This is a genomic window from Sporosarcina sp. resist, assembly GCF_014302295.1.
GTDB lineage: Bacteria > Bacillota > Bacilli > Bacillales_A > Planococcaceae > Sporosarcina > Sporosarcina psychrophila.
On record NZ_CP060287.1, the window covers coordinates 662,672 to 720,342 of the forward strand.

The 57,671-nt window shown below is 40.0% G+C and carries 55 protein-coding genes and 1 riboswitch (3 of these 56 only partly in view); of the genes, 31 read left to right on the forward strand and 24 right to left on the reverse strand.

From position 1 onward, the window contains the following. From H7992_RS03235 to H7992_RS03260, 6 genes are all read left to right on the forward strand, one after another. Positions 1–312, forward strand: the 3' portion of a protein-coding gene (locus H7992_RS03235) for a hypothetical protein (RefSeq protein WP_187046625.1). 144 nt of this gene lie to the left of the window's left edge; 312 of the gene's 456 nt are visible here — the last part of the coding sequence; its start codon lies beyond the left edge, outside the window; the stop codon is at positions 310–312. Positions 313–595: 283 nt separating this feature from the next. After that, the gene (locus H7992_RS03240) at positions 596–1,015 is read left to right on the forward strand and encodes a hypothetical protein (RefSeq protein ID WP_187046626.1); all 420 of its coding nucleotides are present in this window, start codon (positions 596–598) and stop codon (positions 1,013–1,015) included. Between the two features lie 172 nt (positions 1,016–1,187). Then, positions 1,188–1,727, forward strand: coding sequence for a GNAT family N-acetyltransferase (locus H7992_RS03245; RefSeq protein WP_187046627.1), 540 nt, complete (start codon positions 1,188–1,190; stop codon positions 1,725–1,727). 558 nt (positions 1,728–2,285) lie between these two features. Beyond that, positions 2,286–2,828: a sigma-70 family RNA polymerase sigma factor gene (locus H7992_RS03250; RefSeq protein ID WP_187046628.1), complete on the forward strand. Its 543-nt coding sequence runs from the start codon at positions 2,286–2,288 to the stop codon at positions 2,826–2,828. Beyond that, positions 2,806–3,813: a DUF4179 domain-containing protein gene (locus tag H7992_RS03255; protein WP_187046629.1), complete on the forward strand. Its 1,008-nt coding sequence runs from the start codon at positions 2,806–2,808 to the stop codon at positions 3,811–3,813. The genes H7992_RS03250 and H7992_RS03255 overlap by 23 nt, the downstream gene beginning before the upstream one ends. A 1,068-nt stretch (positions 3,814–4,881) precedes the next feature. Beyond that, complete coding sequence (locus tag H7992_RS03260; protein ID WP_067205703.1) at positions 4,882–5,385, forward strand: GNAT family N-acetyltransferase; 504 nt, start codon at positions 4,882–4,884, stop codon at positions 5,383–5,385. Between the two features lie 171 nt (positions 5,386–5,556). Here H7992_RS03260 and H7992_RS03265 read toward each other — a convergent pair whose 3' ends face one another. Then, on the reverse strand, positions 5,557–6,294 hold the full coding sequence (locus H7992_RS03265) for a DUF2935 domain-containing protein (RefSeq protein ID WP_082786792.1): 738 nt from the start codon (positions 6,292–6,294) through the stop codon (positions 5,557–5,559). Between the two features lie 169 nt (positions 6,295–6,463). Next, a complete protein-coding gene (locus H7992_RS03270; RefSeq protein WP_187046630.1) occupies positions 6,464–7,384 on the reverse strand; it encodes a S66 peptidase family protein in 921 nt (306 codons plus the stop codon). 419 nt (positions 7,385–7,803) lie between these two features. On the opposite strand from H7992_RS03270, the gene H7992_RS03275 reads away from it, so the two are divergent. Both H7992_RS03275 and H7992_RS03280 read left to right on the forward strand, forming a co-directional pair. Next, the gene (locus H7992_RS03275; RefSeq protein ID WP_067205712.1) at positions 7,804–8,646 is read left to right on the forward strand and encodes a glycerophosphodiester phosphodiesterase; all 843 of its coding nucleotides are present in this window, start codon (positions 7,804–7,806) and stop codon (positions 8,644–8,646) included. A 284-nt stretch (positions 8,647–8,930) separates the two neighbouring features. Then, complete coding sequence (locus tag H7992_RS03280; RefSeq protein WP_067205715.1) at positions 8,931–10,145, forward strand: carboxylate--amine ligase; 1,215 nt, start codon at positions 8,931–8,933, stop codon at positions 10,143–10,145. Positions 10,146–10,208: 63 nt separating this feature from the next. Here H7992_RS03280 and H7992_RS03285 read toward each other — a convergent pair whose 3' ends face one another. The 7 genes from H7992_RS03285 to H7992_RS03315 form a co-directional block, all read right to left on the reverse strand. Further along, complete coding sequence (locus H7992_RS03285; RefSeq protein ID WP_187046631.1) at positions 10,209–11,432, reverse strand: methyl-accepting chemotaxis protein; 1,224 nt, start codon at positions 11,430–11,432, stop codon at positions 10,209–10,211. Between the two features lie 114 nt (positions 11,433–11,546). Beyond that, complete coding sequence (locus tag H7992_RS03290; protein ID WP_187046632.1) at positions 11,547–12,626, reverse strand: DUF871 domain-containing protein; 1,080 nt, start codon at positions 12,624–12,626, stop codon at positions 11,547–11,549. Further along, entirely contained in the window at positions 12,627–13,937 is a 1,311-nt protein-coding gene (locus H7992_RS03295; protein ID WP_156475950.1) for a 6-phospho-beta-glucosidase, read from the reverse strand. A gap of 111 nt (positions 13,938–14,048) precedes the next feature. Further along, positions 14,049–14,369 (reverse strand): PTS lactose/cellobiose transporter subunit IIA, encoded by a 321-nt coding sequence (locus H7992_RS03300; RefSeq protein ID WP_067205725.1) that lies wholly within the window; start codon positions 14,367–14,369, stop codon positions 14,049–14,051. Between the two features lie 9 nt (positions 14,370–14,378). Continuing rightward, complete coding sequence (locus H7992_RS03305; protein WP_187046633.1) at positions 14,379–15,752, reverse strand: PTS sugar transporter subunit IIC; 1,374 nt, start codon at positions 15,750–15,752, stop codon at positions 14,379–14,381. A gap of 152 nt (positions 15,753–15,904) precedes the next feature. Then, a complete protein-coding gene (locus tag H7992_RS03310; RefSeq protein WP_067205726.1) occupies positions 15,905–16,207 on the reverse strand; it encodes a PTS sugar transporter subunit IIB in 303 nt (100 codons plus the stop codon). Between the two features lie 194 nt (positions 16,208–16,401). After that, positions 16,402–19,074 carry a sigma-54-dependent transcriptional regulator gene (locus H7992_RS03315; protein WP_187046634.1) on the reverse strand — a complete coding sequence of 891 codons (2,673 nt, stop codon included), beginning with the start codon at positions 19,072–19,074 and terminating at the stop codon, positions 16,402–16,404. Positions 19,075–19,475: 401 nt separating this feature from the next. Between H7992_RS03315 and H7992_RS03320 the strand changes: the two genes are divergently transcribed. Further along, the gene (locus H7992_RS03320) at positions 19,476–20,087 is read left to right on the forward strand and encodes a sterol desaturase family protein (protein WP_187046635.1); all 612 of its coding nucleotides are present in this window, start codon (positions 19,476–19,478) and stop codon (positions 20,085–20,087) included. A gap of 165 nt (positions 20,088–20,252) precedes the next feature. Further along, entirely contained in the window at positions 20,253–20,894 is a 642-nt protein-coding gene (locus tag H7992_RS03325; protein ID WP_187046636.1) for a DUF3885 domain-containing protein, read from the forward strand. A gap of 856 nt (positions 20,895–21,750) precedes the next feature. On the opposite strand, the gene H7992_RS03330 is transcribed toward H7992_RS03325, so the two are convergent. After that, positions 21,751–22,803, reverse strand: a complete 1,053-nt coding sequence (locus tag H7992_RS03330) for an SDR family oxidoreductase (protein WP_187046637.1) — start codon at positions 22,801–22,803, stop codon at positions 21,751–21,753. A gap of 163 nt (positions 22,804–22,966) precedes the next feature. Here H7992_RS03330 and fbpA point away from each other — a divergent pair, with 163 nt between their 5' ends. The 3 genes from fbpA to H7992_RS03345 all read left to right on the forward strand — a co-directional run bounded on the left by fbpA (position 22,967) and on the right by H7992_RS03345 (position 25,904). Then, on the forward strand, positions 22,967–23,119 hold the full coding sequence (fbpA, locus tag H7992_RS03335) for a Fur-regulated basic protein FbpA (RefSeq protein WP_156475951.1): 153 nt from the start codon (positions 22,967–22,969) through the stop codon (positions 23,117–23,119). Positions 23,120–23,232: 113 nt separating this feature from the next. Continuing rightward, the gene (locus H7992_RS03340; protein ID WP_187046638.1) at positions 23,233–24,684 is read left to right on the forward strand and encodes an amidase family protein; all 1,452 of its coding nucleotides are present in this window, start codon (positions 23,233–23,235) and stop codon (positions 24,682–24,684) included. A 77-nt stretch (positions 24,685–24,761) separates the two neighbouring features. Continuing rightward, positions 24,762–25,904, forward strand: a complete 1,143-nt coding sequence (locus tag H7992_RS03345; protein ID WP_067205742.1) for a DEAD/DEAH box helicase — start codon at positions 24,762–24,764, stop codon at positions 25,902–25,904. A gap of 468 nt (positions 25,905–26,372) precedes the next feature. Here the strand turns inward: H7992_RS03345 and map are convergent, their stop codons facing one another. The 3 genes from map to H7992_RS03355 form a co-directional block, all read right to left on the reverse strand. Beyond that, a complete protein-coding gene (gene map, locus H7992_RS03350; RefSeq protein ID WP_067205745.1) occupies positions 26,373–27,119 on the reverse strand; it encodes a type I methionyl aminopeptidase in 747 nt (248 codons plus the stop codon). 106 nt (positions 27,120–27,225) lie between these two features. Beyond that, entirely contained in the window at positions 27,226–27,342 is a 117-nt protein-coding gene (locus H7992_RS24565) for a hypothetical protein (RefSeq protein ID WP_231885760.1), read from the reverse strand. 63 nt (positions 27,343–27,405) lie between these two features. Further along, complete coding sequence (locus H7992_RS03355) at positions 27,406–27,747, reverse strand: magnetosome magnetite crystal formation protein family (RefSeq protein WP_187046639.1); 342 nt, start codon at positions 27,745–27,747, stop codon at positions 27,406–27,408. A gap of 238 nt (positions 27,748–27,985) precedes the next feature. Then, a riboswitch (TPP riboswitch) is annotated at positions 27,986–28,087 on the forward strand. Between the two features lie 80 nt (positions 28,088–28,167). Here H7992_RS03355 and thiT point away from each other — a divergent pair. Then, positions 28,168–28,725 carry an energy-coupled thiamine transporter ThiT gene (thiT, locus tag H7992_RS03360; protein WP_187046640.1) on the forward strand — a complete coding sequence of 186 codons (558 nt, stop codon included), beginning with the start codon at positions 28,168–28,170 and terminating at the stop codon, positions 28,723–28,725. Between the two features lie 285 nt (positions 28,726–29,010). On the opposite strand, the gene H7992_RS03365 is transcribed toward thiT, so the two are convergent. Beyond that, positions 29,011–29,742, reverse strand: coding sequence for a tryptophan-rich sensory protein (locus tag H7992_RS03365; RefSeq protein WP_187046641.1), 732 nt, complete (start codon positions 29,740–29,742; stop codon positions 29,011–29,013). A 160-nt stretch (positions 29,743–29,902) separates the two neighbouring features. On the opposite strand from H7992_RS03365, the gene H7992_RS03370 reads away from it, so the two are divergent. Beyond that, positions 29,903–31,705 (forward strand): M3 family oligoendopeptidase, encoded by a 1,803-nt coding sequence (locus H7992_RS03370; RefSeq protein WP_187046642.1) that lies wholly within the window; start codon positions 29,903–29,905, stop codon positions 31,703–31,705. Between the two features lie 7 nt (positions 31,706–31,712). Beyond that, positions 31,713–32,258, forward strand: a complete 546-nt coding sequence (locus tag H7992_RS03375) for a GNAT family N-acetyltransferase (protein WP_067205759.1) — start codon at positions 31,713–31,715, stop codon at positions 32,256–32,258. Between the two features lie 100 nt (positions 32,259–32,358). On the opposite strand, the gene H7992_RS03380 is transcribed toward H7992_RS03375, so the two are convergent. Together H7992_RS03380 and H7992_RS03385 are read right to left on the reverse strand one after the other, a co-directional pair. Next, complete coding sequence (locus H7992_RS03380; RefSeq protein WP_067205761.1) at positions 32,359–32,934, reverse strand: beta-class carbonic anhydrase; 576 nt, start codon at positions 32,932–32,934, stop codon at positions 32,359–32,361. 329 nt (positions 32,935–33,263) lie between these two features. Continuing rightward, positions 33,264–34,496 (reverse strand): aminopeptidase, encoded by a 1,233-nt coding sequence (locus H7992_RS03385; RefSeq protein WP_187046643.1) that lies wholly within the window; start codon positions 34,494–34,496, stop codon positions 33,264–33,266. A 243-nt stretch (positions 34,497–34,739) separates the two neighbouring features. Here H7992_RS03385 and motA point away from each other — a divergent pair, with 243 nt between their 5' ends. Beyond that, on the forward strand, positions 34,740–35,555 hold the full coding sequence (motA, locus tag H7992_RS03390) for a flagellar motor stator protein MotA (RefSeq protein WP_187046644.1): 816 nt from the start codon (positions 34,740–34,742) through the stop codon (positions 35,553–35,555). Next, complete coding sequence (gene motB, locus H7992_RS03395; protein WP_187046645.1) at positions 35,539–36,297, forward strand: flagellar motor protein MotB; 759 nt, start codon at positions 35,539–35,541, stop codon at positions 36,295–36,297. Before motA ends, motB begins: the two co-directional genes overlap by 17 nt. Before the next feature lie 60 nt (positions 36,298–36,357). Here motB and H7992_RS03400 read toward each other — a convergent pair whose 3' ends face one another. Together H7992_RS03400 and H7992_RS03405 are read right to left on the reverse strand one after the other, a co-directional pair. Continuing rightward, positions 36,358–36,579 carry a DUF1128 domain-containing protein gene (locus H7992_RS03400; protein ID WP_067205771.1) on the reverse strand — a complete coding sequence of 74 codons (222 nt, stop codon included), beginning with the start codon at positions 36,577–36,579 and terminating at the stop codon, positions 36,358–36,360. Between the two features lie 75 nt (positions 36,580–36,654). Beyond that, on the reverse strand, positions 36,655–38,013 hold the full coding sequence (locus H7992_RS03405) for an alanine/glycine:cation symporter family protein (RefSeq protein WP_067205774.1): 1,359 nt from the start codon (positions 38,011–38,013) through the stop codon (positions 36,655–36,657). A gap of 213 nt (positions 38,014–38,226) precedes the next feature. On the opposite strand from H7992_RS03405, the gene H7992_RS03410 reads away from it, so the two are divergent. Both H7992_RS03410 and H7992_RS03415 read left to right on the forward strand, forming a co-directional pair. Continuing rightward, on the forward strand, positions 38,227–38,580 hold the full coding sequence (locus H7992_RS03410) for a hypothetical protein (RefSeq protein ID WP_067205777.1): 354 nt from the start codon (positions 38,227–38,229) through the stop codon (positions 38,578–38,580). 52 nt (positions 38,581–38,632) lie between these two features. Then, the gene (locus tag H7992_RS03415; RefSeq protein ID WP_335339514.1) at positions 38,633–39,631 is read left to right on the forward strand and encodes a YihY/virulence factor BrkB family protein; all 999 of its coding nucleotides are present in this window, start codon (positions 38,633–38,635) and stop codon (positions 39,629–39,631) included. A gap of 120 nt (positions 39,632–39,751) precedes the next feature. Here H7992_RS03415 and H7992_RS03420 read toward each other — a convergent pair whose 3' ends face one another. The 3 genes from H7992_RS03420 to H7992_RS03430 all read right to left on the reverse strand — a co-directional run bounded on the left by H7992_RS03420 (position 39,752) and on the right by H7992_RS03430 (position 43,797). Further along, complete coding sequence (locus tag H7992_RS03420; RefSeq protein WP_187046646.1) at positions 39,752–41,656, reverse strand: heavy metal translocating P-type ATPase; 1,905 nt, start codon at positions 41,654–41,656, stop codon at positions 39,752–39,754. Between the two features lie 393 nt (positions 41,657–42,049). Next, the gene (locus H7992_RS03425) at positions 42,050–43,591 is read right to left on the reverse strand and encodes a fumarate hydratase (RefSeq protein WP_067205783.1); all 1,542 of its coding nucleotides are present in this window, start codon (positions 43,589–43,591) and stop codon (positions 42,050–42,052) included. 29 nt (positions 43,592–43,620) lie between these two features. Then, a complete protein-coding gene (locus H7992_RS03430) occupies positions 43,621–43,797 on the reverse strand; it encodes an SE1561 family protein (protein WP_187046647.1) in 177 nt (58 codons plus the stop codon). A 598-nt stretch (positions 43,798–44,395) separates the two neighbouring features. On the opposite strand from H7992_RS03430, the gene H7992_RS03435 reads away from it, so the two are divergent. After that, positions 44,396–45,574 carry an MFS transporter gene (locus H7992_RS03435; RefSeq protein WP_067205786.1) on the forward strand — a complete coding sequence of 393 codons (1,179 nt, stop codon included), beginning with the start codon at positions 44,396–44,398 and terminating at the stop codon, positions 45,572–45,574. 133 nt (positions 45,575–45,707) lie between these two features. On the opposite strand, the gene H7992_RS03440 is transcribed toward H7992_RS03435, so the two are convergent. Both H7992_RS03440 and H7992_RS03445 read right to left on the reverse strand, forming a co-directional pair. Beyond that, the gene (locus H7992_RS03440; RefSeq protein ID WP_187046648.1) at positions 45,708–46,511 is read right to left on the reverse strand and encodes a polysaccharide deacetylase family protein; all 804 of its coding nucleotides are present in this window, start codon (positions 46,509–46,511) and stop codon (positions 45,708–45,710) included. A gap of 48 nt (positions 46,512–46,559) precedes the next feature. Then, positions 46,560–47,468 carry a TIGR01777 family oxidoreductase gene (locus tag H7992_RS03445; protein ID WP_187046649.1) on the reverse strand — a complete coding sequence of 303 codons (909 nt, stop codon included), beginning with the start codon at positions 47,466–47,468 and terminating at the stop codon, positions 46,560–46,562. A 108-nt stretch (positions 47,469–47,576) separates the two neighbouring features. On the opposite strand from H7992_RS03445, the gene recX reads away from it, so the two are divergent. Together recX and H7992_RS03455 are read left to right on the forward strand one after the other, a co-directional pair. Continuing rightward, a complete protein-coding gene (gene recX / locus H7992_RS03450) occupies positions 47,577–48,389 on the forward strand; it encodes a recombination regulator RecX (protein WP_187046650.1) in 813 nt (270 codons plus the stop codon). Then, the gene (locus H7992_RS03455) at positions 48,379–48,711 is read left to right on the forward strand and encodes a YfhH family protein (protein WP_187046651.1); all 333 of its coding nucleotides are present in this window, start codon (positions 48,379–48,381) and stop codon (positions 48,709–48,711) included. The genes recX and H7992_RS03455 overlap by 11 nt, the downstream gene beginning before the upstream one ends. Before the next feature lie 186 nt (positions 48,712–48,897). Here the strand turns inward: H7992_RS03455 and H7992_RS03460 are convergent, their stop codons facing one another. Beyond that, positions 48,898–49,881: a metal-dependent hydrolase gene (locus H7992_RS03460; RefSeq protein ID WP_187046652.1), complete on the reverse strand. Its 984-nt coding sequence runs from the start codon at positions 49,879–49,881 to the stop codon at positions 48,898–48,900. Between the two features lie 327 nt (positions 49,882–50,208). Between H7992_RS03460 and mutY the strand changes: the two genes are divergently transcribed. Then, positions 50,209–51,273 (forward strand): A/G-specific adenine glycosylase, encoded by a 1,065-nt coding sequence (mutY, locus tag H7992_RS03465; protein WP_187047777.1) that lies wholly within the window; start codon positions 50,209–50,211, stop codon positions 51,271–51,273. Next, the gene (gene fabL / locus H7992_RS03470) at positions 51,273–52,019 is read left to right on the forward strand and encodes an enoyl-[acyl-carrier-protein] reductase FabL (protein ID WP_067205809.1); all 747 of its coding nucleotides are present in this window, start codon (positions 51,273–51,275) and stop codon (positions 52,017–52,019) included. The genes mutY and fabL overlap by 1 nt, the downstream gene beginning before the upstream one ends. A gap of 63 nt (positions 52,020–52,082) precedes the next feature. Beyond that, complete coding sequence (locus H7992_RS03475) at positions 52,083–52,394, forward strand: gamma-type small acid-soluble spore protein (RefSeq protein WP_067205811.1); 312 nt, start codon at positions 52,083–52,085, stop codon at positions 52,392–52,394. Between the two features lie 177 nt (positions 52,395–52,571). After that, positions 52,572–53,117, forward strand: a complete 546-nt coding sequence (locus H7992_RS03480) for a nucleoside tri-diphosphate phosphatase (RefSeq protein WP_067205814.1) — start codon at positions 52,572–52,574, stop codon at positions 53,115–53,117. Between the two features lie 283 nt (positions 53,118–53,400). Further along, positions 53,401–55,158, forward strand: a complete 1,758-nt coding sequence (locus H7992_RS03485; RefSeq protein ID WP_067205817.1) for an ABC transporter ATP-binding protein — start codon at positions 53,401–53,403, stop codon at positions 55,156–55,158. Positions 55,159–55,408: 250 nt separating this feature from the next. Then, positions 55,409–56,431, forward strand: coding sequence for an ABC transporter substrate-binding protein (locus H7992_RS03490; RefSeq protein ID WP_187046653.1), 1,023 nt, complete (start codon positions 55,409–55,411; stop codon positions 56,429–56,431). A 224-nt stretch (positions 56,432–56,655) separates the two neighbouring features. Beyond that, on the forward strand, positions 56,656–57,671 hold the 5' portion of the coding sequence (locus tag H7992_RS03495; protein ID WP_067205821.1) for an ABC transporter ATP-binding protein. 7 nt of this gene lie beyond the right edge of the window; 1,016 of the gene's 1,023 nt are visible here — the first part of the coding sequence; its start codon is at positions 56,656–56,658; its stop codon lies off the right edge, out of view. Beyond that, positions 57,650–57,671, forward strand: partial view of an ABC transporter ATP-binding protein gene (locus H7992_RS03500; RefSeq protein ID WP_067205824.1) — the 5' portion only. It continues 992 nt past the right edge of the window; the window shows 22 of its 1,014 coding nt (coding positions 1–22); it begins with the start codon at positions 57,650–57,652; the stop codon falls past the right edge of the window. Before H7992_RS03495 ends, H7992_RS03500 begins: the two co-directional genes overlap by 29 nt.

Sequence of the window (57,671 nt, forward strand, 5' to 3'; positions counted from 1 at the left end):
GTTATGGCTCCAGGTCCAGTTATTTTCTATTTCTATTTTTCATTGATTTTTGTATTCGAGAAACTTCATAAAATCCTTTCGTTAACAAAGCAGAAATGGTTCAAGTATAGTTACTTAATTGTTTTCATTATTATTGGGGTGATTACTTTTTATAGAGCAACAATATACCGGAATTATATTAATACAAATCACCCATATATGGAGGTAGGATTGCTTAGTCAATTTTCGAACAATATTTTCTTTAATATATGGACATTTGTAGCATTGTTATCTTTTATAGGGTTTATATCTTTTTGGACCAAGAAAAAATGAATAACAAGGGAAGTGATTGGAAATTAGCCTAATCGAAAAAGGCTCGAATAGTTTTATCCCGCATTAACGGGTAGTAAGACCCCCACTTCAAGTATTCAAGGACACAAGAAGAATAAGTGGGGGATCAACTGCCCGTAAAAGCCCGAATGGTTAAACTAACAATCAGTGGGGGATGAAGAACCCCCCTCTGATTGAAGATTAACTTTATTAACCGTGCAACTATTGTTCAACTAACTGTACAGGGTCGTACAATAAGAAAGTAATAATAAAAGGGGAGAACAGATTGAAAAAATTAATACTGTTTTTATCTCTACTTGGTTTTCTGTTAGTTACTTCGGGTTGTTTGAATGAAATGGTTGGGCAAAAAATAACTGTACAGAAACGAACTGGTGAAGAAAATGTTTTTGAAGACATCAAAGAAGTCACTAAAAAAAATCAGGTAAAAAAAGCGATAGATATAGTTGGAAATGCTGATTTTGAAAATGAAAAGGTAGCAATGGCACACTATGCTGACTACCAATTTCAATTTCCTTCTAAGAATCGCTACGGCAGCGAAGACAAAATAGCGTCTTATTTACTATGGATTAGCTCAAATGGTGAAAATCTAGAGATAGTTAACGATAGCGATAAGTATGTGAAATTAACAAAGCAAGATTCAGCAGACCTTTATGAAATTTTAATAGGAGAAGAATTAGTAAAATAATTCCCTATCTTCGTATACTCTTCAATTAACGAGTGCGTTTGTGAAGTGGGTTATGTTTACCTTAAGCACATGGGATAAGGGAGATCGTTCAGCAATCGAATGGCTGTTAACAGGTAGAATCTCATGGAGAGACTTCTAATAGACAACAATATAAGAATAGAGGTTATTATACATGGACATATATATTGAAAAATTACAGGATACAGATGCTGAAGGTTTGTATAAGTTTGAACTTGATAACAGAGCATTTTTCGAAGAAATGGTACCTACTCGTGGAAATGACTATTATAACCTTGAGGTTTTTAAAAAAAGACACGAAGATTTACTTGAAGAACAAGTTCAAGGAGGTTCATATTTTTATTTAATTAAAGATAAAGATAATTCAATTCTAGGAAGAATAAATGTCGTGGATATTGATAAATCTCAAAAAACGGGTCATCTCGGTTATAGGGTGGGGCAAGCACATACTGGAAAAAGTATTGCCACTAAAGCATTGAAGTTATTAGTAGAAACAGTAACTGACATAGACATAAAACAAATTAAAGCGAAAACAACAACTAACAATATAGCTTCTCAAAAAGTTTTAGAGAAAAATGGATTTGAGAGAACAGCTACTGATAGCGGAGAATTCGAAATGAATGGCCAGAGGTTAAACTTTGTTTATTACATTTTGACTATTAAATTTAAGTCTTATTTAACTTCCATGAAATAAAAAACTCTAATTAATGATAATAATGTATAACAATAAAGCTAAGCCTAGAGAACGATAATATTGAATGTATAGGTAAATTAAGCAACAGCTTCATCCTTCATATAATATAGGTAAGTCTGTTCCAGTAACTAAAGTAGGATTAATATTCCATAAGTGGCTACCCATATTGGGTGCAATAGTCTGTGATGCACCATAATCGTTGGTGTTAGACTAACGGATGGGGGCTCTATGGCAACATAGTTGATTGTCCTTCTTCATCAGTCGTAGTATCCAATATCCGTTCTGCATACATTTTTATCCTCTGCGCTGTAACGCTGATTTTGCGCTACATGTATGTCGAACGCTCCTTTTAGTTTAATTATAATTTTTTCAGAAAAGTGAAAGTATCGGTTATTGCACCGATGCTTTTTTAGTCGTTTCAATAAGCGTTTTTATTAATGTTTTTTCTCTAATGTCCCCCCCAAAAGAGAAGCCATTATCGGTTGAGTAGTTCTTTATTTCCAAAAAGTGCATCTTTTTTTGATTGAAAACTCTCTAATAGTCAGGACGGTGAAAAAAATGACGGTTAATGACAAGAAAGTAATAAAAGCGATTGGAGGAGATCAACAAGCGTTGTTGTTTTTGCTTCAACAAGAAAAAGAGAAAATTTATCGTACTGCATTTAGTTATGTTCGAAATAAGGCGGATGCTTTAGACGTTTTCCAGCAAACTGTGCTATCGGCAATTGAGTCTATTCATCAGTTAAGGGAGCCAAAGTATTTTTCGACATGGCTGATGAAAATTTGTATCAATGTATCACTTGGTGTACTTCAAAAACAAAAGAAAGTGGTTTTGATGGACGATCTGAAATTTCAATCCCTTTCCGCGGAGATGGCAACATCTGATGAAAAAATGGACTTACTTGATGCCATTTATAGATTAAATGACAAATATAAGACAGTCCTTATTTTGAGATATTATGAAGATTTAACTTTTGAGCAAATAGCAGAGATACTTGGCGAACCAATCGGTACAGTCAAATCGAATGGCAAGAGAGCGTTAGCGAAACTCAAACCGATATTAAAAGGAGTGTATATAGATGACCGAGCAAAACCGCTTTAAAGAAGTGATAAATGAAATTCCTGTTCCTTCTGAAGAGTTAGATGCTATTTTGATAGATGCTTTTAAACAGGAGAAAAAGATAATAAAATTCCCCTTCAAACGAATGGTTAAATATACTGCAGTTGTAGGGATTCTGTCTATTTGTACGATTTCCTCTGCTTATGTGTCACCTGCATTTGCTAACTTTGTTACGCAAATTCCAGTCATTGGTCATGCATTCGACTATTTCATCTTACAAGAAGACTATTATCAAGCGTATGAGGAAATCAGTACAGATATTGGTTTAGTTGAAAAAAGTAATGGCGTCGAACTAATTATTGAGAAAGCATTTTATGATGGGAATACGGTGACGCTTTCGTATGTACTGCGAACAGAAGAGGATTTAGGTTCATTTCCAACTTTCGAAAATCTGCCCACTAATATAAGTAATGCTGGCTATGAAGGAGAGTATGTCGATGGAGTCGGCTATGTCGGCATGATGACCTTATCAATGCTGGAGGACGCTAAGGAGACGGTAAATGTTATTTGGAAACCAAAATCGATTTCTTCAGATCAAAAGACAATAAAAGGGGATTGGCAGTTTGCATTTTCTTTAAATGCGCTAAAGGGATCACATATTTCGATTAATGAACAAGTAAGTAAAGAAGGTATTACAGTCGAATTAATTGACGCAATCAAAACAGATGTCAATTTAACAGTAAACTATTTACAAAATGTCAAACCATCCGTTCATAACAACTGGATGTACGTTGAAGCAGAGTTACATGCAATTGATAATTTAGGTAACGAATATAAAGTGCCTTATACTGGCGGAACAGGAACAAAAGGTGGAGATTCCAGTGAAGATATCACATGGAATGCAACGATTCATGGTCTTGCCCAAGAAGCAACATCCATTACATTTTATCCATTCGCACATGTAAGCAATAGTCAAAGCGATAATAAACGTATTGATTTCGAACCGATTATTGTGGAATTAGAGTAGCTATCAGGTGATTTACTCAACAGTGCTGTTCTCAAACGTTTAAACTTGGGCGTACACTTATGCTTCTTAACCCAGTCGATTAACTGTAATAGAAATACTGTCTTAGTAGAAAATGTTCGAATTCCCTTTCCTTTTGGAATCATTATATACCGAGTAATTGAATATTTATGAATGTCCATACTGCATGCATGCTCAATGATTAATAGCTGATCGACCTTCCTCTCCCAGGCGTAGTATCCAATACCCGTTCTGCACATATTTTCATTCTCTGTTGTGTGGCGCTAATTTTGCACTACTTATATGGTTAACTGTCCAAGGTTTGATACCTGTACTGTAAATTAGAGTCTATAGTAAGGAAAAACGCCTTCCATTTATGTATAACCATTCGAAGTGGTTACACGGAAGACGTTCCCAAAAAACATATGGTTATCCTATCAGACTATCGCTTAATTAAAAAACTTGAGAAAGGCGTTTTCAGTTCCGCTGCAAGAACAAGGCACTTGTTCTTGCAGCGGAACTTTCTTTAAATAGTTATATTGGTGTTCGTCTAGCGGAAATGTTTGAATTCATACATGTTGATGGAGTTGAAGTTGCGGTTGTACGTTTGTTGAGCGTTCTTAATATCGAAAACAGGCTGTTGATTGGCCTTATAGTTTAGAGTATCGGTCATGTCGGCGAATGCTTGGTATATAATGATGCTGTTTGATTTGATTCTGGCAGATTAACGGGAGTCTTATTCGGTCTTTTCAAAGATTCCATTTAGCGGAGCTGATTTAATTGTTGCAATAATGTCCGTTTATATTGGAATTATTTTGATGATTGGTATCTTCTGGTTGTATACGGAATTATTTATAAGAATCCCGTTAGATAGCGAAAAGTACCAGCGAACTTGCACGGAAGTTATCTAATTGTTAGAATTAATTATCCATACTTTTATTGGAAATGAATTTATTGCTTCCTCTTTTATATGGAATTAATATTATGGGAGCCGCTGCCAATAACATATACTTATTTCTAAATTTGTTATTTGTCTATTTAATAGACGCAAATTATGATAGGAGTGTATAAATGATGGAATTAAAGACAGAACGGTTAAGATTAATACCCTTAAATGCAGTAAACTTAAAATTACTAATTGATAATCAGAAGGCAATGGAATTAAAGTTATCACTAAGTCATTCAGATGAAATTCTTAGTGAGGAACTTAGGCAAGCCATGGAATATAGACTTACAAAGGTAGTAAATGATAAGCAAAATTATTTGTGGAATACAAATTGGTTAATTGTTTCTGATGATAATAATTGTGTAATTGGCGGCATGATGCTAAAGGGCTTACCAAATGCAAATGGTGAAGTAATAATCGGCTATTACACATTGCCTAACTATCAAGGTAATGGCTATATGACGGAAACGATTATTAGAACGAAAAGTTGGCTGTTAAGTCAGCCTAATGTTCGGTATATAATTGCAGATACCGAAAAAGACAATAATGCTTCTCATAGAGTATTAGAAAAGACGGGTGCAGAAATGTATAAAGAAACGGAAGAATTATATTATTGGAGAATTTTTTAGATAATTCCTCAGTAGGAGAGAACCAGCATTTTATATGTTGGTTCTTTTTCTTTGGATATACCACGTCAGGTAATAACTTTTTTATGATAGTGGAGGTGTATATGATGAAATACGCCGGAAGGGGAATAAGTGTCTCGAAATGAATCCCAGCAATTTTTTCATAATAAGGTGTTAAGTACTTTGTGTTGTAAGATGCTCATCGAATGCATCAATAATTTGAAGGAAGTGATCCGCTTCACGGTAAACGTGGTCAGCAAGCAAAGCGGGAATGTTGCTCTTTATTTTACATGCTTCAATTAAATCTCTTGCCGTCTTTTTGAAATCGCGTAACGATACGACAGAAACGCGATTTTGGTCAAGAAAGTGTTCTAAAAGCGGTTGAGTTTCTGACTGAGGACGCATGTGATCCAAATCTTGTGCTTGGAAAAGAAGTTGGTCGAAATCATGGCTAAATTCTCGAGCTTGATCGACAAGTTTTCTTTCGGATGGGTCTAATAGATGGCTGATGAATTTTGAGTGATCCGCCATTATTTTTAAGAAAAACACATTCTCTTTAATAATTGCCTCAGGTAAAGGTATCAGCTTACCTTCATTTAATTCTTTCAATCGCTTAGCAAAATAAGCCGCCTCTCGGCTTGTATGATCAACTAATAAAGGAATATTATTGGACACAATTTGGCACCGTAATATCAATCCCAGTACTTTTCGTTTATATGCCCAAATAGAAGCTGCCGCCTGATACACTTGAATGTTTAGTTGTCTAATTACATTCGGATCTGTTGTTTCGTTGTAATTGCTAATTTGTTCTTCAATTCGTTCAAATACTGCAATAAATTGCTGTGCTTCTCGAATAAGTTCTGTATCATCTGCAGTAAACCCGAGACTTAAAAAGAAAGCGTGTTCCTTCATAATCCGTGACCAAAATCGGATCTCATCCAATGATTGTGTTACAAATGTCGGAATCGGATATTCACTCCTCTTATAGTGTCGATGCTATCTACTGTATTCGGAGTAGGATGAATCCATACTGCTTTCATATTTAATAATTAATACTCAGGGATTAAGCAATGTGTTATTGCTAGCTAACAGCAGGTTCCATCACAGTTATTGTCCGGTTAACTGTATTCATATTCAAGGTTGCTCCAATAGGTATTGTAGCTTTATAAATGCCATGTCCAGTTGCTAGATTGGACATGAGTGGTTTACCTAAAGGTACTAGAAAATCGTTTATAAGATCGTTATAGGACTTTCCATATGCATCTACACAATTTGTACATTCCCCCATTATTATCCCTACACAATCATCGAACTTCTTGGCTAATAAAAGATGATTCAAATACCTGTAAACTGTGTTAATCGGTTCATGCGTTTCTTCAAGTACGATAATTTTTCCTTCCGTATTGATTTCAAAAGAAGTTCCTAACGTACCGATGAAAGATGTGAGATTGCCTCCGACAACGGGACCGGTAACGTTTCCGGGAACTAAGCTTTCGAGGAGCATACCAGGTGGATTATTTATTAGCCAAGGCGCGGTTAATGTTGTGGTTGCTGAGAAGAATTGATTGAAATTATATGCCGGAGTATTTGGATTGAAGTCTAGCAGGAGAAGGCTGTGAAATGAAATTAAGTCCGCATATTCGTACAGTACATTTAGTAGTACTGTAATGTCACTGTAGCCTGAGACGATTTTCGGATTTTGAGAAATGATAGAAAAGTCGAGGAAGGGGAGAATACTTGCTACACCAACGCCGCCCCTTGAAGGCAATATCCATTTCACTTCTTTATTCTGAAACATGTTCATCAAATCCGACGCCATTTGTTGGGGCGTCGCTGCGAGGAATCCATTCGATGAATAGACATGCTCGCCTACAAGTACTTTAAACCCCAAATTCCGTAAAGTTGTTATTCCTGCATCTATTCTACTTGCTGCCAATGGACTCCCCAACGTAACAATCCCAACAGTATCTCCTGGCTGCAAGTGAGGTGGTTTTATAGCCATATTTTACAGCTCCCTTTTAAATGAAATAGGATCATGTGAATCCTTGTATTTATAAGAAAAGAAATAATTTATGTTAACAAATGAATACCTATATAAACTGAGTGAAGGCGCCTTCCAAGGGGCAGCCGAAGCGAATTCATTGGGGTTCTTTATTTCAATCTATATATTCCGCACTGCTTATTTAGAATTAACTAGGTGGTATACCTCGCAAGTATAACGAACGAATCTAGCGACAAAGCGATGTTGGAAGAACAATCTATTTGTTAAGTGCCGACTATCTATAGAGATTTTTATTGGAACTATTTGTATCTTTAAGCCTAGTAAGAATTAACAGTTGCAGGACCTTCCGCATATGCTATAATAAATAAAAAGAATGATTAGAATAGTTAGTATTCATCATTTGGTCTGAGGTTATAATTATGGGGGAGTTACAGAAAAAGAAGCTATTATTCGTCTTTGTAAGTATATGTATGCTACTTCTAGTTGGTTACGAGGCACGACCTTTTCATCATGTAGAAATGAATGGAATGATTAGTGTTGCGCACCGTGGCGCTTCTAATTTTGCTCCAGAAAATACGCAGTCAGCTTTTCGAAAAGCATTAGAGCTTGGGGCAGACTTTTTAGAATGTGATGTGCACCTGTCGAAAGATGGAGAGTTAATCATTATGCATGATGACAAAGTGGACAGGACAACAAATGGTTCTGGCTATGTGAAAAACTTCACGCTTGCCGAATTGAAAGAGCTAGATGCAGGAGGGAAATTCCATTCTTCATTTGCCGGAGAAAAAATCATTACTTTAAATGAATTGCTCGAAGAATTTTACGGGGAAACTGGTTTATTAATAGAGATTAAGAAGCCATCGATGTACCCGGGTATCGAAGAGCGAGTAGTGGCTTTGTTGGGTGAATATAATGATTTGAACAGCATTATTGTTCAATCTTTCGATATCGAATCGATGAGGAAAATGAACACGTTGCTTCCAGAATTAGAGGTGGCCCTACTCATAAAACCATCTATTCAATCTCTGTCCTCTCAAAAAATAATTGACCTGACATCCTTTGCGACATATATTAACTTTAATGTCTCATATGTCAATAAACGTGAGATCAATCAAATACATAATCAAGGTGGAAAAGTATTAGTTTGGTCTACGAAAAATCGAGGATGGGTGGACAAAGCTTATCAATACAACGTTGACGGCATCATTACAGATTTTTCAATTTGGCCAGTCGAGGGCCCCATCCAGCTGGTGCAAGAGTAATCCACATCTGTTCCTTGGGAAAGCTGCCGTGATTATTGTAGCCGAAAGCGATCCAGGAACGTACTAGTCGACATAAAGACTTTTGCGCCTAGCTTACCTGTATGTTGTGTAAGAAAATGGTTAATCAATAGACATGAGAGTAATCCATAGTATGAAAAGGAATCTAGTACTAGCCAATTGGGGCAGTACTGGATTTTATTATGGTCCAGCTCATAATGCGCTTCCTTGACAATGAAAAACAGGAGCCATACACTTATGAGTAGAAAAGATAGTTGGAGGATAAAATGACAAATAATAATTTCATACCAATCATTATCGGAACAGACATGAATGCTTACAACATGGCGATCTCATTCCATGAAGAGTATGGTATCAACCCAATTCTAGTAGGAAAAGAATCTTTATCATTCACCAGTTTAAGCTCAATTATAAAGACGATAGAACTCAATCCAAAACTGCCTGAACAACAAGTATTCGTGAGCTTCTTGAAAGAGATTGCAGAGAAGTATGCGGAGCCAGGGAAAAAAATGCTGCTTATCGGAACAAATGATCTTTACGTCCGGATGATTATTGAAAATGCGGACGAGCTGAAAAGTCATTTCGTGTTTAATTATATTTCGGAACCACTTATGAACGATGTGCTTGTTAAATCGAATTTTTATAAGTTATGCGCAGAACATGGTATTGAAGCACCGGCTACATATTACTATTCTTGTCGGGATGAAAAGCCATTCTCAGAAAAGGTCATGTTCCCAATCATTATCAAACCAAGCAACGGTGTCGAGTACTATAAGAATCCGTTTGCAGGCATGGAAAAAGTGTATAAGGTCGATTCCTACGATGAAGTCCATAACGTTATTACAACGATTAAAGCGGGCGGCTATAGAGAGGATCTCATTATCCAGGACTATATTCCAGGGGACGATACATACATGTGGGATTCCGTATTCTACATGAACAGTCATGGAAAAGCTGAGCTGATCACTTTCGCACAAGTCGTGCTACAAGAGCATACCGTCACTGCGATAGGGAATTATACAGCGCTTATTACTCGGTATAATGAAGAGATGATGTTGAAACTAAAAGGCTTCCTTGAAGCATTGAACTACGTCGGTTACGCGAACTTTGATTTGAAGTATGACGAACGGGACGGTAAGTTCAAAGTGTTTGAGGTGAATATACGACAAGGACGATCAAGCTACTATATTACGGCTTGTGGACATAATATGGCGAAGTATCTAGTCGATGACGTCATTCACGGTCAACAGAAAGAGCTGACGCTACTGAATGAAAAATTCCTATTCACTGTCGTACCTAAAATCGTACTGAAGAAATTTGTGTCGAACCAAGAAGTACTCAAAGATGTGAAAGCATTGCTTAGAGCTGGGAAATACGGCAATCCATTGTTTTATAAAAAAGACCGTCATTTCAAGCGTAAGCTGTATTTATTCGCTAGACAAGTTAATTACTATCGTAAATATAAAAATAGTACATGGTAAAACAATCCCCTATGCGATATGCATAGGGGATTGTTTATTTCGACTTATAAGTGCTGTGTGTTATTAAGATTCCACTATCGAATCTAGCTGCATGCTGATCACGCTTAGACTTCCGGCGGACTCTGCAATCATGGCGATCATTTTGCTTTGTTTTTTTATTGATGAAGTAATATTTTCTACGGATCTTGCAGTTTGCTGAGAAACATCGGATGAGTTTTGGACAGCAATCGATATCGTATGGTTTTGTTCGGTCACTTTTTTTAATTCATCATTTAAAGTATCGATTGCTTCAATGGTTTGTGTAACGGCTTGCCGAATGGCGATAAATTCTTTTTCCGTTGCTTTAACGGATTCATCAAGCTGCCTGGAATGGGAGATGGTTTCCGTCATTGTCTGGATGGTCTTTTCTGTTTCGTGTTCAATGCTTGCGATCATTTTTTGAATTTGTTGTGTTGAAGTATTTGACTGCTCCGCTAATTTACGTACTTCACTAGCAACGATAGCAAACCCTTTCCCATGCACTCCCGCCCTTGCTGCTTCTATACTAGCGTTTAATGCCAATAAATTTGTTTCTGAAGAAATACCTTTAATCGTTTCGGTTATCCGGGAAATATCCAATGTTTTATTATATAGTGCTGAAATGCTTACACTAATTTGGTCTGAGGCGTGTAAGGATTTTTCATTGGATTGTTTAAGCTGTGCAACCATCTCTGCACCTTGTTGTGTGGCCATTTCTGAATTTGTTGTCACTTGACTAATGATCTGATTTTGTTGATTCATCATATCAATTGAATCGTTCATCATTTTCACTCGGTTGCTGACGATTTCCATATCTGCGACCTGATGTAATACTTCGTGTGAAATGCCAAGAATGGCGCTGTTGATATCAGCACTGGTGGCTGAGGTTGCTTCGGAAATGGCTGTAAGTTCTCCGGCAGACATTATGACGTGCATACTTGCATCACTAACTTGTTGGAAAAGCACCTCATTGTCATTCGAAAGGCTGTGAATGACCAAATGCAGCTTTTTAATGTCATCCGGTGTATTCGAACAATCTATTTTCGTTAGTGATGAAGCCTCCAACGCGGTTTGTGCCAATAACGTAAATGTTTTTCCAAAAGTTAAATAGAATGCCAGTATGCTCATAATTGTAAGTACGCCAATGGCTAAATAGGCAAGAAGCAAGCTTTCCCATTGTGCAAAAAGAGAGGCAGCTCCTCCGACGGATAAAACAAGGACACCATGGACGACTACTAATTTCATGAATAAGTAACTCTTTGTAAGCATTTCTCTCACTCCAGACTTTTTTCCCGTAAGGCAAAGTAGTTATATACTATCAGGCAGAGTTTGTGAAAAAACGGTGTCAGACGTGGAGAAACCGGTGCCTGACACCGCTAATGATTACTTTTCGATTAGCTTAAATTTTTGCCAAGGATGAATCTGATCTAGTAAAAACTGTTCCTCTTTGTCAACTGTTGCAACAATATTTGTGTTTCCACTGTTCTCCATAGGAGAGAGGGCAATATGGAGTTCACCTTTGTAACGCTCATAGCCGGAATTATCGATTGTGACACTTCCACGAGCAATTGTATCTGTATCATGAGCTGGGAAGTCATGTTGTTGATAGAGAACACGACTTTGCGTAGAACGGATAACATAGGCGGAAACATCTCCACGGTTGAAGTGTGGATTTTCTAACGCAATTTCTTTCTCCATCTGTGAAGTTTGTTCTTTAAAGTCCACCTTTAATTCTAATAAATAGCGGTTGAGCAAGGATAAATTTTTTAACTCCTCCTCTGACGCAAAAGCATTACCGATAATCAAATCATCAATGAGATTTGTTTGGAAGAAATCCTTTGCTTGAACATCAATGGGTAAAAAGCGATGCTCCTCAAGAGTTGGAAGGCCTTCTTGGACTGGCCACGGTCCAAACTCTGCATCTTTTGAAGAAATCATAGCTGCTGTACGGATGCCATTTTCTTTATATTGGGCAGAGCATTTGAGGAAATGTTCTCTTGATAGGCCCGTGTAACGTCGAGGATAAAAGTTATGGCAACCAATTATTTTTTGCTTGTTCGGTTGATAGGAAAGAATATTTTCAAGGTATTTCGTTCCTTGACTCATATTCAATTCAATGGAAAGTCCATAGTCATTGAAAGACATAACGCTTTCTTCTAATCCTGAAAAACCGAGGTCAAGCCTAAGCCCAGACAGACCAAGTTCCTTAAAATACGATAAATCTTTATAGGAAAGATTTTTTTCTTCGAAAACCGATGGACTGACATCGGCAATAACTTCAAACTCGAGTTCGTTTGCCTTTTTTAAAAGAGTTTGCAGTTGTTGGGTATCTTGTTCATCCGTTGCGGACATTAGACAGGTGAACATACGTGTGAAACCATAGAAACTAGCTTTTTCCATATAGTTGACGAGTTCTATTTCTGTCCCATACTGTGGATAAATTGAAATTCCGAGCTTTCTCATTTACACTAGTGCCTTCATTGAAAACTGTGGTAAATAGGCTTGATTGACTTCTAGTATCTCATCTAACAATAACTTAGCTACTTTACTGGAAGGAACAAACGGATTAGTTGTTAAGGCAAGCAACGCTTTTTGTTTATTTCCGGTCACAGCAGCTTCGATTGTTAATTGTTCAAATGCTTTTATCTGTTGGATTAAGCCGTTCAATTCAGGAGGGAGTTTACCAACTTGAATGGGCTGTGGTCCTTCACTATTAACAGTACAAGACACTTCAATAACAACATTATCCGGGAGATCTGTAATGGTTCCATTATTAGGGACGTTCACCGTATGAATGGCATGGTCATTGGTAACAATTGATGAAATAAGAGAGATGGCTGCTTCTGAATAAAGTGAACCGCCTCGTTCTTCTAATTCTTTCGGTTTGACGTCTAAATTAGGATTCTTATAGGTTTCAAATAATCCTTTTTCAATGATTTTAACTTGTTCAGCACGTGTTCCTCTGAGTTCGGCTGCTTCTTTTTCTTCAATCAGCATTTCATCCATCATGTAGTAATAACGATGATAGGGGCATGGCAAAGCATTTAACGCTTGTAAAAACTCTTTATCCCATGGCGCATCATGAATGTTGCGCATATTCATATTGCGTCCCTCAGCGATGCGCTCGATAAGTGTACTCATTTTATCCTCACCGTTGACGAATACCTTTGTTGCATAGACAAGGTGATTTAATCCGGCAAAGGACATGTTTAGATTATCTCGATCAACTTCTAAAATAGTTGCAGTCATTTGTTTCATATTAATAGGCACATTACAGAGACCGATAGCTTTGACAGACGTGTACTTATGAATTGCTTCTGTTACTATTCCTGCTGGGTTGGTAAAGTTAATCAACCAGGCATCATTTGAATATTGCTCAATCTCTTTACAAATATCGAGGATGACGGGAATCGTCCGAAGGGCTTTTGCAAATCCCCCAGGTCCAACAGTTTCTTGACCAATTACATCGTATTTTAGTGGGATACGTTCATCACTTGCCCTTGCATCAAGACCACCAACCCGAAATTGTGTTAATACAAAATCTGCATTTGTAATTGCTTTAACACGATCAAAGGTAAGTTCAATCGTGATGGGAAGACCGCTTTTTTTAATCATTCTCTTTGCAAGAGAACCGACAATTTCAAGTTTTTCTTTTCCCGCTTCAATATCAACCAATACGATTTCATCTGCTTTTATTTGAGTCGCCCGAAGAATAATACCTTCGATTAGTTCAGGTGTATAGCTACTGCCACCACCGATTACCGCAATTTTCATAGTTGGTTCCTCCAATATCTATAATATTTGTATGAATTTTATAGTCAAAAATAAAAGGGGGGAGCAATCACTGTATTAACTCGATTTCTCCCGAATGATATTATTTACAATTCAACTTTTCCGGCAGCTATTCATCGCTTCATATAAGGCGATAAATTCACCTGCAAGATCTTTAAATGTGATTGCGTTCATAAGATGATCTTGTGCATGAATGAGCAGGAGAGAGGATTCTACTTTCTCACCACGAATTTCTGACTGTATTAAAAATGTTTGAACACGATGTGCATTGCTCATTTCCACATTTGCTTTTTCAATCAATTCGTTAGCCTGATCGAAATTATTTTCTTTTGCAGCTTGAATCGCCTCGAAGGCAGTGCTTTTTGCATTCCCGCTATAAAGAATGATCTGCATGATTTGTTCTTCTAAGTTCATAACTGCTCACTACTTCCTACTTGAGATTAATGTTTTTTCTTCTGGTTGTAATATAGGCCCATCTTGGACTGATAATTCATTTTGTTGTTGACGAGAATCAGCTTCATCTTGTAATGCCAGTTCTTCTTGAAGTTTTTTCACTTCAATTCTTTCCGCAATTTTAACAAATGGCAGATAAATTACTACTGAAATGATTAAGTTAACAGCGGCTAATACAGCCCCTTTCCAAGATCCTGTGGCCAAAAACCCACCAATAACAGGTGGTGTTGTCCATGGGATGAGGTTAACCGTTTTTGGAACAATTCCAGTTGCAATCATAACGTAACTAAAGATTACCAGAACTACTGGCGTCAAGATGAATGGAATGATTAACAATGGATTTAACACAATCGGGAAACCAAATAGAATTGGCTCATTAATATTAAATAGACTTGGTCCCGCACTCAAGCCCGATATGTTTCGATAATGTTTATGACGACGGCCTGCAATAAACACCGCAATGATCAAACCAAGCGTTGCACCTGTACCCCCTAAATACATAAAGGCATCAAAAAATGGTTTTGTTACGATATAAGGAATTTCTAATCCAGCTTCAAATGCTTTTATATTTGCTTCAATTGCTGGTAAATAAACCGCTTGCATAACTGGCTCCATAACATTTCCTCCATGAAGTCCAAAAAACCAAAGAACATGGATAATCAATGCAAGAACAATGGCCGACCCAGGTGTGTTAGCCAATTTGGAGACTGGCTCCTGTAATGCATCGAAGAATGCTTGATGGATATCAGGCATGCCTGCTACTAAAGTAAATACCTTAATTAGACCAAATATACTTATTGCAATCATAGCTGGGAATAGAGCTGCAAATGATTTTGCTACCGCTGTCGGAACGCTAGGAGGCATCTTCATTACGAGCCTCTTATTGCCAAGTAATCTCGTGAAAATCTCAGTTGAAACGAGTGCTACAATAATAGCGATAAATAATCCTTGTGAACCGGCCCAAACTAATGGTAATCCTGAGCCCTCCGCAATGGGCGTTGTAATCGCTAGTAAAGAAGCAAAAGAGACAACCCCGGCTGACAGACCGTCCTTATCGTATGAACGGGCAAGTTGATAGGAAATTGTGAAGGCGATAAGTAACGAAACAATTGCGAATGTCCCCGTCCAAACGGCCCCACCAAATTGCTTCCAAGCATCACCGCCAAAAATCATCTCCATAAAATTCTGGTATGCTTCAATCGGCAAATTATTGATAAGCGTAACCATTGAACCAAGAATCATTAATGGCATGATAATAACAAAGCCATCACGAATGGCAGCTAGGTGACGTTGAGCCCCAATACGACCACCAATTTCCATAAACTTATCCATTTTTCCGTTCATTTTATTCTCCCCTTTATTCTTCCTTGGAATAAGAAAGAATGTATTTTTAGTTGATTATTCCGTTAATTTAAATTAAAGATCAGAAATTCGACAAACCTCCGAATCTCTCCCCATATGATCTTCGTATCACTGGAAAAGCTTTTAGCCTATGATTATAGCAATGCAAGCGCCTTTGCAAGAACGGATTCGCCATTCATTGTGCCGTAATCGATACTTTCGATAACTTGAACTGGGATGTTCTTTCCTTCAACTGCTTTTTCAATTTTCTTTTTTAGATAACGCACTTGCGGTCCTAATAGTAGAACGTCAATTGAATCGAAGTGTCTACTAGACTCCGCTTCCGATACAGCAAAAATTTTAACATCCATAGCTTGAGCCTTTGCTGCCGATTCCATTTTTGTCACTAGTAAGCTAGTTGACATTCCTGCAGAACAAACGAGCATGATGGTTTTCATAGTCTATTCCTCCCCATTTCCTCTTTTTATAATTCAAGTAAATAGTGTTAGCCGTATATTTACTTGTACGTCTATTTAATATGCAAGAAGCGTGCCGACTTTTTTTGTGTAAACGCTGTCTTTTTGCGCCTTTTACGTTACACACATAAAAGTGAGGTGTGTAAACGTTCACACACCTCACTTTTTTAGGGTACCTATGTTGAGATACGATTGTTTTCTACAAACATTTTATAAATATGCATCTGTTCACTTTCTGCAAAGGTAATATCATATTCGACTTCTAAGCTATATAAGATAGTTTTCACAATCGCGAGCTTGTCTGCATGCTCTTGATGAAACTTTTTTGGACTAGGGAATGGACGTGCTGGTTGATTTAATCTCATATTTTCAATGAGAAAGGCTAAATGGAGGATAATGCCCGTATCGACCCCAGTATCCAGTGTGATGCTCAATTGCAATTCAAGTTTAATCACGGTTTTTTGCAACAGTTGTATTAAACGAGAGACAGAGGGAATCATTTTAAAGTGATTTTCAAGTGCTTCTACCATCTCGCTATAGGGTTCATGATTACCAATTAAATTTTCTAATCTTTTTAAATGATGGTCCTGGAAGATTTCAATCGGTGAAAAGTAAGGGATATTGAAGTATTCGAATTGGACAGTCCCTGCAATCGCTAATATATTATAGTCCTCTAGTAATTGATCGATTTTTTCTGTGAAAGATTGCCGATGAAGAAATTGTAAAGTAATAAGTTCGATATTTTTTCCTTTTACAACTTTTTCTAACTGTTCTTTAATCATTTTAGCGACACCATCGCCTGTGAAACAAGCTGTAATGATGGCTTTTTTGGATGGTTTCGGAAGGGATGCCGACGAACTGAACTGATTTTCAAGTAATTGCTTACTGCTATGATATATATCTTCCAAGCTTCTTCCTAATGAAGCTTTTCGAACCGCTTCCATTACTACAGGTGTACTTGCCATTGATACTGTTTTTGTTTTTATGCCCATCTCTTCAAAAATCATATGGCCAAAGGAAGAAAGTGAGCCCATATCTACAAGGAATAAGACTCCTTTTGTCGGTTGTAGATCATGTATTGCACCTTTGATAAGGTCATACATATCCCGTGCATCCATTGAAAGTGGCATATCAAAAGCCTTCCCGAGTCGTACGCCTAATAGATCCTGAACAGTCATTAACATACTAGTTGCAGTCGAGTTTCCATGCATAACGACGATAATGATGACCTTGTGTTCTTGGGTATACATGTTTTCTTCTATTTCGGGTACTAAAAACATGGTGATAAAACCGATTTCGTCAAGTGGAATTTCTACACCGACTTCATTTCCTATCATTTGTGCAGCTTCAATGGCGACTTTAAATTCTTTTGGATATTTTTTATGAATTTTATTTAAATTGGGATGTGAGATCAAGTTGTTCTGTTCGATTCGCTCAATTGTTCTTTGTAAATGAAGTGCAAAGGCAAATTTCATTTTCTTCTTAAAGGAACGATTTAATTCTAGTTCTGCAAAGTGGAAAATCTTATCAGTGATCTCCAAAATTTGATTATTAACCATTTCTTTTAAACCAACTTGTGGTAAATGGTCAATGTATTCATCAAAATATTGATTGAAATCAACAAGCAATTCTGTTTGAATCTCTTTATCGTTCTTACCCTCTTGGTGGAGTTGTTTTAACTTGTTCTCCATATTTTGATAAAGATTTTCCTCGTGTTCTTGGTCAATATACTCAGTACTTTCATCTTTATGGGAAAACGTGAAAACTTTCTTTTCCGTATCAATGAGTCCATCCATTTTTTCTCGATATTGTTTAACGTCCAGTAATCCTTTTTGGACATGGATTGATAGGTCATTCTGCCGAATTAGGATGCTCGATGTTTGATTTGATATATAATGCAAAAAAGATTTTGCGCAAGCGAGTTTTAAATCACGCTGTAATTGACCAATGTTAGCAGTCGTACGATAAAGTAAAAATGCGGTTAGTGCATGCCTTTCAACATAGATGGTCTCATTCAAAGATCCTGACTCCTGGATAAGAAAGTGCTCGATTAGCTGATAACGTTCTTCAAATTGGCGCTCCTCTAATGAGGGCAATGTTATCGTCATCGGAATCCTTCTTGTGAAAGTTTCAAGTAAATAAGATTCCGTAGATTCCGTAGTGGCCCCGATGATTTGGACAGAAGCGGTTTTCGTTTCCTCACTATCCCCTAAGCTTCGAAATTCCCCTTTATCGATGAAAGTAAATAGCATTTCTTGGCCTTCGGGAGGTAACCGATGAATTTCATCTAAAAACAAGACCCCTTTATCGGCTTTTTCGATTAGCCCTATCCGATTCTCAGTGGCCCCTGTAAAAGCCCCTTTTTTCACTCCGAAAATATGTCCGAACAACAGCTGGGGATTTTGAGCATAATCCGCACAATTGAATTGAATGAAAGGGGCATTCTCTTCGATACATTTTGACTCAAGAGAATAGTTGTACATAATTTTAGCGAAAAAGGATTTTCCAGTGCCTGTTTTACCTAGAATTAAAGTGTGCAAACCCCTTGGTGGATAGTGGATTGCGGCTTTCGCTTGTTGGACGGAAATTCTCAAACTTCCTTCCGTACCGATTAAGTGAGAAAACGCATCGTGATTGGGTTCTGCATATTTTGGTTTAGGCAATAACTCCTTATAAAAATAGAGGATTGGTTTCCCGCTAGTTTTTTCAATTAAACCATCTTTGTAAAGTTCATTTAAATATCTACTGACATTTGACCGATCAAGTTGAAGGTGTTCGGCTACCTCGATGGCGGAGACACTACTTTTTACTTTTTTAATATAATAAAAAATATCGTCTTTACGGCCCATATGTATTCCTCCTCAAGCGGCTACATTGTTTCAACTAATATGAATAGTTCGGTATTATCTTTATTTCTACCATGGTATCACAAACAAGTTCAATCAGATAGAAGACTTGAACCAAGTTTCATTCCACCTACAATTGGAGTTTCAAGCGAAGACTGGGATTTCAAAAGGTCTAGTAGCCTTATACCGAAACAAAAAGACTTCTCGCGTCTGGCTTTCTAACGAAGGTGAAACAGGAGATAGGTACTTATAACTAATAGCGGTAGTAATGGATTGAAATGATAAAGGATACTTTTGACCTTATAGTTGCTAAAATAAATGATCTTTACAATTGGATGATTAGTAGATGGTTGAGTTGTCTGAATTATTGCTATATAATTATAAGGAAAGGGGGATGCTTGTAAATGAGGAAATACTTGAGGGAGTTCGGCGCTTTTCCTGACATTGCTGTTATGCTGCTTATTTTGATAGTTTGTGCTTCATTAACCGTTCCACATGTACTCCATCTTTGGACGTGGGTTGCTTTAGTCTTGGGAATGCTGACATATGCAACAAGTGAATACATGGTTCACCGTTTTTTATTTCACATTAAGACTCCAGAAAACCCGTTTATGCTGAAGATGATCAAACGGTTACACTATGATCATCATGTCGATCCGGATGATTTGAAATTATTGTTTCTGCCGTTATGGTTCAGTATTCCGGGATTTATCATTTATGGACTTATTGTATTCCTAATAACGGGGAGCACGAACCTGACGGCGTCATTCGCGACAGGCTTAGTGGCTTACTTCCTCTATTATGAATGGAAACATTATATTGCCCATAAGCCAATACAGCCCCGTACGATAATGGGGAAAAATATTAAGAAGCATCATCTTTTGCATCATTTTAAAAATGAAAATTATTGGTTTGGTGTCACCCATACTTCATTCGATAAAACGCTTGGAACCTTTAAAGAAAACAAGGAAGTTGAAAAAAGTCCGACCGCACGTAATTTGGAAAACAGGGTGTAAGTACAATACTCGTTTCCCTGGTTATTGCAACTAGGGAAACTTAACATGTTCTCGCAACGTATTAATAGTAAGAAACATTTCAAGAACATGTCTTGCTTAGTGAGAGAGGTCTTAGAGAGCAGAAAATGAAACGCAAATTTTTCTACGAAGATTGGAGCAAAAAATATGGAGTTAGAAAAATTTATGGCAACAAATTTCCCAAACTTAGTTCTTACGCCACCATTGTTTTATAACTGGGACATTGGTATTCGATTTGAATTAGGAGTGGACTGGAAAAGGGAAGAGAATAAAGAAGGTAGTGTCTATCTTAGAGGAGTTTACGACAGGGCTATCACTTTGTTTGAGTCTTTACACCAAGAGGATGAAGAGATTTTAGTTGTGGTAAATGCACATGATTACGGAGGTAAATGGGCGTTCCGTGGGAAATTGAATTTGTTCTCACGGTATGTACGGGATAAGTCTGTTCTGTACAAATTACAGCATAAGATGATTCCTTACATAATTCCCGAAGACGATGAAGACGGTAAATACAAAACACATCTCTTTATTCTTAAATGTAAAACCTCTGACATTAGATACGTCTCCCTCTTAAAAGCCATATGCAATACTGATATGGGAGTAAAACCGAGTATTAATAATCGAGTCTTTTTTATCAATGTGAAAAATGAAACCATCTTCCATGTGTATGATGACAGAGGCTGTGATTTGGTGGCTAAGTCCCCGGAAGCAATTCGGAGTATCTATGCGAAATATAACGATTGGATATTGGATTATGATAGGGAAAAGATTGATAAAGTATTTAATTGAGTAGTTCGATTCGAAAAGCGATACTCTTAATTGAAGATTCTTTGCGTATAAAAAAGGACGATACCATATTGGTATTCGTCCTTTTGATATTTTTTTGAAATATCACGTCTGTTGATTAACCAAAAGTAACCAGTGAATAACATGATCAGCTACTGAGCGCTACGTGTATAGTTGACTTTGGATTGAATGACTTCTATACGATTACCGAGATGTCTGGATGTATAGGGAATCGTATGGTGGTCCTTTATCCCGCATTAACGGGCAGTAAGACCCCACTTAAAGTATTCAAGGACACAAGAAGAATAAGTGGGGGATGAAGAACCCCCCTCTGATTGAAGATTAACTTTATCTGTCGTGCTCCAAATCCATAAGTACTCGTAGCGCTGAATCTTTTTTGGACGAAAGAATAGCGGGGCTTCTTATCCGGATAAAAGCCGCCAAAGATGTAATTTTGGCGGCTGATTCTTCCAATATGGTTTTTACTTTTTTTGGTGAAGAACTGTCGCTTTCTATAAGATATTACATGAATTAGATACATACTCTTTACTAAAAGTAAGCAAGGAACGCATTGTACGACGTGCAAGAGTGCCCGAAATTGCATCTTCGGGCACTTACACTCTACATAGAATGTCATCTATTCTTTTCTTCCAAAACTACTGCATTTTTCACTTGAATAGTATAGGTACGCGACAGGATTACCGAAAAAAGTGTGGCTAGAAGTGACTCTGTCACTTCTAGCCACACTAGGATCCCTCAGTAAATCTGTCATGAATAGTTAGCCGAAAGCGGGCCGAAAATAGTCCAGTGAAAATCAAGGTCATCAAGCCCTACTCACCAGACGTGTTGAAATATATTTCTAAACAGCGAAGTAAGCTTCGATGATTAACTTTGTCGTTTGTTCGTCCATCTCCAAATGCTTAACATCAGTTCCTTCAATAAGTTGCTGCGTGTTATTGTCATCGAAATTGAATGAGCGGGATAAGTAGGCATTGAATACACTAATCATGCCGTTCAGCCTCTCTTCCTCAGCTGTCAGCATTCCAGGTTCTGCGTTCTCGATGATTTCCAACTGTTGAAAATCAAGTGCGTTTTTGATGAGAGATAGAAGATCGTAATTCGTCGCAGGCGAGGGGTTTGTAATGTTGTAAATCTTGCCAGCCTCCGCTTTACTTGCAGCCAATGCTAAAATATCAGCGACGTAATTGACTGGAACAAAGTTCGATGTTGCGTTTTTACTTCCGACGACACGGTAAATCACATCAGCCTTGTCAGAAGATCTAGCGATACGACGCTTGAACACATCAAGTGCCCGCATAAAACCGTAAAGCGTGAACTCGGAATCGGCTTCGCCTGTTTCTGAATCACCAACAATAATTGAAGGACGGAATATTGATACATCCATACAATCGGAATAGGATAGGGCAAGGTGTTCGGATTTTACTTTGCTCTCTTCATAAGGATTATGAACGTTTGCATCGATTGGATAGAGTAATTCTACACCATGCGCACGTTTCCCAACAGTGTAAGCAGTGCTGATATAAATGAATTGATTTACATTAAATAGTTTGGCCAATTCCAACGCGTTTTTTGTACCTTCGTAATTGACTGAAAAGAGCTCTTCACGTAATTCTTCATCGAATTTCACAAGAGCTGCGATGTGATAAAACAGGTCGACTTTGCCTTGTAATTCATGAATGACATCGTCAGAAAGTCCGAAAAGCGGTTGTGTAATATCGCCGTTTAAAAGTTGGATTCTGTTCGCGGCATCCCCTGAGAGACTCGCGACAAGTCGTTGAGCTTTGTCCATATCCCGAACGAGTACAAATAATGTATGATCAGTCGTTTCTAGTAAGTTATTTAGTAATTTACCACCAAGAAAGCCAGTAGAACCCGTTAAGAAAATCGTCAACCTAAATCCCTCCATGAATAGGACAGAAATTATCTCCGTCCAATTGCTATTCTAATTATCGCATATATGGTTGCTTAAGTGAAAAATTAGCGGTTTCATGTTTGAAATAAGGTCATTAGAGGAATACATGTTGTGGATTCGACATCAAGGAGGAACTTACAGCATGAGAAAGATGGAAGAAACACAGATGGATTTGAAGAGGGAGAAAATCATCCAAAGACTTGTGAAAGATGGGGTTTTCAAACTACATGGGAAACATCTTTACGAACTCCCGCTTTACGCACTTATGAAAGCCTATATAATACGTACCGAATAATATCGTACCGGCTGGAACCATCGCATCAGCCGGTATTTTTAGCGTGTATTGTCTTATGTTTAACCAATTGAGGTAAACTAGTGCGATAAGGTTCAGAATGGTGGGGAAATCCGATGTTAGATGACAAGTTAAAAAAACTTCAAAGCGATTGGCTAGATGAAGCAACAATTTCTGCTATGCAGGTAAAGATGAGTAGCGGAGAATTATCGGCTGAAGAGCTTACGTTTATGTATATTGACACGATCTCATATAGGAACAAAAATATAAATGCAGTGCTTGAGTTGAACCCACAAGCTGTACAGATTGCTAGGGCTCTTGACGTAGAAAGACGGGAAAAAGGGATCCGTTCACTTCTTCATGGTATTCCGATTTTATTGAAAGATAATATGGGGACCCGCGACATGATGCATACGAGTTGCGGGTCACTTGCGCTTAAGGATTTCTATGCGGCAGAGGATTCTTTTCACGTTAAGAAATTACGTGATGCGGGAGCTATTATTCTCGGAAAGACGAATATGACAGAGTGGGCGAATTTTATGTCCGATCGGATGACGAACGGCTGGAGTTCACGTGGTGGTCAAGTGAATAATCCATATGGTTTATTTGATGTCGGTGGATCGAGTTCGGGGGCCGCTGCAGGCATTGCAGCAAATATGGCAGCTGTGGCAATTGGCACGGAGACGACCGGATCAATCCTTAACCCGTCAGCGCAGAACTCACTCGTTGGCATTAAGCCGACTGTAGGAACAATCAGCCGTACAGGGGTGATGCCTCTTTCGTACACACAGGATACTCCGGGGCCTATGGCAAGGACCGTACACGACGCAGCAATTACATTTAGCCTGCTGATTGGCACGGACCCAGAAGACCCTATAACAGCGGAGGCATCCCGTCTAGAAGGAATTGACTGGACGTCTGTGCTTGATAGTAGAGCACTTGAAGGTGTTCGTCTTGGCGTTGCACGAACGATTTTCGAACGAGAAGCATCTACGGAACGTTTGAACCTTTTCGATGCCGCGCTCAAAGAACTTGAGGCAGCAGGTGCTGTAATAATAGATGATGTAGAATTAGGGACAATGGAAAATGACCTCGGTTATAATGTGCTTCTCTATGAATTTAAAGCGACCTTGAATGCATATCTAGGGAAGACACCTGCAACAAATGCGATTCGTACATTGACCGATATTATCAACTTCAACAATGAGCATGCAGAAGAAACATTGAAATTCGGTCAAGTGATGCTGGAAAAAGTGGAGCGAACAAGTGGAACGCTGACGGAAAGGGCTTATATAGAGGCACTTCTCCGCAATCGTCATTTGGCAGGGGACATCGCACTTGGCAAAGCACTTGATGAGCATGCTATTCAAGCACTAGTATTTCCACAAGATCATGGATGCAGTTTCGGAGCGGCAGCGGGTTTCCCATCTGTTACTGTTCCATCAGCCTATTCCGAGGCAGGTGAACCGTTTGGCATTACATTTTCAGGGAAAGCATTTACTGAACCTGAATTAATAGGCTATGCATACGCGTTCGAACAGCGTGTCAACGCACGGAAAAAACCTTAATCAGTTTTGTCAGAAATAGAGTGTAGCAGAGCCTATTATGATAAACTGAAGGGAATAGAGTGAAAGTGGGGATAATGATGTCCTTCTTAGAAAATATGGACGAAATGTTTAAAGAAAAATGGAAGTTTGAGTACGAAATGCCAATCCAGGAGAAAATGATTCCTGAAATGCTGGCAGGTAAAGATATCGTTGCAGAGTCACCGACGGGTTCGGGCAAGACACTTGCATTTGTATTGCCACTTTTGCAATTGGTTGATGGCGATAAAAAACAAACGCAGGCGCTGATTATAACACCATCACAGGAACTGTCGATGCAAATCGTTAATGTTATCAGAGAATGGGTAACAGGAACTGGTATCACGGTTACACAACTAATTGGCGGGGCCAATATGCAGCGTCAGATTGAACAATTGAAGAAAAAACCAACAATTGTTGTTGGAACACCTGGTCGATTGGCTGAACTTATCAAGGTCAGAAAGTTGAAAATGCATGATATTCGTCACATTGTTCTTGATGAAGGCGATCAGCTTTTAGCGCGTGATCATCGTGTCGTTGTGAAAAATATGATTGAAGCGGCAAATCCGGAAAGACAAGTTATTGCCGTATCAGCGACAATTACAGATGAAATTGAAATTGTTGCTAGCAAGTTTATGAATGATCCAATCCGCATCCAAGTTGGAGCGGAAGAAATGCCGAAATCGGGTAAGGTCGTTCATTCATTTGTGAAAACGGATGCACGGGACAAAACGGATGTATTGCGTGGGATTTCTTATTTGAATGGAATTCGTGCTCTTGCATTTATTAATAATGTGGATCAGCTTCGCATGAAAGAAATGAAGCTTAGGTATAACGAAGCACCAATTGCGGTTCTTCATTCAGAAATGACGAAATTTGAGAGACAGCAAACATTGGAAAGTTTCCGTAAAGGCGAGTTGAAGATTTTGATAGCAACTGATCTTGCGGCACGAGGGCTAGACATTGATGGCTTAACACATGTTATTCACATCGACGTGCCACATACGGTTGAGCAATATTTACACCGTTCAGGCAGAACTGGACGAGCAGGCGGAGATGGGGAAGTATTGACATTGTTGTCGTACCCAGAAGAACGAGATTATCGTAAGCTGACTAAAGGAATTAAAACGGTTCAAAAAGTATGGTATAAAGGCCATCTTGCCGAAGGAAATTCAAAAACAATTGCAGCTCCTAAAAAGAAATAAGACAAGCGCAAGGGATCTATATATGTCGGGAAAATAGCACGTGTGCTGATTAACCATTTATTTGCATAAAATACTGGTGAATAGGGCTTGAAAAATCCGTTTTCACTGAATCATTTCCGGTTCGCTTTCGGCAAACTATTCACGACACATTTACCATGAGGCAAGTGTAGCTAGAAGTGACTCTGTCACTTCTAGCTACACTTTTTTCGGTAATCCTGTTGTGAATACAAGTAGCGCCCAGTAGGTGATCATGTTATTCACTGGTGATTTTTGATTAATCAATAGACGTGGGAAAATAGTTATATAAATCGAGTGAAGGCATCCCCTAGCACCGTAGTGAATTTAATGGAATACTTTATTACCACATATCTAGACAATAATAAAAAGGGCTATCCAGGAATCCAAGTGCATTGGATTTCCAGGGACAGCCCTTTTCTATATATATTGAAAGAACGCATTAGGCACTAATTATAGTTGCGTCAAAATAATTGGTTCGCCTTTTGTGACGATAATTGTATGTTCGATTTGAGCCACAAGAGATTTGTCTGGTGTAATGAACGTCCAGCCATCCCCTGATTCAATAATATGCTCTGCTTTTTCAGAGATAAACGGTTCAACTGCGAGAACCATTCCTTCTTTCAGAAGCGTCTTATCCCATGCGTCATAATAATTGAGTACATGCGAAGGTTCTTCGTGCAACGCTTTACCGATGCCGTGGCCAGTCAAGTTTTTGATGACTTTTAAGCCATTTTCTTTTGCTTCGCGTTCAACTGCTTTACCAATTTGGTTTAAGCTTGAACCTGCTTTAACTTTTGTCATTGCACGTTCAAATGCACTCTTAGCCACATCACATAATTGTTGTTTCTTATTATCGGGTGTACCGACAACAAATGAAATGCCAGTGTCAGCAAAATAACCATTGTAGGAACCTGAGACGTCAATATTAACAAGATCTCCATCTTCTATCACGCGGGAACCAGGCATACCATGGGCAACCTCACTGTTGACGCTGATGCATGTAAATCCAGGGAAATCATATTCTGCGATAGGACCTGAAATTGCACCTTTTTCTTCGAATAAGCGACCGCCGATGTCATCAATTTCTTTCGTCGTTTTACCAGGGACAGTTGCTTCTTTCATCGCTTCCCTGATTTCAGCAACAATTTTGCCGATTTTCTTTAACGCTTCAATTTCCTGTTCAGTTTTTGCAATCATTATGTTCAAATCCTTTCTTCCGTTCATTCTTTTCCATACCATACTATATCATATGGAGCTGAACAAAAAAGCCTACAAACTTAAAAAACGTTTGCAGACTGTCGAATTATTTCTTTGGGATTGTCGTACTTGTTACTTTTTTTTCTTTCATTACTTTGCGAACAATCGGATAGACGATAGGCGCCAATTTAATAGCGGTTTTTAATAATTTTCCAATATTCATTACGAATCACTCCTAAACACAGCATTTGTTACTTTTTTCCCGAATAGGTGGTTTTATAAACATTCACTTCAATACTTTAACACCTTGAAACACATTCCAAATTAGAATTGCTATGAGCAAAACTCCATAAACTAGCATGAATAAGACAGGTGTTAATTGCCAAAATCCAAAGTTACCACTAGGCATTACATTCAGGTCGTAGGTAAAGGAAAACATTGAAAAAGAAAAAATGATAAATCCTGCAATAAGAAGTACGACAGGAACAAGATGTGAAACGAGAGAGCGCTTGGCATGGTGTTTTACTTCACGGTCATCCGAAACGAAATAAATAATGACGGGTATAAGTAAAGGGGTGAAGAAGACACTAAAGTAGCATAGGGCGGCTAACAGTTTATTGTTCGACACACGAATCCCTCCATTTTAGTTTAACTATATATATATTGAGTAAATGAATCCCTAGATTAAACTTGGCGAAGAGGCCATACAAGGGTTAACTGGAGCCTGAGATTGGCGGCATCTCCTAGCGCCGCAGCGAATTTAATGGAATTCTTAATTTCAACATATATAGGATAATTATCATCCCTGTTAATCATCTTGCTTATAGGATCCCCATCTTATACAATGAACTAGACAACTAAATTACTGGAACCACAGGGGGAGCCTATTTGGCTGAGATTGGACAGCACGTCCTGACCCTTAGAACCTGTAAGATTATTCTTGCGTAGGAATGTGGATGGAAATTGACATATTCGATGTCCCATCTATTTCGGGATGTCTTTTTTTATGCCCACATCTTTCGCTGAGCTAGGAAAGGGATGAATTAATTTGGATCGGAAAAGACTTCAACTTTTACTTGAAATAGCTATTTTAGGTGCAATTTCATTTGTACTTGATCAGATTGGTTTTAAAATGCCACAGGGTGGCTCGGTTACGCTGTCAATGTTGCCGATTGTTGTCATGGCATTTAGATGGGGGATTGCAGGCGGTATGCTGACTGGCTTCGTCAGCGGGTTATTGCAACTGATGATGGGAGGCTATGTCTTTAATATAATACAGGCTGCGCTTGATTACTTCGTGGCGTACACGTTGGTTGGAGTGGCAGGTGTTACACTTGCATGGCTGTTAAGTAGTAAAGTAAAAGGCAACAAAGGCTCAATGGTTACAGCAATCGTTGTGGGGACAGTTATCGGTGGCCTACTTCGATACTTGATTCACTTCATTGGTGGAATTGTATTTTTTGCATCTTATGCACCTGAGGGACAGCCCGTATGGCTCTATTCACTCGTATACAATGCAAGTTACATGATACCTTCAATAATATTATCAGCAATTGTTGCGTCAATATTATTCACTACAGCACCGCGTCTTTTAGAGAGAAAATAGAAAATCGCCGTTCTGCCCAATGTGGGAGGACGGCGATTTTTTTAAAGGTAAGAAAGTATAAGTTGTTCTACATGGATCGATGTCTAGACTCCAGACGCCAGCCCCTGGGCCCACACGAAGTGGGTCATGCAGTGGGGAGGGATTGAGCTACATCCCTCCTTGTTGCGACAGGATGTCGCGATTTTAGACTGCCTTCCTTTAATTTCAGTCTTGCCGAAAAGGCAAAGACCGCCTTTGTCTTCAAGTCTTTCAGCGCTTGTCGGGGCTAAACAGTGTCTTGCACTTTTATTTAGGTGTGAATGACTTTCGTCTGAAGAACATGAATCCTGCGATTGTAGCTGCAAGAAATAGGGCTGCGGCAGAGACGAATAGTTCATCAGCACCGTTTTTTACAGTGATACCTATAAATGCCCATATGAAGACAGCACTAAATGCTATATCCGCGTAATGGTATAAAAAATGAAGTGCAATAGCGGTTGCGATAGTCAAGTAGATGACGGTCCATAGCGGGTCACTTAGTCCCCAACCAGACCATTCATGCAAAGTAAGGACGTAACTGATATTTGCAATGGTCGCGACAAAAACCCATCCTAGATAGACAGCAATCGGAACTCTACCATGAATATGACTATTTTTTATAGAATAAGTAAAATAAATGGTTAACAGTGTTAAAAGAAGAACCAGGTTGATAATAATTGTCCATCCGAAGAAACCAAAATGCCAAAGCAAAATCCAAGTGATATTTAATAGGCAGCTGAGCACAAACAAAACTACCCTCCGATTGAATAATGCATGATTAATGTTTACTGTGTTGCGCATAAAGCCGTATAACCAGATAGCGAGAAGCAGATAAATAACTGCCCAAATTGAAAAGGTATATCCTGCAGGTGTAAATAGTACCGGTAAACTATTAGAGATTTGCCCGGTTGTTTTTCCATTGATAGGCATTATATTCGCAGCTGCATTGACTAGAACGACCGCAATGAGCGAAAAGGTCATAATTATAATTCTAAACATATTTAAATCCTCCTACTGAATAGTATACAGAGGAATGGTGGAACCTGCGAAGGAAAGTATGAACCTTCCGTCACAATTGCATTATTTCGCATACCGAAAATTCATGTTATAATCAAGTTGTGTTTTTAGAAAATTTTGAATGAATTAAGGGGGAATAATAGTGACGCAAAAAACGTATTCTGAAGTATGGGATCTTGACGTTTTCTTTAAAGGTGGAAGTGGATCGACAGAACTACGGATACATTTGGATAGCGTAAAAGAAAAGTTAGGTTCATTAGAAGAAACGGCTTCTGCATTTGAAGTTCCTCAGTCAGCTGGTGCGTCAAAAGAAGTTGTAAACCTTATTGAATCATTAAAAGAGGTTGCACTTGACCTGTCACAGGCAGGTGCCGTTATTGGGTGTTTCCTTGCGGCGGATACAACAGATAAAAAAGCATTGCAACTGCAAGGCGAAACCGGCTCCCTTGGGGCACGTTTTTCTACAATCGGGCTTAAAATCCGACAAACGCTGGCAAAAGCAGATGAGGATACATGGAATGGATTAATGGAATCGGATGAACTGAAGGAATTTGCATTTGTACTGAATGAATGGCGTGAAGAGGTCAACCTGAAACTGTCTGAAGAAGAAGAGAGTTTGATCACGTCGCTAAGCGTAGACGGCTACCATGGGTGGGGACAGTTATACGACATGCTCGTTGGTGACATTAAAATCAAAATCGAATTGGACGGAGAAGAGAAAGAACTTTCCGTTGGGCAGGCAAATAACCTAAGTTCGCATGAGAATGCAGATGTGCGAAAGCGCTCATTTGAAGCGTTGGAAGAAGCTTGGGAAGGAAAAGAGGACTTCTTCGCATCTGCATTAAACCATATTGCGGGTTTTAGGCTTGAAGTATACAAAAAACGTGGTTGGGATTCAGTATTGAAAGAGCCACTCCTCCGAAATAGAATGAGCGAAGAGACACTTGATGCAATGTGGGGAGCAATTGGTGTAAATAAAGCCCCGTTTGTAGAATACTTGCAAGTCAAAGCGAGAATGCTAGGTACTAACAAAATGAACTGGTATGACATTGATGCGCCAGTTACAGCATCAACAAAGAAGATGTCGTATCAAGAAGGTGCAGAATTCATCCTAAAACACTTTGGAGAGTTTGGTCCTGAATTGGAAGCCTTTTCTCGCCAGGCGTTTGAAGATAGCTGGATCGAAGCGGAAGATCGCCCGAATAAACGTCCAGGTGGTTTTTGTACGGGTATGCCAGCATCCGAACAATCCCGTATCTTCATGACTTACAGCGGAACAATGTCGAACGTTGCAACACTTGCCCATGAATTGGGTCACGCGTTCCATTCATATGCACTGCGTCCAGTGCATTGGATGAACCGCCAATATGCGATGGGCGTAGCTGAAACGGCATCGACATTTGCAGAGATGATTGTCGCAGATGCTGCTGTAAAAGCCGCGGAAACGAAGGATGAAAAGATTGCATTACTGGAAGATAAAATTCAACGTAGTGTTGCATTCTTTATGAATATCCATGCGAGATTCCTTTTTGAGACGAGATTTTATGAAGAACGAAGAAATGGCATCGTGTCGGCTGAAAGATTGAACGAGTTAATGGCAGAAGCGCAGAAAGAAGCTTACGGAGACGCTCTTAATACGGTACATCCACACTTCTGGGCGTCGAAACTCCATTTCTACATTACGGGCGTGCAATTCTATAATTTCCCGTACACATTCGGCTATTTGTTCTCCCTTAGCATCTATGCAAAAGCTTTAGAAGATGGAGAAGGATTTGAACAGAAATATATGGCGCTTTTACGGGACACTGCGGTTATGAGTGTTGAAGACCTTGCGATGAAGCATCTTGGTGAGGATATTACGAAACAAGAGTTTTGGGCAAAAGGCGTAGCGTTATGCATAAAAGATGTTGAGGAGTTCTTGGAACTTACTTCGGTAAAAGGGTGAATATGAATTGATTTTGCTTGAAGGGCAAACTTGTTATTTACGAATATTGACAGAGGAAGACGCATTTAGCTTCACGGAATTACTTAGCGCTAATAAAGAATACTGGTCTATTTTCGAACCGCGGCACGAAAGTAGTTATTTTACCGTGGCTGTCCAAAGAGAGAAAATAAGGGAGTCAATTTATCAAATGCGGGACCGAAGGGAATATAACTTCGGTATCTTCGAAAAGGCAACAAGTAGGCTAATTGGTCATATCTCGCTTTACAGTATTAAAAGACTTCCTTTTTCCAGTGGTTTTGTCGGCTATTCAATCGATGAGCGTGAAACGGGTAGGGGAATTGGTACGGAAGCGGTTCGTCTTGTTACTAATTTTTCATTCGATAAAGTCGCTTTACATCGGATCGAGGCATATGTCTCACCCCGTAATAGCGGCTCGTTAAAAGTACTGGAGAGGTCTGGGTACTTCCAAGAAGGACTGCTGCGCAAACTCCTTTATATCAATGGTGTCTGGGAAGACCATTATATCTACGCTATTGTGGAGGATGATTTTTGAAAGGGTAAGACCGCATTGCGGAAATTAATAGCTAAAATAAAAAGCCGATTCCTGTAAATAGGAATCGGCTTTTGTTTATTTCCCGGGAAATGCGTCGATTTTAATCATTGGAATTGTGCATATAGCCATCTATGATGATATCGAGCTTCCCAGTATTAGGGTGGACGACAAGTCCGTGAACGGCTACTTTTTTGTCCATAAGGGGATGATTTCGTACAGCATCCACACTCATCTTGACGCTTTCCGTCACATCGCCAAACCCATGTAACCAATCTTCCATGTCTACACCGGAGTACTTGAGAGTTTTAAAGATATTTTTATCAATCCCGCGATGGACCATTTTTTCTATAATGAGACCTGTATCGACAGCACTCATTCCACAATCGTGATGCCCGACAATGTAAACTTCATCAGCTTGCAAATCATAAACTGCTACAAGCAAGCTTCTCATAATGCCGCCAAATGGGTGTGTGACGACTGCACCGGCGCTTTTAATAATTTTAGCATCGCCATTTTTTAAGTTCATCGCCTTAGGCAACAACTCAGTCAGTCTTGTATCCATACATGTTAATATTACAATTCGCTTATCGGGAAACTTTGTTGTTGCGTATTGTTCATATTGTTTTTCAGCTACAAATGTATCATTAAAATCAAGTATTTCTGAAAGAATTGTCATCGTATACTCCCATTCTGTAAGTTTTTATTTATCATACTTGAAAATATGTAAAAAGAAAAGAGCTGCCTAAAGGCAACTCTTAGAAGTTTGTGTCTGGTTTTGGATCAATTGTTGAAGAATCGGCGGAAATCATAGCCGAAGACAGAAAGTGCATTGTGAACATAGCTGTTATACCAAGGCAAACCATAAAGCCGATAACTGTAGTGAACATCAAGCCCATATATATGACCCCTCTCAAAATTATTAGTTTAGGTACTATCATCAGTATACAGTAAAAACCCAAATTATTTAAGGGGTTCATGAAATGTTTTACCTAATTGTGACGATTATTAGAAAGCCCAGTTGCCATGGCTGAACACAGGTTCTGAAGAGCCATCATCATTAATTCCATCAATATCCATTTCCCCAGAACCAACCATGAAGTCTACATGTGTGATACTTTGGTTTAAGCCATGTTTTACGAGATCTTCACGTGCCATCGTTTTGCCACCCTCAATACAAAATGAATAGGCACTGCCGAGCGCAAAGTGATTCGATGCATTTTCATCAAACAATGTATTATAGAAAAGCAGACCCGATTGAGAAATTGGTGATGCATGTGGAACAAGTGCGACTTCACCAAGATGTTTTGCACCTTCATCTGTATCAATTAGACGTTGCAAGACTTCTTCACCTTGTTCGGCTGAAATCTCAGTTACTCGTCCATCTTTAAATGTTAATTTGAAGTTATCGATGATATTTCCACCATAGCTTAACGGTTTTGTGCTTGATATAAAGCCGTTGACGCCCGTTTTTAGAGGGACAGTGAATACTTCCTCTGTTGGCATATTAGCCATGAAAGTATCTCCCTTCTCATTGACGCTACCGGCTCCACACCACAAGTGACCTTCGGGCAATTCTACAATCAGGTCAGTACCTGGCGCTTTGTAATGAAGTTTGCGGTATCTTTTGTTATTTAAGTAATCGACTTTGGCATGCAGATGGTTGTCATGATTAATCCACTCTTGCACTGGGTCTTGCTTGTCTGTACGTACTGCTTTAAAAATTGCAGTCCAAAGTGCCGAAATCTGTTCTTCTTCTGGGAGCTCTGGGAACACTTTTGCTGCCCATGCTTTTGAAGGGGTGGCGATGACTGTCCAGCTGATTTTATCAGACTGTACATACTGCCGATATTTGTCGAGTGCCTGTCCAGTGGCTTTTTGTGAGTCGGCAATGCGCGATGGCTCAATTCCTTTTAATAAGTCAGGACTTTGGGACACGATACTCATGAATGCAGCACCTTTTTCTGCAAGTGTTTCGCGTTCCATTACTTTCCATTCAGGGAATTCAGCAAAAGAATCAGCTGGAGCTTTTTCATAACGCAGTCGGGAAATCGTGTCATCGGACCAATCAACAAATACTTGACGTGCACCCGCATCATAAGCTTTTTCAGTTACAAGACGGACAAATTCCGTTGTTTCTGTTGAAGCACTGATATAAAGGTATTGATTTGGTTGAATATTGACCCCAACCTTTACTGCAAGTTCAGCATAGCGGGATAATTGTTTTTCGAAAGTAGACATAAATAAAAACTCCTTCCTCTATCTTCTATAATAGTACCAATTTATAGGCCCGGCCTGCAACGTCAAATGTATTGAAAAAGTTAATCTTCATCTCCACGGATTGTTAGTTTAGCCATTAGGGTTTTTACAGGATAAATTGTGACAGTATGAAAACTTGCATATATTTATTACTTCTGTTCACCTAAAGAATAGGCCGGAGATGCCGAAATAAGAAGAAGAATGGAATACTTGGAGGGTCAACTTATGGATTTATCAACAGTAATTGGTCTAGTATTAGGGTTTGTTGCACTTCTTGTCGGTATGACGATGAAAGGTGTCCCGGTAGATAGCTTATTTAATATGGCAGCTATACTAATAATAATTGTAGGAACACTTGCAGCTGTTATCATTGCATTTCCAATGAATGAGTTAAAACGTGTACCTAAATTATTTGGCGTACTTTTTAAAGAACAGAAACTTGCTTCCGATTCCGATATTATCCGTATGTTTTCGAGTTGGGCAGATATTGCGCGACGTGAAGGATTATTATCGCTTGAAGCAAAAACTGATGAAATTAATGATCCGTTTTTGAAAAATGGATTGGGCCTCGCAATTGATGGGCAAAATGCCGATTATATTCGTGATGTGTTAAGTGAAGAAGTGGAGGCCATGGAAGATCGGCATTCTGCCGGAGCACAAATATTCTCACAGGCTGGCACGTACGCGCCGACACTAGGGGTTCTCGGGGCAGTCGTAGGTCTGATTGCAGCACTTGGGAATTTGAATGATATCGATGCGCTTGGTCATGCGATTTCGGCAGCTTTTATTGCGACATTGCTTGGTATTTTTACTGGATATGTACTTTGGCATCCATTTGCGAATAAATTAAAACGTAAATCGCACGAAGAGGTCAGACAGAAGAAAATGATGATTGAAGGGGTCCTCTCCGTTCTTGAAGGGGAAGCACCGCGCATTATTGAGCAGAAGCTGTCTTCTTATCTATCTGCGGAAGAACGCCGAAAGCTAGCTGTTACAAACAATAGTGATAAGGGGGCTGGGGAGTTTGTCGAAGAGACGTAAGAGAAAAAAGGATGACCATCATATAGATGAGTCGTGGCTTTTGCCATACTCCGACCTTATGACTCTTCTTCTCGCGTTATTCATCGTGCTATTTGCCTCAAGCTCGGTAGATGAATTCAAACTTAAACAGATGTCAGCGGTGTTCAGTGAAATATTTGATAGTGGACAAGGTGTGATGGATAATGCGGCGCCTACACCTGTGCCGATACCGAAGGATTCGGTTGGTAGCAACGATGAGAATACATCCTATATAGAAGATCAGAAGTCACTTGGTGAAATCCAGGATAGAGTAGATGAGTATATTGCGGTGAATGAACTGGAGAATCAGTTCGAAACCAAACTGACGGATGAAGGGTTATTAGTGACAATTAGAGACAGTATCCTCTTTAGTCCAGGAATGGCAGATATCAATCCTGAATATATAGGGATTGCAGATGATATTGCGGAACTTCTTGTTTTTGACCCACCTCGTCATATCGTCGTCACTGGCCACACGGATAATGTTCCGATTGGAAATGCTCAATTTCAATCGAACTGGGAGCTTAGTGTAATGAGAGCGGTGAATTTCTTGAAAAGTATTGTGAGAAATGAAGAGATCAATCCACTTTTATTCAGTGCGAAAGGATACGGCGAGTTTCAGCCAATCGAATCAAATGAAACAGCTGATGGAAGAAGTAAAAACCGTCGGGTAGAAGTATTGATCCAGCCACTTGTACTAGAAGATGGAACTGCATTTGAATAAATTTATCCAAAGAAAAAAGATTCACCGGTAAATTCATACCGGTGAATCTTTTTTGATTGCTTAACTTCTTAGCGTACCAAGTTCAGCTGCAATTGCCTGCATTTCATTTGGTGTAATGTTAGTGCGTTTCATGACCATTTTGTACATATAGTACAAATCATCATATTTAGATGTGCTGAAATTCTCCGGATTCATAGCGGCTGAATTAACCATACGAAGTTTTTCTGTAATTTTGTCAATCATATAAGAAACATTTTCTGGTGTTGGGTTAGATAAATCCATAGTATAGTCCACCTTTCGATAAGCTTTGGACCTATCATTTCATTATTCTCCCGGACTGTCAAATAGAATTGGAAATCAACCTCGTTTTGCTGCTTCTCTTTCCTCTTTGAGTTTTGCATTGAAGCGTTTTGTTTCAAAGACGATGACCCCAGATAACCCGAGAAGTCCAATTAAGTTTGGTATTGCCATGAGTCCGTTCATTACGTCAGCGAATAACCAAACAGCATCAAGAGTTGCTGTAGCACCAACAAAGATGACTCCAATAAATACAATACGGTAGTAGATTAGAACTTTAGGATTCGGGAATAGGTATTGGAAACACTTCTCGCCGTAATAAGCCCAACCGAAAATTGTTGATGTTGCAAAGAATATCAATCCGATTGCAACAACAATCGGCCCAGCACCTCCAAGGAACTCGCCGAACGCGGCAGCTGTGAGAGAGCCGGCTTCAATGCTCTTGTCTTTCCACATGCCAGACATGACGATTGTTACCCCGGTAATTGAACAGATGATTAGGGTATCGAATAATACTTGTGTCATGGAAACGAGTGCTTGACGACCTGGTAAGTCTGTTCTAGCTGCAGCAGCAGCAATCGGAGCAGATCCAAGACCTGCCTCATTGGAGAAGAGACCACGTGCTACCCCGAAACGGATTGCCGCACCGATTGCGCCCCCAACAGCTGCTTCACCAGTAAACGCAAATTTGAATATCGTTGCAAAAGCTTCTGGAATCAAGTTGAAGTTCAAAATCATTACGATTAAACCTGCTATTAAATAGAAACCTGCCATAACCGGGACGAAAAACGATGTAACCTTACCAATCGTTTTAATGCCTCCAATAATAACCATTCCGCCTAAGACAACAAGAACAAGTCCTGTAATCCAATGGGGAACACTAAACGTTGAATTCAAGACATCGGCAACTGCTTTCGATTGTGTTCCGTTACCGATTCCAAATGCTGCAATCGCGCCAAAAATAGCGAATAAGACGCCGAGCCATTTCATTTTCAGACCGTGTTCAAGATAGTACATTGGTCCGCCCGCCATTTGTCCATTGGCATCCTTGACCCGATATTTAACTGCAAGAATTGCTTCTCCATATTTTGTAGCCATCCCGAAGAATCCGGCCATCCACATCCAGAACACAGCGCCTGGACCACCAAAGTAAATTGCTGTTGCAACTCCGACGATGTTCCCCACGCCGACTGTGGCGGCCATCGCTGTCATCAGTGCCTGGAAGTGAGAAATATCACCTTCTGATGTTTTATCCTGATTTCTTGAGAAAACGAGTTTTAGTGCATAAGGCAACATACGTATTTGAATAAGTCCTAGTCTTAATGTTAAAAAGATACCTGTTCCGACGAGAAGGATAAGCAAAGGCGGTCCCCAAATAAATCCGCTGGCCTTATCCAAAAAAGCTGTTAATCCATCCATTTCATTACCCCCAAGTAATTTATTTTTCGTGAATCCCTATTCCCTTTTAGCTCACATCCTCTCAGTCTCTCTAATTCGTCATCCCTATTGTCAATATTCCGAAAATTATCATCATTCGTCAAGCTTTATTTTTTAAATTCGACAATTTGTTTGTATTTCCTTTAGCTGGGGTATAATTGTATATGCGAAAGAGTTTGAATTGGAGGGCTTATAATGGGTAATAGCAAATTTGGTACGTTTATTATTGTTGGTGCACTTACGGGTGCGGTTGTAAGTATGTTCGATCGGAGTACGCGGAAACATATCGTAAAGAAATCAAATAATTGTATATCGGAAATGAAGTATTATGCGAAAAATACTGATGTGCTAAGATGGAAATTGGAAGAGAAGAAAGACAAGTATAAGTCTGTCTTTGAACAACTATCGGACGATGCATCATATATTAAAGCACAAGTAGAAGAGTTAAAAGCACTTACGCCACAAGTTAAAGGTTTAGTCATGGACACAAAGGATGCATTTGTTGAATCGAAAGATGAATACAAGTCAATTGTTAGTGAAACACCATAGGAATATAGTGTCGGTTTTAAAAGTAAACTGTATTGAAAGGGGTGACGAAAGTTTGAAGAATGATGAACGTTCAACACCTACACCGATCCAAGAAGAGAAAACTAGCAAGTATAAGGAGAAGATGGATGGCTTTATGGCAGACTCCGCAGCCATGAAGTTTTTGGATGATGTAAAAGAAGGTGAACTTGAGCAATTTGATGTCACGACAACAAATGGATTTTTCAAAGAACTGCTTGTCCGGATAAAAAAAGTCGACGTGACGGGCATTGGCTCGCAACTCGCCTTCTTTTTCCTTTTGTCCCTTTTTCCCCTACTAATCTTTATAATGACATTGTTACCTTATCTAAACTTTAACCAAGCGGAAGTTCTCTTATTGATTCGAGACTATGCACCAGAGAGCGTTGCTACGCTAATCGAGGACACATTAAAAGAAATCTTGCAAAACCGCAATGGTGGTTTACTATCATTTGGGATACTTGCGACGGTGTGGTCAGCATCTAAAGGAATGAACGCACTGACGAAAGCTTTGAACCGATCTTATTTTACGGAGGAATCACGTTCGTTCATCGTGGCCCGCGGTATGTCGGTTGTCTTTACTATCTTACTCGTCGCCGTGTTGGTAGTCGCCCTTGTATTACCAGTGTTCGGGCAACAGATTGGCGTACTAGTATTCTCTTATATGGGACTTGAAGATGGATTCATCACTTTGTGGGGTAGTCTGCGCTGGGTATTGCCGCCTGTACTAATCTTCTTCGTGTTTTCACTTATTTATTGGCTGGTACCTAACTTAAAAATTCACTTTATAAGTGTGCTGCCAGGAGCATTATTTGCTACGGTAGGCTGGATTCTGACATCATTTGGATTCTCATACTATGTCAATAACTTCGGAAGCTATTCGGGTACATATGGTAGTATCGGAGCAATTATTGTATTAATGATGTGGTTATATTTCTCAGCTATAATTCTGATACTGGGCGGACAGCTGAATGCCGTCACATTTGAGAGGACTCAGTTGAAAAGAGCAAAAGCAAAAAGCAATGCAGTCATGTAACAATGACGCATTGCTTTTTTTCTATATATGTTGAACGAGTGAATACCTATATAAACGGAGCGAAGGCGCCTTACAAGGGGATCTCTATTCCAATTATATCGTTAGAGAGATATAAATGAATTATTCAATGTGATTCAGCATCCTAAGCCCGTTTAAAATGACAAGGATAGTGCTACCTTCGTGGCCGATAACGCCAAGCGGCAGATCAACGACTTGCAGGAAGTTTGAAACAATTAACACCAAAATGATTGAAATGGAGAACAAGACATTCTGTTTCACAATCCGCTGCATTTTACGAGATAACTTGATGGCATAAGAGATACGTCTCAAGTCATTTTGCATTAGAACGATATCGGCTGTTTCAAGTGCAACATCGGTACCTTCACCCATTGCGATACCTGATGTTGCGGTAGCAAGTGCAGGTGCATCATTGATCCCGTCACCGACCATACCTACGTTTTTGTAGTCGATCAGGAGGCGTTTCAAATGATTGACTTTCATTTCCGGCAGACATTCTGCAACGTATGAATCGAGTCCGGCCTGTTTCGCAATAGCGGCAGCAGTTTTTTCATTATCACCTGTTAACATGATTGTTAAAATACCTGATTTTTTCAATTGTGTGATGGCCTCGATGGCCTCGGGGCGCAACGAATCTCTTAGTGCTGCCGCAGCGATAATACCTTTATCATCTCTCATGAAGATAATTGTTTTACCTTCATCGGCAAGAGAGAGGGCGACGCCTTGCTGAAACTCCTCTGTCAATTCTTTGCCGACAAAACGTGGATTTCCAACGAGAAATTCTTGTGTATCAATAATTGCCCGGATACCGTGGCCAGGTACATCTTTAATGTGAAGATTTCGGTCTAAGGTTATTCCTTTATTGACCGCATATTTTGTAATCGCGACAGCAAGTGGATGATTCGATTGGGATTCAATACTTGCAAGCATCGTTAGTGTTGCATCTGGATCTGCGCCATCACGTACATAGAAGTCTGTGACAATTGGTTTACCGTTCGTTAAAGTACCGGTTTTATCAAAAGCAATCGCTTTAAGTGAACCCAAATGCTCTAGATGGACACCACCTTTGAATAGAACGCCTTTCTTTGCTCCGTTAGAGACCGCGGCAAGTGTCGCTGGCATAAGAGATGCGACTAGCGCACAAGGAGATGCAACGACGAGCAGGACGATTGCCCGATAGAGCGTAGTCATCCAATCCCATCCAAACAAATAATGAGGCACAACCATCATGATTAGCACCATGATGATAACGGCTTTTACATACGTTCCTTCAAATCGTTCTATAAATTGCTGTGAAGGTGATTTCTCGCTTTGGGCACTTTGAACAAGTGTAATGATTTTTTGGAAAAGTGTTTCAGAACTAGGCTTTGTCATTTTTATTTGGATAGCACCGCTTAAATTGACTGTACCGGCGAATAGTTCGTCGCCGATTTCTTTTGTGACGGGAATGGATTCTCCATTAACGGCAGACATATCGATGGAAGAAACACCAAAAGTGATATTCCCGTCGACCGGAACCCTTTCACCTGGTTTGACGAGTAGAATGGATCCGACCATTAGGGAAGAGGTCGCCACTTTAATAGCAGTACCATCTTCTTGAAGGAGCCACGCCTCTTCAGGCTGTAATTCCATAAGTGCGGAGATTTCCTTATGGCTTTTATTTAGCGTGTAGCTTTCAAGCGCACCACTGAGTGCAAATATGAAAATAAGGACCGCTCCCTCCGCCCAGTATCCAATAAATGCAGCACCGATTGCTGCGAACACCATTAGCATCTCGACATTCAGTTCCTTGTCGTTAATCGTATCTTCAATACCTTCCTTCGCTTTGGCGAATCCACCTATAAAAAAGGCGGTGATATAGAGGGGGACAGAAAGGGTTTCCAATCCGTACTTACCACTTATCCAAGCTGTAAGAATTAGTGCACCTGATAGAATCGCAGCAATCAGTTCAAGATGTGCTGGCCATGTTATAGCTTCTTTTGGCTGTTGTTCAGTGAGAGTAGTCACAGTTATTACCTCCTAATTGATAATGATAGTCAATTTCAAATGGCTCATTAAAGTATGAAAGTCGGTTCCCATTGATGGGAACCGACTAATGTTGATAGATGATAATTGATATCATTTGATAATTATTATTGTTAATAAGCATAGTATATCCAACTGGAAAAGAAATAGATACTATTTTGTATTGAAGGTTGGGATGAGGGAGTTAGTAGTTAGTGAGGCTTACCGCAGATTATTCTAGTTCTGTCGTCCAGTTCGGTGGATTGGTCATAGAGTTTTTAGACTGTCGTATAGATTTCCGCAAGTTCGCTCTACTTCACGGACTATTAACCAACGTCTAATTAAAAAAAGGCATCTTATGCCGGGATTACTCCGACATTAAGATACCTTACTCAATTAGCTAAAAACTTTTTCTTTAAACTGAGACAGTTTTTCAAGCGAAGACTTGTCGACATCAGCATGCAAGCTGTTGCCGTGCGAGTCCATCGTCACAACTGCGGTGAAATCTTTAACGCGCAGATGCCACATTGCTTCAGGGATACCGAATTGAAGAAGGTCGACACCCTCGACTGCTTTAATACAGTCGGCATAATATTGCGCAGCACCACCAATTGCATTTAAGTAGACGCCGCCATGTTCTTCTAAAGCCGCCAACGTTTTCGGACCCATACCGCCTTTACCGATAACAGCACGCACTCCGAATTTTTTCATGATGTCGCCTTGATATGGTTCTTCACGTGCTGATGTTGTGGGTCCCGCAGCTTTGATTTCATAACTACCATCTTCATTTTTCATCACAACCGGGCCACAATGATAAATGATTTGTCCATCAAGATCGATAGGTGAGTCATTTTCTGATAAGTATTTATGGATCGCATCACGACCTGTATACATCATTCCGCTGATTTTAACAACATCGCCGACATTTAAATCACGGATCTGTTCTTCTGAAATTGGGGCCATGAGCTCGACAGTACGTGCAGTTTGTTTCGCTTCATCTTGATTATTATCATCTTGTGCGAAAGCAATTTTTTCTCCATCATTGTAATGCCAGTTCGTAATATTACCAGATCCAGCATCGATATCCACAGCCATTCGGCGGTATGCCCAACAGTTATATGCTACAGAAACATAGAAGCTTGCAGGGATCCGGTGCATGACGCCAATTTTACAACCGAGGAGGGTAACCTCGCCACCGAAGCCCATTGTACCGATGCCGAGTTTGTTTGCTGATTCCAGGACATATTCTTCAAGGTCAGCAAGTTTCGGATTCGGATTTAGGTCGTCTACTTCGCGGAAAAGTTGGTCTTTCGCAAGTTCGTAGCCCGAAGCGCGGTCTCCGCCGATTCCGACGCCAATGAAACCCGCAGAACACCCTTGCCCTTGGGCTTGATAAACAGAGTGTAAAATACATTTACGGATGCCATCAAGATCGCGTCCAGCACGACCAAGTCCGTCGAGTTCTGCAGGTAGGCTATATTGAATGTTTTTATTCTCACAGCCGCCGCCTTTTAGAATCAGTTTCACTTCGATATGATCTTGTTCCCATTGTTCAAATTTCACAACGGGGACACCTGTACCAAGATTATCTCCGCTATTATCACCCGTCAGTGAGTCGACAGAGTTTGGACGGAGTTTAGTGTCTTTTGTGGCTTGTACAATTGCGCGCTTAACAGCGGCCTTGATTTCAATTTGGTTGACTCCGACTGGTGTTTTGATTTTAAATGTTGGCATGCCGGTATCCTGGCAGATTGGCGACATTTTTTCATCAGCCATATTGATGTTTTTTGTAATCGTCTCAAGACTCATTGCTGCTCGTGTACCGGCATCTTCTAGCTCTTTTGCTGCAAGGATTTTTCGACGCACATCTTTTGGAAGATTCGTGGAAGTTTCGCAGATGAGATCATACATGCTTTTTTCAAGTTGTTCTATGTACATTCTCGATTTCCCCCTGTAGTTATAGCCTGTTACTTATCTAATTTGATTTTTTCCATCTGTTCTTCAAGGTCGTCTAGCAAACTTATTAGCTGATCGATTTCCTGAAGGTCAGCTGTTTCTGGTTCAATTGTATCCAGCGTTTCAAGAAATTGATGAAGCCTAGTTTTTAATCCTTCAACATGTCCGTTATTTTGTGCTTTGTCCAATCCGTACACCTCTTTTCATTAGTATAAGCGTAAACGAAAAAACGGAATTTATCAATGAAGGGGAATAGAACCTTTTCAAGTAGTTGAATATTCTTTTTAACATAATCTTTACAATACATAATCTATGTGCTATGATTCATTTAATCAAACGAAAGGGAGGATGACGGTAAGGGTAATCACAACGGAAACCAAGGAGGTTGAGAACTTTAATTAAAAAAAAGAAAGCTCAACAATGTAGGTATCGTTATACCCAAATTTAGTCCTGTGGAGGTGGAGTCTCAAAAAAATACAGACAGCGTTAGTGATTGCTTGAATGTAAATGTGAGAAGTAAACATAAAATTATAGAAAGGTAGCGAGAACAGGTTAAAGACGAAGTGAAAGAATTTAAGAAGGAGGGGATTCGTAAGTGTCCGCTGGCAGTGTGCCAGGAGACTAATACGACTTATGCAGATGGAAAGTGAAGGTTCAATTCATACGTAAAGGCTCAGCCGTAATCTGACAAACAGATATGGACTGGGCCTTTATATTTTTTTGCGTAATCACCGTTTTCATGTGCTAAAATTATACAATGATCTTTAAAGCAGGGAGCGGTTATTCATGGATACTTTTTCACAACAAGAGAAGCGCCGTTTTTGGATACTTGTTATTATTGTCTCGATTTCTGGATTTTCACAAGGCATGCTGTTGCCGCTTATTTCGGCCATCTTCGAAAAGGATGGCATTTCGAGTTCAATGAATGGTTTGAATGCTACGGGTTTATACATAGGAACGTTACTTGTTTCACCGTTTATGGAGGCGCCGCTCCGGCGTTTTGGCTATAAGCCAATTATTGTTGGGGGCGGGATGCTTGTTTTTATATCGTTACTGCTGTTCCCATTATGGAAAAGCGTCGTGTTTTGGTACGTACTTAGGTTGTTTATTGGCATCGGGGACCATGCACTTCATTTTTCAACTCAAACATGGATTACTAGTTTTTCACCGCAACAAAGATTGGGTCGCAATATTGCGATTTATGGTTTGTCATTCGGCGTCGGATTTGCGGCGGGTCCCTTATTCGCGCCACTTGTCAATGTGTTTGAAGGCTTACCGTTCATTGTATCGGGATTACTGTGCATGCTTGCATGGTCGCTAGTCTTCATGCTGAAAAATGACTTCCCGGATATTATGAAAGGAAAGTCCGATAATGAACGACTTTCCGCACGTTTTAAAGGAACGATGGCTGTTGCTTGGCTTGCTTTTCTAGGGCCATTTGGATACGGTTTTCTTGAGTCAACACTTAACGCGATGTATCCGGTATATGCGCTCAGAAATGGCATTGAATTTACATCTGTAACAATTATTCTCGCCACATTTTCTGTAGGAGGGATTATTTCTCAGTTACCTCTTGGTATGCTATCCGATAAGATAGGAAGAAGACCTGTCTTTCTTGCTGCACTCGGAGGTGGATCAATCTCGTTTTTCATCGCAAGTACTATGGAAACATCTATAACTGCTGTTATAGTTATGTTTTTCGTTGCTGGACTTTTTTCAGGTTCTATTTTTTCCCTTGGTATTTCGTACATGTCCGATTTGACACCGAAGCATCTGTTACCGACGGGGAACTTGTTATGCGGAATTTTCTTTAGCTTAGGCAGTTTGACAGGTCCATTTCTGGGTGGTCTCTTCCTAGAGTTTGATGCCGGGTTTAGTTTCCTACTGCTGATTTCATTGTTTTTGGCTGTGTTGTTCGTTGTTTCTTTTATTGGGAAACTGAAGCAACGCCCGATTGCAGCATAAGAAAAAGCGTCCAATAATGGACGCTTTTTCTAAGCTTAGGAAACTATAAAATCACGTACTGTGGATAAGCTGCGTTCCTTAACAGGCGCTTGCGCTTTTGTTCTTGTCTAGCAGGCGCCTTACGCATTTCGTATTACCTCAAAATCGAGTTGACGTTTTCGTATTCCAAAACAAGATCGTCAAGCGTTTGGAAAGTATAACCTGCTTTCTTGGCGTCTTGGATAAAGGAAGGTAAAGCTTGTGCGTTATCAGGCGAAACTGTGTGCATTAGAATGACGGCGCCGGGATGTAGCTGTTTCATTAGTTCACCATAAGCAAAGTCACGACCTTTGGGTTTATCGGCGTACCAGTCAATGAATGCGACTGACCAGAAAATATGCCTGTATCCGAGTTCGTTGCCTTTGGCGAGGACTTTGTCATTGAATACGCCTTCAGGAGGCCTAGTGTAGTATGTCCGTTCGAGTCCGGTTACTTCATTCAACAGCTTGTCGAATTTAGTCCATTCTTCTTCCATTCTCTGTTCGGATAGATTGGCCAAGTTCGGGTGTCCATACGTATGGTTGCCGATTCCATGGCCTTCCGCAATCATCCGTTTGACGAGGGGGAGAGCACTTTTTAAGTAATGTCCCGTGAGAAAGAATGTCGCCGGAGCGTCCTCTTTTTTCAATGTATCTAAAATACTTTCCGTATAGCCGTTTTCATAGCCGTTATCGAACGTCAAATAGACATTTTTTTCGTCAGGCTTTCCTTTATAAATGGCCCCATGTTTATCGAGCATTGAATCAAGTGCAGCGCCAGCACTAGGCTGGATCCCCCCTGTAGCTTTCTTGAAGCCCCAATGAAATTCATCTGCCTTAGCTGAAAATGGATTAAAAACAAATCCTACCATTACAATGAAAGTTGCTAATAAAATACCTGGTCCATGTTTTTTTATCATCAAAAACGCACCTTTCCTTTTAGGGTAGGATGCGCAGATGAAGCCGAACTATACGTCTTTATTGTACAAATCATTTAGTGCAGACTCTAGCGTCGGAAAATGAAATTTAAAACCGTTGTTCAGTAGTTTTTCGGGTAAGACATGCTGACCTTCTAGAACGAGTGCGCTTTTTTTACCAAGCACTATTTTCATTATGAATGAAGGAACTGGTATCCAGTGTGGTCTATGTAACACTGAACCGATTGTTTTACCGAAGTACTTCATTCGTTTGGGAAAGGGTGATGTGACGTTTACGGGTCCGTATACTTGTGGATTGCTGAGTGTAAAAGCAATTGCATGTGCGACATCTTCTATATGCACCCAAGATACCCACTGATTGCCTGAGCCGACTGGTCCTCCCGCAAATAATTTGTACGGCAGTACCATAAGTGGCAATGCTCCGCCGTCTATTCCGAGTATGACCCCGAATCTCATAAATACGACGCGTATACCCTCAGATTCGACTGATACTGCTTTCTTTTCCCAGTCTGTTACAGTCTGACCGAGAAAGTCGTCCGCATAATCCAGTGATTCTTCTGTGTAAACATTATCTTCCGATGCTGGATAAATACCAATTGCACTAGCGTTTACAAGTACAGCCGGTTTTGTTTGCAAAGCGGAGATGATTCGCAGTAATTCATCGGTTGCTTCCATTCGACTTGCGTAGATTTGTTTACGATGTTCAGCGGTCCAACGCCCCTCGTTGATGGATACGCCGGCAAGGTTGACGAAGGCATCAGCTGAAATAATTTCATTTTCCGGATAGGTATCTTCCTGAAGCCATTTAACGTATTTTATATTGCCATCAATTTTACTATCTTTTCTGGATAAAATGATGATTTCATGGCCTTCATTCAATAAAGTATCCGTTAATTTCTGTCCGACAAAACCAGATCCACCTGCAATGACTATTTTCATTTTCCGACACCCCCATTAGGATTCTATACCCTATATTGAAACCAATTAAGCTGAAGCACAAGGACGGAACATGTATACTAAAAAGAAAGCAAGGGAGGCGTGTTAAAAGTGCCTGTTATTACTAAAATATCACAACAGAAAAAAGATCTCGAACGATACAATATTTTCCTAGATGAAAAGTATGCATACAGTGTCCACGAATCGGTGCTTGTCAAATTCGGTCTAACGAAAGGGATGTCCCTTGAAGACTGGTCGATTGATGAGATGGTCTATGAAGACGAGATACGGAAAGCATTTAACCGAGCACTCCATTATCTTGGTTTCAGAATGCGCAGTGAGTTTGAAGTGAAGAAAAAACTTTTGGAATTAGGATATGGGGAAGCAATTGTACTAGAAGCACTCGTGAAGTTGAAAAGCCTTGGGTTTCTAAATGATGAAACCTATTCAGATGCACTTCTTCAAACACGGAAAGATTCATCTGGTCAAGGTCCCAAAGCAATTCAGCAAGAGATGCATAAAAGAGGGATAGGGAAGGAATTACAGATTAAAGTGCTTGAATCTTATTCGGAAGATGAACAGCTTAAAATCGCAACGAAACTTGCAGAGAAGACAGCGAATTCAAACCGCTCTGTAGCCCCAGCTCAATTAAAACAAAAAATCCAAAATGCATTGCTTCGAAAAGGGTATTCCTTCGACCTTATTAAACAAGCACTTGCGAATATTAATTTTGAGCGCGAGGAAGATGAATGGACATCCATCGCCGATTCAATAGGAGAGAAAGCATGGCGTCGCTATAGCTCGAAATTTAGTGGACGGACCTTGAACGACAAAGTAAAACAGGCGATGTATCAAAAGGGTATCCCGTTTGAGCGAATTGATCATTTCATTGATAAAAAGGAGAATGAAGAAGATGGAGATTGAAAAAAAATATAGTGCAATGACAGAACATGAATTACGTACAGAAATCGGAAGACTGCGTGAAAAAGCGCGCAAATCCGAACAATTGGGCATCCTTAATGAGTATGCGGTGTACCAACGCAAAATGGTTATGGCACAATCTTATTTAATTGACCCAAGTACAATTGTGCCTGGTGAAATGTATCGAATTGACGGGGACGAAGGAATGTTTTTTCAAGTCGACTACTTAAAAGGACGTTTTGCCTGGGGTTACAGACTCGGGGGCGAACGTGCAGATGAGGCGCTACCGATTGCCATGCTAAAATCAGTAAAAGAAGGTAAATAAGAAAAGCGTAAGGCGCCGTTTAGCCCCGACAAGTAGGAGGGATGCTGTTCAATCCCTCCCTGCTGGAAGTCTTGATGATAAAGGCGTACTTTGCCTTTTCAGCGAGACTGAAGCGACTCGAGGGGCTGGCGTCTGGAGTCTAGACATCAATCCATATAGAGAAACTTGTATTTACTTACCTTCGTCTCATGAGTTAGGTGCAAAGTTGAGTTTTTTGCGTAACTTATCCTCGGAGAAAATCCATCCTGTATATGAATTGATGACGTTCAGTTCCTTGTCAATATGTGCAACAGCAACAAATGGGTAATAGCCTTTGCTACGGTAACGAAGATCGATTAAGCGTACTTCACAGATGTCATCGATGTAGGTAATAGACCATCTGTAAATGGGTGAAAATGATGTGAAAGCTTTAATGTTTTTATCGCCCATTGCCACATCAATTTCAGGGGATTTTGGCATAGGTTCCCGTTTAAAGCGATCGTAAATATTAACAGATCTACCGTAAGCGCGTCCAACATAGTGGCACTCTTTTGATGAAGCAGCTATTCTCCATTGGAAAAAGCGCATTGTCGGTGCGATAATAATTTCCGTCGCATCGGGGACGGTATAAAAGACGGCTTTTTTAACGGCCGATTTGACCGCAAATCGCAATAAATAATAAAAGAATATTATTACGTATGTCGTCAAAATCGTATAGACTGGATTTACCCCCATTGCCCAAATAATTAGCGCGATGGCGTGTAATATGAAAATAATTGGATCGAATGTGTTAATGACTCCGATGGCGACCCACTTGTTGGAAAACGGCCGTAATGCCTGCGTTCCATAGGAATTGAAGATGTCGACAAAGACATGTAGAAAGACGGCTAAAAAGGTCCAAGCCCATACATGTAAGAAGTTGGCTTCTGGGACGATAAGAGACATAAGTATTGTAATAAGTAGCGGCCATAATAATACCGCGGGAATTGAATGTGTAATCCCTCTGTGATGCCGTATGTAGACAGCGTTATTTCTCAATTTTAATACGGTATCGATATCTGGGATAAGTGAGCCGACGATAACACTTGCAACGACGGCACCCATTGTCGCACTATCAGTTAAAACGACAGGATCTGCCAGAGCGAGGCCGCCAAGTGCGACACCCATAACAATATGTGTTCCAGTATCCAAATTATCACTCCTTTTACCTAAACAGTCGTGCCAAGCATGGGATTGACTTTTTTAATCACACCTCGGAGTGATTACGCCCAGATTTTGAATTGAGCTTGTTCCACTACCTACAAAATCTGTGACATCCGGGCCAACGAGGAGGAATTGCAGTTCATTCCTCCCTGTAGATTCGTTCGTATTCATCTCGCCACATAATAGAGTGGGAGACTTCTTTAGCTGACGCTTCGCTTTCAGTACAAAAAGATTTGCTGAATGAAAGCTAGAAGCCATATACATATCAATACCCGTTTGTGCTCAATGATAAGCATATGCGATAAGGAGGAAATGATGCAAATAATAGTGAAGAAAGACGAATTCCGCGAAGCGCTTCTTTCCTGGTATCGTCGTGAAAAAAGAGATCTGCCTTGGAGAAGAACGTCGAATCCATATTACATTTGGGTCTCCGAAGTGATGCTGCAACAAACGGGGGTAAATACCGTTATACCTTATTATGAACGGTTTATCGCAAGTTTTCCGACGATGGAAGCACTCGCGGGGGCGGAAGAAAACGATTTATTGAAAATGTGGGAAGGTCTTGGTTATTATTCGCGGGCAAGGAACTTACAAGCAGGAGTGAGGGAAGTTGTGTCGGATTATGGCGGAGAGGTTCCTTCCAATAGAACGGAGATTTCCACATTGAAAGGCGTTGGCCCGTACACTGCTGGAGCGGTTCTCAGTATCGCTTACGGGGTTCCTGAGCATGCCGTAGATGGGAATGTTATGCGTGTCATATCGAGATTGCTTCTTATAGAAGAAGATATTGCGATTCCGCGTACAAAAAAGATTTTTGAAACGGTAGTCATGGATTTAATAGACCAAGAAGATCCTTCCTCTTTTAATCAAGGACTGATGGAGCTTGGCGCGACAATTTGTACCCCAAAACCGAAATGCCTTCTATGTCCGGTTCGTGACTTTTGTTTAGCTTTCCAAGAAGGCAGGCAAGAAGCGTTACCTATAAAAACGAAGAAAACGAAAATGAAAATTATACCTGTTGCATCATTTGCAATTCAAAATAGTGAAGGTGAGTGGTTAATGCGGCAACGACCTTCGAAAGGGCTACTTGCAAGTTTGTGGGAGTTTCCAATGGTCGAGCCAGCGGATGATAAAACACCACAAAAAATGGCTCATGAACATTTCGGTATCGAACTAGTGGGGATAGTTGATATACTAATTTTCAAACATATCTTTTCCCATTTGACATGGGAGATGAAAAGCTTCGGGGCACGGATTGAAAAGACTGATATAATCCCTGATGGTTACCAGTTTTTCTCGCAGGAAGAAGTGGAAGCGCTGCCGAAACCAGTGCCGGTTTTAAAAATTTGGGATGAAATTAAACGAGGAGGACTAAAATGATGGCTGAAAATAAAGTAGCAATGGTGACAGGAAGTTCAAGAGGATTAGGAAAAGCACTTGCGATTGAACTCGCAAAACAAGGTTATGATATTGTAGTGAATTATGCACGAAGCCGTTCTGCAGCTGAAGAAACAGTGAAAGAAATCGAGGCACTTGGCAGGAGAGCAATTATGATCCGTGCAAATGTCGGTGATGTTAAAAAACTTCGTACGATGTTTGAACAAGTAAAAGAGGAATTTGGCCGTTTAGACGTATTTGTTTCAAACGCAGCATCGGGTGTTTTGCGTCCAATTATGGAACTCGAAGAAACACATTGGGATTGGACGATGAATATCAATGCGAAAGCAATGCTATTTGGCGCACAAGAAGCGGCAAGACTTATGGACAAAGGCGGAAAAATCCTTGGAGTTAGCTCACTTGGATCTATTCGATATCTTGACAACTACACGACAGTAGGCGTTTCGAAAGCGGCAATTGAATCGTTGACTCGCTACCTGGCTGTCGAGCTTGCGCCACTAGGAATTGCTGTTAATACTGTTTCGGGCGGCGCGCTTGATACCGAAGCACTAAAACATTTCCCTAATCGTGATGAATTGCTAGAAGATGCGCGTATTAATACGCCAGCGGGTCGCATGGTTGAAATTGAAGACATGGTGAAAGCGGCGATGTTCCTGATCTCGGCTGATTCGGATATGATTCGTGGACAGACGATTATTGTCGACGGCGGACGTTCGATTTTACTGTAAAAAATTCCAATTGAATAAAAAATGTCTCCTTGCACATGATAGTTGTACGGAGGTGAAAATCCATTGACCAAAAATAACCCGAATCAAACTGATGCGAACCAAGTACGAAAACAGAACCAAGCATCACAACAACAAAACCGAAATGCAATGAATGAGGAGTTTGCTTCTGAAACTGATGTAAATCAGGTTAAGAAACAAAACCAACAATCAATGCAAAAAATGCACAACCAAAAACAAAATCAAAATGCGATGACTGAGGAGTTTGGTTCCGAAACTGATGTAAATCAAGTTAGGAAACAAAACCAACAATCCGAAGCAAACAAAACCAATGCTTCTGGACAGCGCTCGAATCAGTTCGAGAACGGTTCGAAATAAGTAAATGGATACCGCCGGCCGGCAGGAGCTTTACGCTTCTGCCGGTTTTTTATGGATACAAATGACGTCATGAATGGAAATAAAAGTTGAAAGGTTTCAAATAGTACCGTTCTGTTGGTATAATGATGAGATAATAATGGCTTCGAAATTTTCCGGCAACCAAAAGGTGGGTTAATCATGACGATTGCTAAAGAAGGAGAAACGATACAAGTACATAGTTATAAACATAATGGTAAAATCCATCGGGTTTGGCAGGAAACTGTAGTATTGAAAGGAACGCGTAATATTGTCATCGGTGCAAATGAAAGGACGCTTGTAACAGAGTCGGACGGACGCACATGGTTGACACGCGAGCCTTCCATTTGCTATTTTCACGCTGAGCATTGGTTCAATATCATTTGCATGTTAAGAGAAGATGGTGTTTATTATTACATTAACATGAGCTCACCTTTCGTTTATGATAACAAATCATTGAAGTATATTGATTATGACCTTGACGTAAAAGTGTTCCCGGATATGAGTTATATGATTCTTGACGAGGATGAATATGCTGAACACAGGAAACAAATGGGCTATCCTGATGTCATCGATCAGATATTACAAAAGAACCTGGATACCTTGCTAGGGTGGATTAAGCAGCGGAGGGGACCATTTGCTTCCGACTTCATTGAAGTATGGACTTCCAGATATGAATTCTACAAACAGGTCAAGAAAAGTAAGTGAAAAGCCTGATTGCAATTGCAAGGATGCAGTCGTTGCGACAGGATATAGCAACCTTAGACTGCCTTCCTTTTTCACTTATGCCTGTCGCGAAAGATTGCGACAGGCATTTTTAACTCGGGTCGGAAGCTAGACTCCAGGCGCCAGCCCCTCGAGTCGCTTCAGTCTTGCCGAAAAGGCAAAGATCGCCTTTATCATCAAGTCTTTCGGGAGGGATTGAACTGCATCCCTCCAACTTGTCGGGGCTAAACGGCGCCTTACGCTTTTCTTAGTAGGAGGTACAAAGATGGGTGACAGTATAAAACGCTATATGAAGTTTGTTAAGCCATACAACTGGTTAATAATATTGACGATACTTATTGGAATTGTAAAATTCGCAATTCCTTTATTCATTCCATTGCTGATGAAAATTGTAATTGATGACATTATCGGATCGGATACACTTACTAAAGCAGAGATGACGCGCCAATTATTTTATTGGCTTGGTGGGACAGTTCTTGTGTTCTTTATCATCCGCCCTCCAGTTGAGTATTACCGGCAATATTATGCCCAGTATGTGAGCAATAAGATTTTGTATGATATACGGAAAGAATTGTATTCACATCTGCAAAAATTGAGTCTTAGCTACTATTCAAATACAAGAGCTGGAGAAATCATTTCGCGCGTTATAAATGATGTGGAGCAAACGAAAAACTTTGTAATGATTGGTCTTATGAATGTTTGGCTTGACCTCGCGACAATCATCATCGCAGTTGTCATTATGCTGACAATGGATGTTCCGCTGACGCTTGTGACTCTACTTGCATTCCCTTTTTATGCGTACAGCGTCAAACACTTTTTCGGGAAACTGCGGGAGTTGACTGGGAAACGATCCCAAGCACTTGCGGATGTGCAAAGCTACCTGCATGAACGCGTTTCTGGAGTAAGTGTCATAAAAAGCTTTGCACTTGAAGATGAGGAACAACAACGTTTCGATAAGACAAATGGCAACTTCCTCGATAAAGCAATTGATCATACAAAGTGGAATGCGAAAGCATTTGCAGTTGTCAATACGATTACTGATGTTGCACCGCTTCTCGTTCTTGCGTATGCGGGCTATCAGGTTATCAATAATGATTTGTCAGTTGGAACGATGGTTGCCTTCATCGCATACATCGATCGCGTGTATAATCCATTGCGACGATTGGTCAATGCATCGACATCACTCACACAGTCATTTGCCTCTATGGACCGTGTTTTTGACTTGATGGAACAGGAGTATGATGTAACAAATAAGTCCGGTGCAACCCAACTACCTCCAATTGAAGGGGAAATTGAGTTCAACAATGTGAGCTTTACGTATGAACAGGATGGGGAAACAATCCTGGATGGTATTAATTTCACTGTGAAGCCAGGTGAAACAGTCGCGTTTGTAGGCATGAGTGGCGGAGGGAAATCAACTATCGTTGGCTTGATACCAAGATTTTATGATGTGGCGGGCGGGACTGTGCGTATTGACGGGTATGATTTGCGTGACGTCAATATAAAATCGCTTCGTGAACAGATTGGAATTGTTTTGCAAGATACTATATTGTTTAGTGATTCCGTGAAGAGTAATATTTTGATGGGGAAATCGGATGCAACAGATGAAGAAGTGATTGCTGCTGCTAAAGCGGCGAATGCACATGAGTTCATCGAAGGGCTCCCGCTCGGTTACGATACCAAAGTAGGGGAACGTGGCGTGAAGTTATCGGGTGGTCAGAAGCAACGAATTGCGATTGCACGTGTCTTCTTGAAAAATCCACCGCTCCTTATCTTAGATGAAGCGACATCCGCACTTGACCTTGAAAGTGAGGCGCTCATTCAGGAATCACTTGAACGACTTGCGCATGAAAGAACAACCCTCATTGTTGCTCACCGTTTGTCGACAATTACACATGCTGATAAGATTTTCGTCATTGATTCAGGGCAGTTAAAAGAGACGGGTACACACGAGCAATTGATGAAATTACAAGGAATTTACTATGGTTTGTTCCAAGTACAAGTACTTGGAAATTCAAAATGATATATAGTTCAAATAAAGAATCTTATTGAATGTACTGCGGCTCCAGATTAGTTATATAGGCATTCATTTTTTTAACATATATAGTTATTCTAACGTTGAAAAAATAACTTCCCATTGAACTTGACGAAAAGGGCATTGGATTTAGTTGAAACTCCTATATAATAATTAGGTCGGAGTTCGGAGCGTTTTAGCGGTTATCAGATCCATAGTGAGTGGAATCGCGATGATTTAGAATAATGGAGGGATTTTTATGAAAAAAGTAAAGTTTGGGCCATTGGCTTTGATAGTGATTGTTTCCCTTTCGGTAATACTTGGTGCGTGTACTTCATCGGGTTTGGACGATGAGAGTACGAAGGTAAATGCAAAGAAAATATTAGTTTACGGACATAGCGGGAATTCCACGTCACTAGACCCAGCCCATATGAAGGAAGGGGATTCCACCCATGTTACTGTCAATCTTTATGAGACACTCGTGAATCTGGATGAGCAGGGCACGACTGTAGTTCCAGGCTTGGCAGAAAAGTGGGATTCTAGTGAAGACGGTTTGACGTACACGTTCCAGTTGCGGAAAGATGTCAAATTCCATGACGGTACAGATTTTAATGCAGATGCAGTCATAAAAAACTTTGAGCGCTGGACTAACGGCGATGCAGAAGAGTTTCCTTTCTATAGTTCGGTATTTAATGGTTTCAAAGGGGATGACAGTCGTATTATTGAATCGGTGGCGACTGACGGCGATGATACTGTAACAATCAAGTTGAATAACCCACAAGCATCATTCTTGAAAAATCTAACGATGAGTCCGTTCTCGATTGTTAGTCCGAATGTATTTGAACAAAGCGATGAGGAATTTGAAAGCGATCCTATCGGTACGGGACCGTTCCAATACTTCGAAGGGAAACAGAATGAAGCAATCGTAGTTGTAAAATTTCAAGAGTATTGGCAAGAAAGTTTGCCGAAGCTTGAAAAAATCATCTTCAAGTCAATTCCTGATAACACTGCACGCTTGAATGCGTTGATTGCAGGGGATATCGATCTAGCCGATAGTATTAATCCGGAAGATAGAATGGAAGTTGACGACGATGCCGACTTACAATTTTTTGAACGACCTTTTATGGAAAACATTTATGAAGATGCTCCTTCCATATTTGCTGCCGATTCAACACCACTTTTCGGAGCGACAAAATACATGATGAATTACTTACCACAAGTAACGGGTTTTGATGTGTTGTCGAAAGTGGAGTTCGAATTACCAGCAGAAGAAGAAGAGTGAAAAAGCTATCCGATTGGCCGATACCCTGGTCAATCGGATAGCTTTTTTTCGGCAGTAAATGAACACATCACCTATAGTTGATAGGAAGCAGTACCAAGAGTATGCCTTTGTTATTATAAGAATATATAAAAAAGTATTGCATTTATTCTGTATAATCGTATAATTAGAACGACCTATTAATTCTGAAAATAACTAATTGATTGATTAAGAAAAAGGGTGATCTGATGGATGAGAGGAAGACTGTCCTCCAAGTAAAAGATTTACAGACGACCTTTTTTACTGATTCGGGGGAAATACCGGCTGTTGATCATATTGACTTTCACTTGAATGAAGGAGAAATCCTGGGAATTGTCGGAGAATCTGGCTGCGGGAAAAGTGTAACCTCCTTATCGATAATGGGGCTAGTACCAAAGCCTCCTGGGAAAGTTGTCGGAGGTAAAATATTATTTGAAGATAAAGATTTGCTGACCATGAATGAAAAACAGATGCGGCGTATTCGAGGAAACGACATTGCGATGATTTTCCAAGAACCTATGACATCACTGAATCCATTGTTCTCGATTGGCAATCAAATGACAGAAGCAGTGCGGATTCACGAAAAAGGCTGGTCTAAGAAAAAGGCTGAGGGAAAAGCAGTTGAAATGTTGAAACTGGTCGGTTTGCCTCGTGCAGAGGAAATGATGAGAGACTATCCTCACCAATTATCGGGTGGAATGCGACAGCGTGTAATGATTGCGATGGCATTGGTATGTGATCCTAAAGTACTTATAGCTGACGAACCGACCACTGCTCTAGATGTGACGATTCAAGCGCAGATATTGAAGTTAATGAGAGAATTAAATACGAGATTGAATACAGCTGTTCTCCTTATTACTCACGACTTGGGTGTCGTTGCAGAAACATGCGAACGTGTCATTGTCATGTATGCTGGACAAATTATTGAAGAAGCATCCGTTAAGATGATCTTCGAAGATCCACAGCATCCTTATACAAAAGGGTTAATTCAATCCGTTCCCGACATGCGCTACAAAAAGGAGCGACTCTATTCTATCCCTGGTAGCGTGCCGAAACCCGGTTCAATCCGGCAGGGGTGCAGATTTGCTGCGAGATGTGAGTTTGCATTTGATCGTTGTCTAACAGAAAACCCTGAACTATATGAAACATCGGATGTTCACCAGACTCGATGCTTCCTATACGACAGAGAAGGGGTGAAACAGCATGACAACAAAGCCCTTATTGA

Bases quoted from the DNA above. Each gene is read 5' to 3' on its own strand.
- H7992_RS03245 (WP_187046627.1), top strand. From the start codon at position 1,188: ATGGACATATATATTGAAAAATTACAGGATACAGATGCTGAAGGTTTG.
- H7992_RS03250 (WP_187046628.1), top strand. From the start codon at position 2,286: ATGACGGTTAATGACAAGAAAGTAATAAAAGCGATTGGAGGAGATCAA.
- H7992_RS03255 (WP_187046629.1), top strand. From the start codon at position 2,806: ATGACCGAGCAAAACCGCTTTAAAGAAGTGATAAATGAAATTCCTGTT.
- H7992_RS03260 (WP_067205703.1), top strand. From the start codon at position 4,882: ATGATGGAATTAAAGACAGAACGGTTAAGATTAATACCCTTAAATGCA.
- H7992_RS03265 (WP_082786792.1), bottom strand. From the start codon at position 6,294: ATGAAGGAACACGCTTTCTTTTTAAGTCTCGGGTTTACTGCAGATGAT.
- H7992_RS03270 (WP_187046630.1), bottom strand. From the start codon at position 7,384: ATGGCTATAAAACCACCTCACTTGCAGCCAGGAGATACTGTTGGGATT.
- H7992_RS03275 (WP_067205712.1), top strand. From the start codon at position 7,804: ATGGGGGAGTTACAGAAAAAGAAGCTATTATTCGTCTTTGTAAGTATA.
- H7992_RS03280 (WP_067205715.1), top strand. From the start codon at position 8,931: ATGACAAATAATAATTTCATACCAATCATTATCGGAACAGACATGAAT.
- H7992_RS03285 (WP_187046631.1), bottom strand. From the start codon at position 11,432: ATGCTTACAAAGAGTTACTTATTCATGAAATTAGTAGTCGTCCATGGT.
- H7992_RS03290 (WP_187046632.1), bottom strand. From the start codon at position 12,626: ATGAGAAAGCTCGGAATTTCAATTTATCCACAGTATGGGACAGAAATA.
- H7992_RS03295 (WP_156475950.1), bottom strand. From the start codon at position 13,937: ATGAAAATTGCGGTAATCGGTGGTGGCAGTAGCTATACACCTGAACTA.
- H7992_RS03300 (WP_067205725.1), bottom strand. From the start codon at position 14,369: ATGAACTTAGAAGAACAAATCATGCAGATCATTCTTTATAGCGGGAAT.
- H7992_RS03305 (WP_187046633.1), bottom strand. From the start codon at position 15,752: ATGAACGGAAAAATGGATAAGTTTATGGAAATTGGTGGTCGTATTGGG.
- H7992_RS03310 (WP_067205726.1), bottom strand. From the start codon at position 16,207: ATGAAAACCATCATGCTCGTTTGTTCTGCAGGAATGTCAACTAGCTTA.
- H7992_RS03315 (WP_187046634.1), bottom strand. From the start codon at position 19,074: ATGGGCCGTAAAGACGATATTTTTTATTATATTAAAAAAGTAAAAAGT.
- H7992_RS03320 (WP_187046635.1), top strand. From the start codon at position 19,476: ATGAGGAAATACTTGAGGGAGTTCGGCGCTTTTCCTGACATTGCTGTT.
- H7992_RS03325 (WP_187046636.1), top strand. From the start codon at position 20,253: ATGGAGTTAGAAAAATTTATGGCAACAAATTTCCCAAACTTAGTTCTT.
- fbpA (WP_156475951.1), top strand. From the start codon at position 22,967: ATGAGAAAGATGGAAGAAACACAGATGGATTTGAAGAGGGAGAAAATC.
- H7992_RS03340 (WP_187046638.1), top strand. From the start codon at position 23,233: ATGTTAGATGACAAGTTAAAAAAACTTCAAAGCGATTGGCTAGATGAA.
- H7992_RS03345 (WP_067205742.1), top strand. From the start codon at position 24,762: ATGTCCTTCTTAGAAAATATGGACGAAATGTTTAAAGAAAAATGGAAG.
- map (WP_067205745.1), bottom strand. From the start codon at position 27,119: ATGATTGCAAAAACTGAACAGGAAATTGAAGCGTTAAAGAAAATCGGC.
- H7992_RS24565 (WP_231885760.1), bottom strand. From the start codon at position 27,342: ATGAATATTGGAAAATTATTAAAAACCGCTATTAAATTGGCGCCTATC.
- H7992_RS03365 (WP_187046641.1), bottom strand. From the start codon at position 29,742: ATGTTTAGAATTATAATTATGACCTTTTCGCTCATTGCGGTCGTTCTA.
- H7992_RS03380 (WP_067205761.1), bottom strand. From the start codon at position 32,934: ATGACAATTCTTTCAGAAATACTTGATTTTAATGATACATTTGTAGCT.
- H7992_RS03385 (WP_187046643.1), bottom strand. From the start codon at position 34,496: ATGTCTACTTTCGAAAAACAATTATCCCGCTATGCTGAACTTGCAGTA.
- motA (WP_187046644.1), top strand. From the start codon at position 34,740: ATGGATTTATCAACAGTAATTGGTCTAGTATTAGGGTTTGTTGCACTT.
- H7992_RS03400 (WP_067205771.1), bottom strand. From the start codon at position 36,579: ATGGATTTATCTAACCCAACACCAGAAAATGTTTCTTATATGATTGAC.
- H7992_RS03405 (WP_067205774.1), bottom strand. From the start codon at position 38,013: ATGGATGGATTAACAGCTTTTTTGGATAAGGCCAGCGGATTTATTTGG.
- H7992_RS03410 (WP_067205777.1), top strand. From the start codon at position 38,227: ATGGGTAATAGCAAATTTGGTACGTTTATTATTGTTGGTGCACTTACG.
- H7992_RS03425 (WP_067205783.1), bottom strand. From the start codon at position 43,591: ATGTACATAGAACAACTTGAAAAAAGCATGTATGATCTCATCTGCGAA.
- H7992_RS03435 (WP_067205786.1), top strand. From the start codon at position 44,396: ATGGATACTTTTTCACAACAAGAGAAGCGCCGTTTTTGGATACTTGTT.
- H7992_RS03440 (WP_187046648.1), bottom strand. From the start codon at position 46,511: ATGATAAAAAAACATGGACCAGGTATTTTATTAGCAACTTTCATTGTA.
- H7992_RS03445 (WP_187046649.1), bottom strand. From the start codon at position 47,468: ATGAAAATAGTCATTGCAGGTGGATCTGGTTTTGTCGGACAGAAATTA.
- H7992_RS03455 (WP_187046651.1), top strand. From the start codon at position 48,379: ATGGAGATTGAAAAAAAATATAGTGCAATGACAGAACATGAATTACGT.
- mutY (WP_187047777.1), top strand. From the start codon at position 50,209: ATGCAAATAATAGTGAAGAAAGACGAATTCCGCGAAGCGCTTCTTTCC.
- fabL (WP_067205809.1), top strand. From the start codon at position 51,273: ATGGCTGAAAATAAAGTAGCAATGGTGACAGGAAGTTCAAGAGGATTA.
- H7992_RS03480 (WP_067205814.1), top strand. From the start codon at position 52,572: ATGACGATTGCTAAAGAAGGAGAAACGATACAAGTACATAGTTATAAA.
- H7992_RS03485 (WP_067205817.1), top strand. From the start codon at position 53,401: ATGGGTGACAGTATAAAACGCTATATGAAGTTTGTTAAGCCATACAAC.
- H7992_RS03490 (WP_187046653.1), top strand. From the start codon at position 55,409: ATGAAAAAAGTAAAGTTTGGGCCATTGGCTTTGATAGTGATTGTTTCC.